The sequence below is a fragment of the Streptomyces sp. AA1529 genome, from assembly GCF_000280905.1.
In the GTDB taxonomy this organism is placed as follows: domain Bacteria; phylum Actinomycetota; class Actinomycetes; order Streptomycetales; family Streptomycetaceae; genus Streptomyces.
Window position 1 is genome coordinate 57,672 of sequence record NZ_ALAP01000032.1, and the last position, 56,855, is coordinate 114,526.

The 56,855-nt window shown below is 72.6% G+C and carries 55 protein-coding genes, 3 tRNA genes and 1 pseudogene (2 of these 59 cut by a window edge); 50 read left to right on the forward strand and 9 right to left on the reverse strand.

Features of this window, described 5'->3' with window-relative positions; all coding sequences use genetic code 11:
- The 9 genes from A949_RS0109535 to A949_RS0109575 all read left to right on the forward strand — a co-directional run.
- Window positions 1–677, forward strand: the final stretch of a protein-coding gene (locus A949_RS0109535) for a nitrate- and nitrite sensing domain-containing protein (protein ID WP_078565378.1). 2,506 nt of this gene lie to the left of the window's left edge; only the last 677 of its 3,183 coding nucleotides appear in the window; its start codon lies beyond the left edge, outside the window; its stop codon occupies window positions 675–677.
- 10 nt (window positions 678–687) lie between these two features.
- Window positions 688–1,101: a roadblock/LC7 domain-containing protein gene (locus A949_RS0109540; RefSeq protein ID WP_019355783.1), complete on the forward strand. Its 414-nt coding sequence runs from the start codon at window positions 688–690 to the stop codon at window positions 1,099–1,101.
- A gap of 94 nt (window positions 1,102–1,195) precedes the next feature.
- Entirely contained in the window at window positions 1,196–1,915 is a 720-nt protein-coding gene (locus A949_RS0109545) for a DUF742 domain-containing protein (RefSeq protein ID WP_019355784.1), read from the forward strand.
- Window positions 1,896–2,492, forward strand: a complete 597-nt coding sequence (locus A949_RS0109550) for a GTP-binding protein (protein ID WP_026004493.1) — start codon at window positions 1,896–1,898, stop codon at window positions 2,490–2,492. Before A949_RS0109545 ends, A949_RS0109550 begins: the two co-directional genes overlap by 20 nt.
- 172 nt (window positions 2,493–2,664) lie before the next feature.
- The gene (locus A949_RS0109555) at window positions 2,665–3,447 is read left to right on the forward strand and encodes a fumarylacetoacetate hydrolase family protein (protein ID WP_019355786.1); all 783 of its coding nucleotides are present in this window, start codon (window positions 2,665–2,667) and stop codon (window positions 3,445–3,447) included.
- Complete coding sequence (gene gltX / locus A949_RS0109560; RefSeq protein ID WP_026004494.1) at window positions 3,440–4,927, forward strand: glutamate--tRNA ligase; 1,488 nt, start codon at window positions 3,440–3,442, stop codon at window positions 4,925–4,927. Before A949_RS0109555 ends, gltX begins: the two co-directional genes overlap by 8 nt.
- Window positions 4,928–5,091: 164 nt before the next feature.
- Window positions 5,092–5,163: transfer RNA gene (locus tag A949_RS0109565), tRNA-Gln, on the forward strand.
- A 47-nt stretch (window positions 5,164–5,210) separates the two neighbouring features.
- Window positions 5,211–5,283: transfer RNA gene (locus A949_RS0109570), tRNA-Glu, on the forward strand.
- Window positions 5,284–5,329: 46 nt separating this feature from the next.
- Window positions 5,330–5,402: transfer RNA gene (locus A949_RS0109575), tRNA-Glu, on the forward strand.
- Between the two features lie 81 nt (window positions 5,403–5,483).
- On the opposite strand, the gene A949_RS0109580 is transcribed toward A949_RS0109575, so the two are convergent.
- On the reverse strand, window positions 5,484–6,149 hold the full coding sequence (locus A949_RS0109580; RefSeq protein ID WP_019355788.1) for a MerR family transcriptional regulator: 666 nt from the start codon (window positions 6,147–6,149) through the stop codon (window positions 5,484–5,486).
- A gap of 105 nt (window positions 6,150–6,254) precedes the next feature.
- On the opposite strand from A949_RS0109580, the gene A949_RS0109585 reads away from it, so the two are divergent.
- A complete protein-coding gene (locus A949_RS0109585) occupies window positions 6,255–6,752 on the forward strand; it encodes a DUF4188 domain-containing protein (RefSeq protein WP_019355789.1) in 498 nt (165 codons plus the stop codon).
- A 66-nt stretch (window positions 6,753–6,818) separates the two neighbouring features.
- Here the strand turns inward: A949_RS0109585 and ndgR are convergent, their stop codons facing one another.
- Complete coding sequence (ndgR, locus tag A949_RS0109590) at window positions 6,819–7,541, reverse strand: IclR family transcriptional regulator NdgR (protein WP_019355790.1); 723 nt, start codon at window positions 7,539–7,541, stop codon at window positions 6,819–6,821.
- 166 nt (window positions 7,542–7,707) lie between these two features.
- On the opposite strand from ndgR, the gene leuC reads away from it, so the two are divergent.
- From leuC to A949_RS0109610, 4 genes are all read left to right on the forward strand, one after another.
- A complete protein-coding gene (gene leuC, locus A949_RS0109595; protein WP_019355791.1) occupies window positions 7,708–9,132 on the forward strand; it encodes a 3-isopropylmalate dehydratase large subunit in 1,425 nt (474 codons plus the stop codon).
- Window positions 9,133–9,162: 30 nt separating this feature from the next.
- Window positions 9,163–9,756, forward strand: coding sequence for a 3-isopropylmalate dehydratase small subunit (gene leuD, locus A949_RS0109600; protein WP_019355792.1), 594 nt, complete (start codon window positions 9,163–9,165; stop codon window positions 9,754–9,756).
- A 408-nt stretch (window positions 9,757–10,164) separates the two neighbouring features.
- On the forward strand, window positions 10,165–10,419 hold the full coding sequence (locus A949_RS0109605; protein ID WP_019355793.1) for a hypothetical protein: 255 nt from the start codon (window positions 10,165–10,167) through the stop codon (window positions 10,417–10,419).
- 124 nt (window positions 10,420–10,543) lie between these two features.
- Entirely contained in the window at window positions 10,544–11,197 is a 654-nt protein-coding gene (locus A949_RS0109610) for an HU family DNA-binding protein (RefSeq protein WP_019355794.1), read from the forward strand.
- A gap of 650 nt (window positions 11,198–11,847) precedes the next feature.
- On the opposite strand, the gene A949_RS0109615 is transcribed toward A949_RS0109610, so the two are convergent.
- The gene (locus tag A949_RS0109615; protein WP_019355795.1) at window positions 11,848–12,051 is read right to left on the reverse strand and encodes a hypothetical protein; all 204 of its coding nucleotides are present in this window, start codon (window positions 12,049–12,051) and stop codon (window positions 11,848–11,850) included.
- 9 nt (window positions 12,052–12,060) lie between these two features.
- Complete coding sequence (gene cofC, locus A949_RS0109620; RefSeq protein WP_192817132.1) at window positions 12,061–12,732, reverse strand: 2-phospho-L-lactate guanylyltransferase; 672 nt, start codon at window positions 12,730–12,732, stop codon at window positions 12,061–12,063.
- 250 nt (window positions 12,733–12,982) lie between these two features.
- Between cofC and A949_RS0109625 the strand changes: the two genes are divergently transcribed.
- The 3 genes from A949_RS0109625 (at window position 12,983) to A949_RS0109635 (ending at window position 16,102) form a co-directional block, all read left to right on the forward strand.
- Window positions 12,983–13,837, forward strand: coding sequence for a lysophospholipid acyltransferase family protein (locus A949_RS0109625; protein ID WP_019355797.1), 855 nt, complete (start codon window positions 12,983–12,985; stop codon window positions 13,835–13,837).
- Window positions 13,834–14,868, forward strand: a complete 1,035-nt coding sequence (locus tag A949_RS0109630; RefSeq protein ID WP_019355798.1) for an NAD(P)H-dependent glycerol-3-phosphate dehydrogenase — start codon at window positions 13,834–13,836, stop codon at window positions 14,866–14,868. Before A949_RS0109625 ends, A949_RS0109630 begins: the two co-directional genes overlap by 4 nt.
- A 97-nt stretch (window positions 14,869–14,965) precedes the next feature.
- Complete coding sequence (locus A949_RS0109635) at window positions 14,966–16,102, forward strand: D-alanine--D-alanine ligase family protein (protein ID WP_019355799.1); 1,137 nt, start codon at window positions 14,966–14,968, stop codon at window positions 16,100–16,102.
- Between the two features lie 137 nt (window positions 16,103–16,239).
- Here A949_RS0109635 and A949_RS32980 read toward each other — a convergent pair whose 3' ends face one another.
- Window positions 16,240–16,770 carry a DUF3515 domain-containing protein gene (locus tag A949_RS32980; protein ID WP_078533977.1) on the reverse strand — a complete coding sequence of 177 codons (531 nt, stop codon included), beginning with the start codon at window positions 16,768–16,770 and terminating at the stop codon, window positions 16,240–16,242.
- A gap of 25 nt (window positions 16,771–16,795) precedes the next feature.
- Window positions 16,796–17,029, reverse strand: coding sequence for an Lrp/AsnC family transcriptional regulator (locus A949_RS0109645; protein WP_019355801.1), 234 nt, complete (start codon window positions 17,027–17,029; stop codon window positions 16,796–16,798).
- A 296-nt stretch (window positions 17,030–17,325) separates the two neighbouring features.
- Between A949_RS0109645 and A949_RS0109650 the strand changes: the two genes are divergently transcribed.
- Entirely contained in the window at window positions 17,326–18,294 is a 969-nt protein-coding gene (locus tag A949_RS0109650) for a thiamine-phosphate kinase (protein ID WP_026004497.1), read from the forward strand.
- A 13-nt stretch (window positions 18,295–18,307) separates the two neighbouring features.
- The gene (gene thiD / locus A949_RS0109655) at window positions 18,308–19,126 is read left to right on the forward strand and encodes a bifunctional hydroxymethylpyrimidine kinase/phosphomethylpyrimidine kinase (protein WP_019355803.1); all 819 of its coding nucleotides are present in this window, start codon (window positions 18,308–18,310) and stop codon (window positions 19,124–19,126) included.
- 222 nt (window positions 19,127–19,348) lie between these two features.
- Here the strand turns inward: thiD and rpmB are convergent, their stop codons facing one another.
- A complete protein-coding gene (gene rpmB, locus A949_RS0109665) occupies window positions 19,349–19,534 on the reverse strand; it encodes a 50S ribosomal protein L28 (protein WP_016470082.1) in 186 nt (61 codons plus the stop codon).
- Between the two features lie 303 nt (window positions 19,535–19,837).
- Here rpmB and A949_RS0109670 point away from each other — a divergent pair, with 303 nt between their 5' ends.
- From A949_RS0109670 to mutM, 9 genes are all read left to right on the forward strand, one after another.
- Window positions 19,838–21,547 carry a DAK2 domain-containing protein gene (locus tag A949_RS0109670; protein ID WP_019355805.1) on the forward strand — a complete coding sequence of 570 codons (1,710 nt, stop codon included), beginning with the start codon at window positions 19,838–19,840 and terminating at the stop codon, window positions 21,545–21,547.
- 147 nt (window positions 21,548–21,694) lie between these two features.
- Window positions 21,695–23,899, forward strand: coding sequence for an ATP-dependent DNA helicase RecG (recG, locus tag A949_RS0109675; protein WP_237735786.1), 2,205 nt, complete (start codon window positions 21,695–21,697; stop codon window positions 23,897–23,899).
- Between the two features lie 75 nt (window positions 23,900–23,974).
- Complete coding sequence (gene rsmD, locus A949_RS0109680) at window positions 23,975–24,574, forward strand: 16S rRNA (guanine(966)-N(2))-methyltransferase RsmD (protein WP_019355807.1); 600 nt, start codon at window positions 23,975–23,977, stop codon at window positions 24,572–24,574.
- A 53-nt stretch (window positions 24,575–24,627) separates the two neighbouring features.
- Window positions 24,628–25,107, forward strand: coding sequence for a pantetheine-phosphate adenylyltransferase (coaD, locus tag A949_RS0109685; RefSeq protein ID WP_019355808.1), 480 nt, complete (start codon window positions 24,628–24,630; stop codon window positions 25,105–25,107).
- Between the two features lie 148 nt (window positions 25,108–25,255).
- Window positions 25,256–26,353, forward strand: coding sequence for a hypothetical protein (locus tag A949_RS0109690; RefSeq protein WP_019355809.1), 1,098 nt, complete (start codon window positions 25,256–25,258; stop codon window positions 26,351–26,353).
- Between the two features lie 203 nt (window positions 26,354–26,556).
- Window positions 26,557–27,114 carry a YceD family protein gene (locus tag A949_RS0109695; protein ID WP_019355810.1) on the forward strand — a complete coding sequence of 186 codons (558 nt, stop codon included), beginning with the start codon at window positions 26,557–26,559 and terminating at the stop codon, window positions 27,112–27,114.
- Between the two features lie 2 nt (window positions 27,115–27,116).
- A complete protein-coding gene (rpmF, locus tag A949_RS0109700; RefSeq protein ID WP_016470089.1) occupies window positions 27,117–27,290 on the forward strand; it encodes a 50S ribosomal protein L32 in 174 nt (57 codons plus the stop codon).
- A 19-nt stretch (window positions 27,291–27,309) separates the two neighbouring features.
- The gene (rnc, locus tag A949_RS32985; RefSeq protein WP_019355812.1) at window positions 27,310–28,206 is read left to right on the forward strand and encodes a ribonuclease III; all 897 of its coding nucleotides are present in this window, start codon (window positions 27,310–27,312) and stop codon (window positions 28,204–28,206) included.
- A gap of 100 nt (window positions 28,207–28,306) precedes the next feature.
- Window positions 28,307–29,194 carry a bifunctional DNA-formamidopyrimidine glycosylase/DNA-(apurinic or apyrimidinic site) lyase gene (mutM, locus tag A949_RS0109710; RefSeq protein WP_019355813.1) on the forward strand — a complete coding sequence of 296 codons (888 nt, stop codon included), beginning with the start codon at window positions 28,307–28,309 and terminating at the stop codon, window positions 29,192–29,194.
- Window positions 29,195–29,798: 604 nt separating this feature from the next.
- Here mutM and A949_RS0109715 read toward each other — a convergent pair.
- Window positions 29,799–30,683, reverse strand: coding sequence for a CAP domain-containing protein (locus A949_RS0109715; protein ID WP_078533975.1), 885 nt, complete (start codon window positions 30,681–30,683; stop codon window positions 29,799–29,801).
- Between the two features lie 225 nt (window positions 30,684–30,908).
- Between A949_RS0109715 and A949_RS0109720 the strand changes: the two genes are divergently transcribed.
- The 5 genes and pseudogenes from A949_RS0109720 to ftsY all read left to right on the forward strand — a co-directional run bounded on the left by A949_RS0109720 (window position 30,909) and on the right by ftsY (window position 38,877).
- On the forward strand, window positions 30,909–31,241 hold the full coding sequence (locus A949_RS0109720; protein WP_272944200.1) for an acylphosphatase: 333 nt from the start codon (window positions 30,909–30,911) through the stop codon (window positions 31,239–31,241).
- A gap of 312 nt (window positions 31,242–31,553) precedes the next feature.
- The gene (locus A949_RS0109725; protein ID WP_019355816.1) at window positions 31,554–31,760 is read left to right on the forward strand and encodes a hypothetical protein; all 207 of its coding nucleotides are present in this window, start codon (window positions 31,554–31,556) and stop codon (window positions 31,758–31,760) included.
- A gap of 253 nt (window positions 31,761–32,013) precedes the next feature.
- Window positions 32,014–35,591 (forward strand): annotated as a pseudogene (gene smc, locus A949_RS32990) (chromosome segregation protein SMC).
- Between the two features lie 238 nt (window positions 35,592–35,829).
- A complete protein-coding gene (locus tag A949_RS0109735) occupies window positions 35,830–37,269 on the forward strand; it encodes a sugar porter family MFS transporter (protein ID WP_019355817.1) in 1,440 nt (479 codons plus the stop codon).
- 375 nt (window positions 37,270–37,644) lie between these two features.
- Window positions 37,645–38,877 (forward strand): signal recognition particle-docking protein FtsY, encoded by a 1,233-nt coding sequence (gene ftsY / locus A949_RS0109745; protein ID WP_026004500.1) that lies wholly within the window; start codon window positions 37,645–37,647, stop codon window positions 38,875–38,877.
- A gap of 138 nt (window positions 38,878–39,015) precedes the next feature.
- Here ftsY and A949_RS0109750 read toward each other — a convergent pair whose 3' ends face one another.
- Window positions 39,016–39,747 (reverse strand): bifunctional DNA primase/polymerase, encoded by a 732-nt coding sequence (locus tag A949_RS0109750; RefSeq protein ID WP_019355820.1) that lies wholly within the window; start codon window positions 39,745–39,747, stop codon window positions 39,016–39,018.
- 351 nt (window positions 39,748–40,098) lie between these two features.
- Between A949_RS0109750 and nsdA the strand changes: the two genes are divergently transcribed.
- The 17 genes from nsdA to A949_RS0109835 form a co-directional block, all read left to right on the forward strand.
- Window positions 40,099–41,667, forward strand: a complete 1,569-nt coding sequence (gene nsdA, locus A949_RS0109755; RefSeq protein WP_037706076.1) for a transcriptional repressor NsdA — start codon at window positions 40,099–40,101, stop codon at window positions 41,665–41,667.
- A 260-nt stretch (window positions 41,668–41,927) separates the two neighbouring features.
- On the forward strand, window positions 41,928–43,253 hold the full coding sequence (locus tag A949_RS0109760) for an ammonium transporter (protein WP_019355822.1): 1,326 nt from the start codon (window positions 41,928–41,930) through the stop codon (window positions 43,251–43,253).
- Window positions 43,250–43,588 (forward strand): P-II family nitrogen regulator, encoded by a 339-nt coding sequence (locus A949_RS38970; protein ID WP_019355823.1) that lies wholly within the window; start codon window positions 43,250–43,252, stop codon window positions 43,586–43,588. Before A949_RS0109760 ends, A949_RS38970 begins: the two co-directional genes overlap by 4 nt.
- A complete protein-coding gene (locus tag A949_RS0109770) occupies window positions 43,585–46,335 on the forward strand; it encodes a [protein-PII] uridylyltransferase (protein ID WP_019355824.1) in 2,751 nt (916 codons plus the stop codon). Before A949_RS38970 ends, A949_RS0109770 begins: the two co-directional genes overlap by 4 nt.
- Before the next feature lie 124 nt (window positions 46,336–46,459).
- Complete coding sequence (gene ffh / locus A949_RS0109775) at window positions 46,460–48,010, forward strand: signal recognition particle protein (RefSeq protein WP_019355825.1); 1,551 nt, start codon at window positions 46,460–46,462, stop codon at window positions 48,008–48,010.
- Between the two features lie 32 nt (window positions 48,011–48,042).
- Window positions 48,043–48,564: a GNAT family N-acetyltransferase gene (locus A949_RS0109780; protein ID WP_237735783.1), complete on the forward strand. Its 522-nt coding sequence runs from the start codon at window positions 48,043–48,045 to the stop codon at window positions 48,562–48,564.
- A 149-nt stretch (window positions 48,565–48,713) separates the two neighbouring features.
- Window positions 48,714–49,382, forward strand: a complete 669-nt coding sequence (locus tag A949_RS0109785) for a hypothetical protein (protein ID WP_078565379.1) — start codon at window positions 48,714–48,716, stop codon at window positions 49,380–49,382.
- Window positions 49,383–49,627: 245 nt separating this feature from the next.
- Window positions 49,628–50,080, forward strand: coding sequence for a 30S ribosomal protein S16 (gene rpsP / locus A949_RS0109790; protein ID WP_019355828.1), 453 nt, complete (start codon window positions 49,628–49,630; stop codon window positions 50,078–50,080).
- A gap of 2 nt (window positions 50,081–50,082) precedes the next feature.
- Window positions 50,083–50,322, forward strand: coding sequence for an RNA-binding protein (locus A949_RS0109795; protein ID WP_019355829.1), 240 nt, complete (start codon window positions 50,083–50,085; stop codon window positions 50,320–50,322).
- Between the two features lie 142 nt (window positions 50,323–50,464).
- On the forward strand, window positions 50,465–51,088 hold the full coding sequence (gene rimM, locus A949_RS32995; protein ID WP_019355830.1) for a ribosome maturation factor RimM: 624 nt from the start codon (window positions 50,465–50,467) through the stop codon (window positions 51,086–51,088).
- Window positions 51,085–52,014 (forward strand): tRNA (guanosine(37)-N1)-methyltransferase TrmD, encoded by a 930-nt coding sequence (gene trmD, locus A949_RS0109805; protein WP_019355831.1) that lies wholly within the window; start codon window positions 51,085–51,087, stop codon window positions 52,012–52,014. The genes rimM and trmD overlap by 4 nt, the downstream gene beginning before the upstream one ends.
- Before the next feature lie 210 nt (window positions 52,015–52,224).
- The gene (rplS, locus tag A949_RS0109810) at window positions 52,225–52,575 is read left to right on the forward strand and encodes a 50S ribosomal protein L19 (protein ID WP_019355832.1); all 351 of its coding nucleotides are present in this window, start codon (window positions 52,225–52,227) and stop codon (window positions 52,573–52,575) included.
- 44 nt (window positions 52,576–52,619) lie between these two features.
- A complete protein-coding gene (gene lepB / locus A949_RS33000; RefSeq protein ID WP_026004501.1) occupies window positions 52,620–53,336 on the forward strand; it encodes a signal peptidase I in 717 nt (238 codons plus the stop codon).
- Window positions 53,337–53,805: 469 nt separating this feature from the next.
- The gene (lepB, locus tag A949_RS33005) at window positions 53,806–54,795 is read left to right on the forward strand and encodes a signal peptidase I (protein ID WP_237735788.1); all 990 of its coding nucleotides are present in this window, start codon (window positions 53,806–53,808) and stop codon (window positions 54,793–54,795) included.
- 4 nt (window positions 54,796–54,799) lie between these two features.
- Window positions 54,800–55,753 (forward strand): signal peptidase I, encoded by a 954-nt coding sequence (gene lepB / locus A949_RS33010; protein WP_019355835.1) that lies wholly within the window; start codon window positions 54,800–54,802, stop codon window positions 55,751–55,753.
- Window positions 55,754–55,839: 86 nt separating this feature from the next.
- Complete coding sequence (gene lepB, locus A949_RS0109830) at window positions 55,840–56,577, forward strand: signal peptidase I (RefSeq protein WP_026004502.1); 738 nt, start codon at window positions 55,840–55,842, stop codon at window positions 56,575–56,577.
- Between the two features lie 39 nt (window positions 56,578–56,616).
- On the forward strand, window positions 56,617–56,855 hold the 5' portion of the coding sequence (locus A949_RS0109835) for a DUF2469 domain-containing protein (protein WP_019355837.1). Its footprint extends 85 nt past the window's final position; the window shows 239 of its 324 coding nt (coding positions 1–239); the start codon lies at window positions 56,617–56,619; its stop codon lies off the right edge, out of view.

Below are 56,855 nucleotides of genomic sequence, written 5' to 3' on the forward strand. Positions count from 1 at the left end.
ACGGCCAGGGCTACGCGCAGCCCTACGCGCCGCCTGCCGCCGGACGTCCCCACGAGCCGGCGCAGGACGGCACCGGAGCCTATGCGGATCCGCAGCCTCCGGCTCAACAGCCAGGCCACGACGGCCAGTACCTCTCCGGCTGGCCAGAAGCGGAATCCGCACCTGGCGTTCCCCACGGGGATGCTGACCGTGTAGGTTTCGACCGTCCGGGTTCCCTCCCCGACAACTGGAGCACCACGACCGACGCGGGCCTCCCGCGCCGGGACGCGGGGCGGCAGCAGGACGGAGCGCCGGCGGCCCGGCAGCAGGCTCCCGCCCAGGGCTGGGAAGCCCCGGCCGAGGAGTCGGCCGGGCAGCCGTCGCAGGAGGAATCCGGCACCCACCGGTGGAGCGGGAACGACGAACACTGGAGCAGGGCGGGCCAGTTGCGCGCCCCGCAGTCCGGCGGCGTCACCTCGTCCGGACTGCCGCGCAGGGTGCCCAGGGCCAACCTGGTCGCGGGCGCGGCCGAGGAGAACCCGCAGGGTACTCCCGCGGTCTCCCGGGCGCCCGAGGACGTGCGCGGAAGACTGAGCAACCTGCACCGCGGCGTCCGCCAGGGACGTACCGCGGGCGACGGCAACCAGAATGACCGACAGGGCTTCGGCCCCGGAAGCACCTACGATCAGGAGCGTTAGTGTGAGCCCGATGAGCCAGGCGGCGCAGAACCTGAACTGGTTGATCACCAACTTCGTGGACAACACCCCCGGGGTGTCCCACACGGTGGTGGTCTCCGCCGACGGACTCCTGCTCGCGATGTCCGAGGGCTTCCCGCGCGACCGCGCCGACCAGTTGGCGGCGGTCGCATCGGGGCTCACCTCGCTGACCGCGGGCGCGTCCCGGATCTTCGAGGGCGGCAGCGTCAACCAGACGGTTGTGGAGATGGAACGGGGATTCCTGTTCATCATGTCCATCTCCGACGGTTCCTCGCTGGCCGTCCTCGCCCACCCCGAGGCCGACATCGGTCTGGTGGGGTACGAGATGGCACTGCTGGTCGACCGGGCCGGCGGGGTCCTCACCCCGGATCTGCGCGCGGAGCTGCAGGGCAGTCTTCTCAACTAGGGCACAACTGGCCCACGGCAGTGCGGAACGCCGCCGGGCGCCATAAGGTGCCGTGAGCGCAACGGTCGTATGTCCGTGAGTCGGAGGAGGAATCGTGGCAACGCCCCCAGGAGGTCCGTCGTCGTACGGCAGTGGTCGTTCCGACCAGCCGCAGGACGTCCGATCGGCCGCGACCCCGGGCGGGGACGCGCCCTTCCTCAACCGTTTCAACTTCCCCTCCGCGCCCAGCGAGTACGTCCAGCGGCCGGTCGACCGGCAGCAGCCGCCCCAGGGCGGACAGCCGCCGCAGCACGGCCGGCCGCCGCAGCACGCGGGGCAGTCGCCCTATGGTGCGCAGCCCCCGCAGCGGCACCCGCAGCAGCAGGAACCGCAGCAGCAGAACCCGCAGACCCGTATCCAGCCGGTGCAGCCCGGTCACGCGGACAGGACGGCCGGCACCCAGCGCGCCGCCGACCAGCCCCCGCCGCCGCCGCAGCCGCTGGTGCGCCCCTACGCGATGACGGGGGGCCGGACCCGTCCCCGCTACCAGCTCGCCATCGAGGCACTGGTGCACACCACGGCGGAGAACGCTCAGCTCCAGGGCCAGCTCCCGGAGCACCAGCGGATCTGCCACCTGTGCTACGAGATCAAGTCGGTCGCCGAGATCTCAGCACTTCTGACCATTCCGCTCGGCGTCGCCCGGATCCTCGTCGCCGACCTGGCCGAGGCCGGACTCGTCGCCATCCACCAGCCGGGCGGTGACGAGACCACCGCCGACGGTCAACCAGACGTGACACTGCTCGAAAGGGTGCTCAGTGGACTTCGGAAGCTCTAGCGCCGGGCCTGTCGGGGGTACGACAGCCCGCTCGACGACCTCCGCGAAGATCGTGGTGGCCGGCGGTTTCGGCGTGGGCAAGACGACCTTCGTCGGTGCGGTCTCGGAGATCAACCCGCTGCGCACCGAGGCCGTGATGACCTCTGCCTCGGCCGGTATCGACGATCTGACCCACACGGCGGACAAGACCACCACCACGGTGGCCATGGACTTCGGCCGGATCACCCTGGACCAGGACCTGATCCTCTACCTGTTCGGTACGCCGGGTCAGGACCGGTTCTGGTTCATGTGGGACGACCTGGTGCGGGGTGCGATCGGTGCGGTGGTGCTGGTGGACACCCGTCGGCTGGCGGACTGTTTCCCGGCGGTGGACTACTTCGAGAACAGTGGGCTGCCGTTCGTGATCGCGCTCAACGGGTTCGACGGGCACCAGCCCTACGCGCCCGAAGAGGTCCGCGAAGCCCTCCAGATCGGCCCCGACGCGCCCATCATCACCACCGACGCACGGCACCGCGCGGACGCCAAGAGCGCGCTGATCACCCTGGTGGAGCACGCCCTGATGGCGCGCCTGCGCTGAGCACCGCGCTCCGCGGCGGGCTTGCGCCCGGCGGGACGCGGTGGCGTCCCGCGGGCCGGTCCCTCCGGCGGAGCCGAGGCCGGCCGGGAGCCGGGAGAACCCGTCCCCGGGTCCTGCGACCGGTGGAATACGCTGGGGGTCCCAGCCATCGGACCCGCAGCGAAGGACCCCTGTGCGCATCGCAAGATTCTCCCTGGACGGAACCGTAGGGTTCGGCGTCGTCGAGGGCGAGCCCTCCAGCCCGGAGGGCCCCGTCCTGGACATCATCAGGGGCCACCCCTTCGCCGAGTTCGAGCGCACGGGTCAGAAGCTGCCCCTGAGCAAGGTCCGGATCCTCCCGCCGACCCTGCCCAACAAGGTCGTCGCGATCGGCAGGAACTACGCCGAGCACGCGAAGGAACTGGGCAACGAGGTCCCCGAGGTCCCGGTCACCTTCCTCAAGCCGTCCACGTCGGTCATCGGACCGAATGACCCCATCGGCTACCCGTCCTTCTCGAACGAGGTGCACCACGAGGCGGAGCTGGCGGTGGTCATCGGCCGGCTGTGCAAGGACGTGCCGCGGGAGCGGGCCAAGGACGTCATCCTCGGCTACACCTGCGCCAACGACATCACCGCCCGTGATGTCCAGCGCACGGAGAGCCAGTGGGCCCGGGCCAAGGGCTTCGACGGCTCCTGCCCGCTGGGCCCCTGGACGGAGACCGAGCTGGACGCCGCCGACGTCGGCATCATGTGCACCGTCAACGGCGAGCAGCGCCAGCTGGGCCGCACCAGCGAGATGATCAGGCCCGTCGAGGACCTGATCGTCCACATCACCCAGGCCATGACCCTGCTGCCGGGCGATGTCATCCTCACCGGCACCCCCGCGGGGGTCGGCCCCGTGAACGTCGGCGACGAGGTCGCCGTCACCATCGAAGGAATCGGCACTCTCACCAATAAGGTGATCAAGCGTGACTAACGCGACCGCGGGCACGGACGTCCGCGTACGTTTCTGTCCCTCCCCGACCGGTAACCCCCACGTGGGTCTGGTCCGTACCGCCCTGTTCAACTGGGCGTACGCCCGGCACACCGGCGGCACCCTGGTCTTCCGCATCGAGGACACCGACGCGGCGCGGGACTCCGAGGAGTCCTACGAGCAGCTCCTGGACGCGATGCGCTGGCTGGGTCTCGACTGGGACGAGGGCCCGGAGGTCGGCGGACCGCACGGCCCCTACCGGCAGTCCCAGCGGACGGACAGCTACGCGGACATCGCGCGCAAGCTGCTGGAGGGCGGCTACGCCTACCCGTGCTACTGCACGGCGGAGGAGCTCGACCAGCGCCGCGAGCAGGCCCGCAAGGACGGTCGCCCCTCCGGCTACGACGGCCGCTGCCGGGAGCTGACCGGTGAGCAGATCGCCGGCTACGAGGCCGAAGGACGCAGCCACGTCGTCCGCTTCCGGATGCCGGACGAGCCGATCACCTTCACGGACCTGGTCCGCGGCGAGATCACCTTCCAGCCGGAGAACGTCACCGACTACGGCATCCTGCGCACCAACGGCGCGCCGCTGTACACGCTGGTCAACCCGGTCGACGACGCCCTGATGGACATCACGCACGTGCTGCGCGGCGAGGACCTGCTCTCCTCCACGCCCCGGCAGATCGCGCTCTACCGGGCCCTGATCGAGCTGGGCGTCGCGCGGCGCGTCCCGGAGTTCGGGCACCTTCCGTATGTGATGGGCGAGGGCAACAAGAAGCTCTCCAAGCGCGACCCGCAGTCCTCCCTCAACCTCTACCGCGAGCGCGGCTTCCTGCGTGAGGGGCTGCTCAACTACCTCTCCCTGCTGGGCTGGTCGATCTCCGAGGACCGGGACATCTTCTCGATGGAGGAGATGGTCGCCGCCTTCGACATCCGGGACGTCAACGCCAACCCGGCGCGCTTCGACCTGAAGAAGTGCGAGGCCATCAACGCCACGCACCTGCGGGAGATGCCGCTGAAGGACTTCATCGCCGCCTGCGAGCCCTGGCTGAAGGCCCCGCACGCGCCCTGGGACGAGGCGGACTTCTCCCAGCAGGCCTTCGAGGAGCTGGCCCCGCTGGCCCAGACCCGGCTGACGGTCCTCTCGGACATCACCGACAACGTCGACTTCCTCTTCCTGGAGCGGCCGGTCGAGGACGAGAAGTCCTGGCAGAAGGCGATGAAGGAGGGCTCGGTCGACCTGCTGCGCACGGCCCGCGCCCGGCTGGACACCGCCGACTGGCGGTCCGCCGAGTCGCTCAAGGAGGCCGTCCTGGCCGCGGGGGAGGAGCACGGGCTGAAACTGGGCAAGGCCCAGGCCCCGGTACGGGTGGCCGTCACCGGCCGGACCGTCGGTCTGCCGCTGTTCGAGTCCCTCCAGGTGCTCGGCAAGGACCGCACCCTGGAGCGCGTCGACGCGGCCCTGGCCAAGCTCGGTTCGTAGCAGCCGAGGTGGGGACGGTGCCCCGGAACGGACGCCGGTATCTCGTTTTGGAGCACCGTCCTCGATCAGGTAATGTTCTGTCTGTCGCCGAGCGGGGCAGGCCGAAAGGGCCGGAACCACACGGCGGCCACCCAGACAAAATCCCCCAGGGGGTTGCGTTTCGGTGGGCTATGGTGTAATTGGCAGCACGACTGATTCTGGTTCAGTTAGTCTAGGTTCGAGTCCTGGTAGCCCAGCAAGATCCGCGTTCTGTTCGGAAGCGTTCACGTTCTGCGAGATCGAGGCCCCCGTTGTGTAGCGGCCTAGCACGCCGCCCTCTCAAGGCGGTAGCGCCGGTTCGAATCCGGTCGGGGGTACGGATTCCGTCCGGAGTCGGCTGACCCGGGTGGGATCACAGATAGGGCCCCCGTTGTGTAGCGGCCTAGCACGCCGCCCTCTCAAGGCGGTAGCGCCGGTTCGAATCCGGTCGGGGGTACTCGATCACCGAAGGCCCCGCACCCAGGTGCGGGGCCTTCGTCGTCTCCGTTCAGCTCCGCACCGGGCCCTCGGCGGCCGGTCAGCCCTCGGCCCCGAACCGGCGCGCCGACTCCTCCACGTGCGCGAGCCGCCGCAGACTCAGCAGTACCGGTTCGTAGAGCACGGTCAGCGCCACGCTGGCCTCCACTTGTGCCTCCTGGTCCGGAAAACTCTCCAGCAGGTCCAGTTCGGCCCCCGCCGTGCGCTCGGCCGCCCGTGCGAACAGCGCCAGATGCGTTGCGGTGCACGGATAGCCGAGCCGGGTCAGCGCGGCGACGGCCTCGGTGAGCGCCTGTCCGGGTGGGGAGTCGGGGCCTGCCTGCTGCCAGCCGAGTCCGTCGAGCAGCGCGGTCACCTCGCGCCGCGCCGCGGCCGCCTCGGCGGCATCTCCGGCATCCCCGGCTCCGGTGTCGGCCTGTCGCGGCGGTACGGGCCGGGGGAGCGCCCAGGCGGCCGTGCCCAGCCGTTCGTGCTGGGAGAGCGATGCGTCGTCCACGGCGGCCAGCACCTCGCGGGCGGTCGTCACCGGCATCCGGCCCACCTGGATCAGCGCCCGCACCAGCCGCAGCCGGCGTACGTGGTCCTCGCCGTACTCGGCCTGGGTGGCGTTGACCCGGTGTCCACGGGGGAGCAGCCCTTCCCGCAGGTAGTACTTGATCGTCGCGGTCGGTACCCCGCTGCGTTCGCTCAACTCCGCCATGCGCATGGGCTCTGTTCCTCGATTCCGGCTGGCGTTCTTGATTGGAGAGTGGCACTATCCAATTATCCGGGGTGTTCGCCCGCGGAGGCCTTCGCGACGTCTGGGGACGGGATGACGAATCGGGTACAGCACGGGCGCCGCACCTCCGGCACCGAGGGCGGTGTGACCGTCTTCCTCATCGGCATGCGGATCAACCGCTTCCGGGCGCTGCGCCATTGGCTCCCGGTGTTCACGGCGATGCCGCGGATGCTGCGCGAGCTGCGAGCCGATGCAGCCGCCGGACTGCTCGCGAGCAGGGTCGTCACCAGCGGGCCGCGTGAGTTCGCGGTGATCCAGTACTGGGAGTCGACGGACAAGCTGCTGGCCTACGCCGCCGACTCCACACGTGCGCACCGACCCGCCTGGGCCGCCTTCAACCGCCGGGCCCGGGAGGGCAGGGGAGCGGTCGGGAGCTGGCACGAGACGTATGCCGTCCCGGCCGGGGCGCACGAGAGCATCTACTTCGACATGCCGCTCTACGGGCTGGCCGCCGCCCACGGCAGCGCCCCCGTCACACCGCAGCGGGACCGCGCGGCCCAGCGGCTGTCGTCCGCCTCCGGCGAGGCCTGACCCGCGGGGAGGCCGTGCGGGGAGCGGCGGACCGGGGTGCGGGCGGGGGAGCGGCGGAGGGTCGGTTCAGATCGCGCCCGGCCGCCGCAGCGACTCGCTGAGCCGGGTCGCCGCGTCCACGATGGCCTGGGCGTGCATCCGGCCGGGGTGGCGGGTGAGCCGCTCGATGGGCCCGGAGACGGAGACCGCGGCCACCACCCGGTTCGACGGGCCGCGTACGGGCGCCGAGACGGACGCCACACCCGGCTCCCGCTCGCCGATCGACTGGGCCCAGCCGCGGCGCCGCACCCCGGACAGCGCGGTGGCGGTGAAGCGCGCGCCCTGCAGCCCGCGGTGCAGCCGCTCGGGCTCCTCCCAGGCCATCAGGATCTGCGCGGCCGAGCCGGCCTTCATGGGCAGGGTGGAGCCGACCGGCACGGTGTCCCGCAGCCCGGAGAGACGTTCCGCCGCGGCCACGCAGATGCGCATGTCGCCCTGGCGGCGGTAGAGCTGCGCGCTCTCGCCGGTCACATCGCGCAGGTGGGTGAGCACCGGGCCCGCCGCCGCCAGGAGCCGGTCCTCGCCCGCCGCCGCGGCCAGCTCGCCCAGCCGGGGACCGAGGATGAACCGGCCCTGCATGTCGCGGGCCACCATGCGGTGGTGTTCGAGAGCCACCGCGAGCCGGTGCGCCGTGGGGCGCGCGAGACCGGTCGCGGAGACCAGCCCGGCGAGGGTGGCCGGACCGGACTCCAGAGCGCTCAGTACCAGAGCTGCCTTGTCGAGAACGCCGACGCCGCTAGAGTTGTCCATGCGTCGATACTCACGTCTCAAACTGTGAAACGCAAGTTCAATTTTCCCGGCGAACCGCCAATCTTGAGGGACGGGCCGCCGCTGCGCGGGGGTCCCCCGGCCGCAGGCCGGGGGAGGTACTGATCTCGACATGTGGTCGGCGGCGCTGCCGACCGGAGGGAATGCGATGGGACGCACACTCGCGGAGAAGGTCTGGGACGACCATGTCGTCAGGCGAGCGGAAGGTGAGCCGGACCTTCTCTTCATCGATCTGCACCTGCTCCACGAGGTGACCAGTCCGCAGGCCTTCGACGGACTCCGCAAGGCCGGCCGTGCCGTGCGGCGCACGGATCTGACCATCGCGACCGAGGACCACAACACCCCCACCCTCGACATCGACAAGCCCATCGCCGACCCGGTCTCCCGGGTCCAGTTGGAGACCCTGCGCAAGAACTGCGCGGACCTCGGGGTGCGGCTGCACCCGCTGGGCGACGTCGAACAGGGTGTCGTGCACGTGGTCGGGCCGCAGCTCGGCCTGACCCAGCCCGGCACGACCGTGGTCTGCGGGGACAGCCACACCTCGACCCACGGCGCGTTCGGCGCGCTGGCCTTCGGCATCGGCACCTCCCAGGTCGAGCACGTGCTCGCGACCCAGACGCTGCCCATGGCGCCGTTCCGCACCATGGCGGTCACCGTGAACGGCGAGCTGCCCGAGGACGTCACCGCCAAGGACCTGATCCTGGCCGTCATCGCCAGGATCGGCACCGGCGGGGGGCAGGGGTATGTGATCGAGTACCGGGGCGAGGCCATCGAGAAACTGTCGATGGAGGCCCGCATGACCATCTGCAACATGTCCATCGAGGCGGGCGCCCGGGCCGGGATGATCGCCCCGGACGAGACCACCTTCGCCTACGTCCAAGGCCGTGAGCACGCCCCCCGCGGCGCGGACTGGGACGAGGCGGTCTCCTACTGGAAGACGCTGCGCACCGACCAGGACGCGGTCTTCGACCACGAGGTCGTCATCGAGGCGTCCGAGCTCGCGCCGTTCGTCACCTGGGGCACCAATCCCGGACAGGGCGCGCCGCTGTCGCACGCGGTGCCGGACCCGGCCTCCTTCGAGGACTCCAGCGAGCGTTACGCGGCGGAGAAGGCCCTGGACTACATGGGGCTGAGCGCCGGGCAGCCGCTGCGCGAGGTCGCCGTCGACACCGTCTTCGTCGGCTCGTGCACCAACGGGCGGATTGAGGACCTGCGTTCGGCCGCCGCGGTGCTGCAGGGACGCACGGTGGCCGACGGTGTCCGGATGCTGGTCGTGCCCGGCTCCGTTCGGGTCGCGCTGCAGGCCGTCGAGGAGGGGCTGGACGCGGTGTTCACCGCCGCCGGAGCCGAATGGCGGCACGCGGGGTGCTCGATGTGCCTGGGGATGAACCCCGACCAGCTTCAGCCCGGTGAGCGCGCCGCCTCCACCTCGAACCGCAACTTCGAGGGCCGCCAGGGCAAGGGCGGACGCACCCATCTGGTCTCACCGCAGGTGGCGGCGGCGACGGCGGTACTGGGCCACCTGGCCTCGCCCGCCGACCTGGCCGATGTACGCGAGCCGGCCGCGGTCTGACGGTCCGGGAAGCTCAAGGGAGACGCACTGATGGAAGCCTTCACCACACACACCGGCCGGGCCGTCCCGCTGCGCCGCAGCAATGTCGACACCGACCAGATCATCCCGGCCCACTGGCTCAAGAAGGTCACCCGCGACGGTTTCGAGGACGGCCTCTTCGAGGCCTGGCGCAAGGACCCGGAGTTCGTCCTCAACCAGCCCGCTCACCGGGGCGGCACGGTGCTCGTCGCCGGCCCCGACTTCGGTACCGGCTCCTCCCGGGAGCACGCGGTCTGGGCGCTGCAGAACTACGGCTTCAAGGCCGTCGTCTCCTCCCGGTTCGCCGACATCTTCCGGGGCAACTCGCTCAAGAACGGCCTGCTCACGGTGGTGCTGCCGCAGGAGACGGTCGAGGAGCTGTGGCGGCTGGCGGAGGCGGACCCGGCCATCGAGGTGACCGTGGACCTGGTCCGGCGCAAGGTGCTGGCGCCCGGCCTCGACGCGGACTTCGAACTCGACGAGAACGCCCGCTGGCGTCTGCTGGAGGGGCTGGACGACATCAGCCTCACGCTGAAGAACGAGGAGGCCATCGCGGAGTTCGAGAGCTCCCGGGCCGCCTTCAGGCCGCGCACGACGATTGCCTGACCTGCCCGCGCCCCGTCGGGCGCCGCAGGGCTGAGCACCCCTCAAAAAGCACTCTCCGCGCCCCCGCCGCACCCGGCGGGGGCGCGCTGCTGTTGCGTGGCGGTCCCGCGGGACCGGCGGAGGGAGGGGCGCCGACCGCTCCGCCGGGTGGCGCCGGCGGCCCCGGCGCGGCGCCGCGCCGGGCGCCACGTGTGCGCACACACGTGCGCTCATGATTGACGTGAATTAGTCTTGACGCAGGCTCCTGTCGCACTGAGACGCAGTGCTGCTCGCGACTCGCCCGCACGTTTCGCCTGGAGATGCCAACACGGCTTCTTCCCGGCGGAGTTGGGGCCCACACCTGCTACGTCCCCGCCGCACGCTGACCCGCTGGAAGCGACAACTCACCCCCAATGGCACAATCACCGCATGGAACGCGACGGTCAACTGGAGCTCTACGACCGACTCGCCGCCCGACTGAAGGAGGCGCATTCGCGGGTGCGCTCCCCGCACATCCCGCAGAGCGCACGGGTGCCGCTGACCCGGAGGCTGCTCGTCATCACCGCGGCTTCCAAGCACGATCTCGCCGGTGCCGAACGGCGTCTGGAGCGCCTGATGGCCGACATCGACGAGGGGCGGTTCAGCGCCGCGGCGGGGGACGTACGCATGGACGGAACTCCGTGACGGGCGAGTTCGTTGCGGCACAAGGGTGATTCGCCCGTTTCGTGTTTGATTTGCGGTATATATCTGCCTAGCGTGCGAAAAAGCTGAACACATTCGTTCCGGCAAGGTCTCCGAAGGGGAAGACGTGAACAAGGCGCAGCTCGTTGAAGCTATCCAAGATGACCTCGGTGGACGCCAGCAGGCCGCGGACGCGGTCGATGTGGTCCTGGACGCGATCGTTCGTGCGGTCGTCGCCGGTGAGCGAGTTTCGGTCACCGGCTTCGGCTCTTTCGAGAAGGTCGACCGCCCGGCCCGGTACGCCCGCAACCCGCAGACCGGAGAACGTGTCCGGGTGAAGAAGACCTCCGTACCGCGCTTCCGCGCCGGTGCGGGATTCAAGGACCTGGTGAGCGGCGCGAAGAAGCTCCCCAAGAACGATGTCGCGGTCAAGAAGGCTCCCAAGGGCAGCCTCTCCGGCGGCACGGCCACCAAGAAGGCCACGGCCAAGAAGGCGGGTGCCAAGAAGGCGGCGGCGAAGAAGGCCACCACGGCCAAGAAGGCCACGCCGGCGAAGAAGGCGGCACCGGCGAAGAAGGCCACCACGGCCAAGAAGGCGGCGGCGAAGAAGGCACCGGCGAAGACCGCCGCGGCCAAGAAGACCACCGCCAAGAAGGCCCCGGCCAAGGCCACCACGGCCAAGAAGGCCCCGGCGCGCAAGAGCACCGCCAAGAAAGCTCCCGCGCGCAAGACCGCCGCCCGCAAGACCACGGCCAAGAAGACCACCTCGCGTCGGCGGTGAGTCGCGTACCGCGGCTCGTCCGTACGCGACTCGTCCCCCGCTGTTGAGCGGGGAAACGATCCCTCCCGCCGGCGGCGCACGCCACCAGCGGCGAGTGGACCACGCGGCCGCGCGCCGCGACGCCAGCGCCGGGCCGGGCTCCCTCGGGGGAGCCCGGCCCGCGGCATGTCCAAGGCCTTCCGGCCCCCGGTCTGCCCGTCCCCGGCTCCGGGGCCCGCCGCTACCGGTCATCGGCCCGTCGGTTCGGGCGCCGGGCCCCGGCCTGCCGGTCTCCGTTCACGGACCCCGCCCTCCCGGCTCCGGTCCACGGCCCCAGTGCACGCCCTCTTCCGCTTCCCGGGCGCCACGCCGCACGGCCCCCAGCTCCCACGGGCCCCGCCCCGACAGCGGCCGGGCGGCGACCGGATGGCGAGCGGTACCCGGGCGAGGGGACGCGCCCGCTCGGAGGCGCCCCCAGGCTCCGAGGGCGCCCACAACGGCGCACAGGGCGTGCGAGAGCGCCGCGGCCGCCCGGCGAGCACTCCGTGGCCGCCCGACGAGCACTCCGCGTGGGCAACCTCCGGCATCCCGCCGCGGGACGGCGCCCGGAGGACACGGCGCCCCGCGAGAACTCCGCGCGGCACCCGGCATCCGCTGCCGGGCAGCGCCGACTACAGGGTCTGCAGGGTCACCACGGTGATCCGGCGTGCCTCGCCCTCGCCCTCGGTCTCGATCCGCACCCGCTGACCGGGGCGGAGCAGCAGCAGCCCGCCCGCGTCGAACGCGGGGGCCTCGAAGGGGAGCGGTGTGCCGTCGTCCAGCAGCACACTGCCGGACCGGGACGCCGGATCGTAGGTGTACGCCGTGGCCTGCATACCCGCAGCCTAGCGGCCCGGGTCCGGGACGGGGCCGGCGAGCAGCGCGGTGGTGAAGCCGCCCACCCCCAGGGCGTTCGCCGCGGCCAGGTCCGCGGGCGTGTCCACGTCCTGCCGCACGCTGGGCACCCCCGACACCGGCAGTTCCGCCGCCCCCGAGGCCCGGTGCCGGGCCCGGGAGAGGCCGCCGAAAGCCGGGGAAAGCGGGATACGGGGGAGAGCGGTGAGCAGCGTGGTGCCGATTTCCGCGGCGTCCGGAAGAAAAGCGCGCGGAAATCCGGCGGCCGTGTCCAGGGCCCGCTCCAATTCCGCGGGCCGCAGTGCCGGCAGGTCGGCGTTGAGCGCGGCGACGGCGGCGCCGGGGTCCGCGGCGCGGGCCGCGGACGCTCCGTGCGCGAGCGCGGCGTTGAGCCCTCCGCCCGGCGGGTCCGGCACCGTGCCGGCGCCCAGGGTGCGCAGTTCGGCGGCGGCCAGCGGATCGTCCGTGACAACCACCACACCGCTCACCGCCCGGCAGGCGAGCGCTGCCGTGACCGTGTCCTGCGCGAACGCCAGCGCGAGCGCGGGCAGGGCCGGGCCGCCCGGGACGCCCGCCAGCCGGCTCTTGGCCCGGGGGAGAGGCTTCAGCGGCACCACGAGAGTCCACGTCACGGGCGTCACATGTGGCTTCATCGACCCCATTCTCACCTGCTGCCCGAGCGGCCCGGTGAGGGCGGGGTTACCGTGTGCCCTGCGGTCGGGCACGGACAGTGTGCTCGACAGCGAGGCAGTCCGCGGCGACACTTGTGCGGTTGTCGATGTGCCCCCAGAGGAAGGGCCCCACAAGGAGCCCCCTAAGGAGATGGTGTCCGGGTGTCCCGCCAAACCGTGTCCGCGCCGGGAGCGACCCCGCGACCACCTGCCGGAGAGGCCGGGCCGAAGGGGGCGCGCAGTGCCGGGGAGTGACGGCAAACCCAGGAAGATCGGCTTCTGGTACCGCCTGGCCGCGGTTCTGGCGAAACCGCCGCTCGTCCTGCTCTTCAAACGGGACTGGCGCGGAATGGAGCACATTCCGCAGGACGGCGGATTCATCACCGTCGTCAACCACAACTCGTACCTCGACCCGCTCTCCTACGCGCACTACCAGTACAACACCGGCCGGGTCCCCCGGTTCCTGGCCAAGGTGGGCCTGTTCAAGGGCGGCTTCGTGGGCGCCGTGATGCGCGGAACCGGGCAGATTCCCGTCTACCGCGAGTCCGCGGACGCGGTGGGCGCCTTCCGGGCCGCCGTGGAGGCCATCGAGAAGGGCGAGTGCGTCGCCTTCTACCCCGAGGGCACTCTCACCCGCGATCCGGAGATGTGGCCGATGGCCGGCAAGACCGGCGCAGCCAGGGTCGCGCTGCTGACCAGGGCGCCTGTCGTCCCGGTCGCACAGTGGGGCGCCAACCTCGCGATGCCGCCGTACGCCAAGGAGAAGAAGCTGCGGCTCTTCCCCCGCAAGACGCTCACCGTGCAGGCGGGCCCGCCGCTGGACCTCTCGGCGTTCTACGACCGGGAGCCCACCGCCGAGGTGCTCCGCGAGGTCACCGACGTCATGATGGACGCCGTCAGCGCGCAGCTCGCCGTCGTCCGCGGCGAGCCCGCGCCCGCCGAGCGGTACGACATGCGCAAGGCGGCGGTCCGCCGGCGCGAGCAGCGCGCCGTCCCGAAGGACGGGCAGGAGGCGCACACCGCGGGCGGACAGCACGAACCGGCCGGTGGAGCACCGGCCGCGGCCGAGGCGGCAGAGGGAGAGACGAACGCGTGAGCCGGCACGACGGGCCGCAGCAGGAACGCCGGAGGAAGGCCGCCGTGTTCGGCACCGGCTCCTGGGGGACCGCCTTCGCGATGGTGCTCGCCGACGCCGGGGTCGAGGTGGTCCTGTGGGGCCGCCGGCCCGAGGTCGTCGAGGCGATCAACACCACGCGCCGCAACCCCGGGTACCACCCCGGGACGGAACTCCCCGCCGGGGTGCGGGCCACCACCGACCCGGCCGAGGCCGCCCGGGACGCGGAGTTCACCGTCCTGTCCGTCCCCGCCCAGACGCTCCGCACCAACCTGGAGTCCTGGCGGGAGCTGCTGCACCCGGACACCGTGCTCGTCTCCCTGATGAAGGGCGTCGAACTCGGCACGGCCAAGCGGATGAGCGAGGTCGTCCAGGAGGTCGCCGGTGTCCCCGCCGAACGGGTCGCCGTGCTCACCGGGCCCAACCTCGCCCGGGAGATCGCCGCCCGGCAGCCGGCGGCCGCCGTCGCGGCCTGCGCGGACGAGGAGGCGGCGCGGGCTCTGCAGAGTGCCTGCCACACCCCGTACTTCCGGCCCTACACCAGCACCGACGTGGTCGGCTGCGAGCTGGGCGGGGCCGTCAAGAACGTCATCGCGCTGGCCGTGGGCATCGCCGACGGGATGGGGCTGGGGGACAACTCCAAGGCGTCGCTGATCACCCGGGGCCTGGCCGAGACCACCCGGCTCGGACTGGCGATGGGCGCCGAGGCACACACCTTCGCCGGCCTCGCGGGCATGGGCGACCTGGTGGCCACCTGCTCCTCGCCGCTGTCGCGCAACCACACCTTCGGCACCAACCTCGGCCGCGGCATGACCCTCCAGGAGACCATCGCGGTCACCGAGCAGACCGCGGAGGGCGTCAAGTCCTGCCAGTCCGTGCTGGACCTCGCCCGGCGGCACGGCGTGGAGATGCCGATCACCGAGACGGTCGTGGAGATCGTCCACGAGGGCAAGCCCCCGCACGTGGCGCTCAAGGAGCTGATGTCCCGCAGCGCCAAGGCCGAACGGAGCTGACCGCACCGCAGCGGTCCCGCGCGGGCCCGTCCGGCACCCGGCGCCACGAGGGGCCACCGCCTCGGCGCCGGGGGTACGACGCGGTAAAGTCCCAGCGATGAGCAGCCAGAGCCCCGCCCCCAAGCCCCGAGTCGCCGTCGTCTTCGGCGGACGCAACTCAGAGCACCAGATCTCCGTCCTCACGGCCGGCGCGGTGCTCGACGCCATCGACCGCGACAAGTACGAGGTGCTGCCCATCGGCATCACCGCGGACGGCCGCTGGGCCCTGGCGGCAGACGACCCGGCCCGGATGGCCGTCGAGGGCCGCGAGCTGCCCACCGTGGAGCGGGTCGCCGACTCGGACACCGGCGCCGTGCTGCTGCCGGTCTCGCCCGGCAGCCGGGAGGTCGTCCACACCGAGCCCGGCCAGGTGCCCAAGACCCTCGGCGAGATCGACGTCGTCTTCCCGGTCCTGCACGGCCCTTACGGCGAGGACGGCACCCTGCAGGGGATGCTGGAGCTGGCGGGGGTGCCCTATGTCGGCTCGGGCGTGCTGTCCTCCGCCGTCGGCATGGACAAGGACTACATGAAGCGGATCTTCTCCTCCTTCGGGCTGCCGGTGGGCCCCTACGTCACCGTCCGGCCCCGGGAGTGGGAGCGCGACCCCGCCACGGCGCGCAAGAAGATCGTCGACTTCGCCTCCGACCAGGGCTGGCCGGTCTTCGTCAAGCCCGCGCGGGCCGGCTCGTCCATGGGCATCACCAAGGTCTCCGACCTGGGTGGACTGGACGAGGCCGTGGAGACCGCCCGGCGCCACGATCCGAAGATCATCGTGGAGTCGCTGCTGCGCGGCCGCGAGATCGAGTGCGGCGTCCTGGAGTTCGAGGACGGTCCGCGGGCCAGCGTCCCGGCCGAGATCCCGCCGGTCAGCAACCACGACTTCTACGACTTCGAGGCCAAGTACATCGACTCCGCCTCCGGCATCGTCCCGGCCCCGCTGAGTGCGGAGGAGACCGAGCGGGTGCGGGAGCTGGCCGTCCTGGCCTTCGAGGCCGCCTCCTGCGAGGGGCTGGTGCGGGCCGACTTCTTCCTGCGCGAGGACGGCGAGTTCGTCATCAACGAGATCAACACCATGCCGGGCTTCACCCCCATCTCGATGTACCCCCGGATGTGGCAGGAGGCCGGGGTCAGCTATCCCGAGCTGGTCGACCGCCTCATCCAGGGCGCTCTCGACCGCCCCACCGGCCTGCGCTAGCCGTCCGGCGCGCCCGCACCGTCCCCGGAGGGCCGCGGCGTGCGGAGTGCGCCCCCCCGGAGACGGCGCGGGCGGCCCCGTCGGGCCCGCACACCCGGCGGGCGCGCAGGGGAGACCCTCGGGGGGCGTCCGGCTGGTCAGTTCCCGGCGCCGTCCGCCGCGTCCCGCACCGTGGGCACCGTGCGCCCGACGGCGTCCGCGAGATCGGGGAGCACCTCGGCCTCGGGCGCGTAGTCGCCGGGCACCGTCAACTCGACGTAGGCGACGCGGCCCGTCGTGACGAAGCGGTAGCCGTCGTCCCGCTTCTCCAGCAGCCAGGAGACCCCGTTCACCTCGGCCACCTCGGCGGTGGGGTTGTACTCTTCGGTGCCGGGGGTGAGCACGGGGGGTTCGGGCACTCCGCAGCGCAGCGCGATGGCCGGATCGCCCCAGACGGCTGTGAAGTCGGAGACCTGGTCGGCCCGGCCGCGTCGCTGGTCGTGAACCCTTTCCGGCAGCGCGCCGTGCAATGACCGGCACACTTTCGCCGCCCTGCCGGACGGGCTGGGCGGGGTGGGGCCCGCCTCGCCGGTGGCCGAACAGGCTGCCGTGGCCAGGGACGCCAGCGCGGCCACCGCCGCGAGCGGGGCGGTGGAGACGGAACGAGAGGAAGCAGTCCGGCGTCGCATACTCACCGGGCGAGCATACGGGGGACTAGAGATGGACGATGGGGCAGGTCAGGGTGCGGGTGATGCCCTCAACCTGCTGGACCTTCGCGACCACCATGCGTCCGAGGTCGTCCATCGTCTCCGCGCGGGCACGCACGATCACGTCGTACGGACCCGTTACATCCTCGGCCTGGATCACGCCCGGGATCTTGGAGACGATCTCTGCGACGGTCGAAGCCTTGCCGACCTCGGTCTGGATCAAGACGTACGCCTGTACCACGGAACCTCCTCGGGGGCTACGAGGATCATGCGGGGCGAGAGAGAGACGCCACCGTACCGCGTCACCTGCTCCGCCGGGAGACCACCGGCCCGCCCTCGTGGCGCCGGGTACCCGGGTGCTGCCGGTACGCGCCGCGGCGTACCGGCGGACACGCACCCCGGGCGGGTGGGCGAGGCACGGGAGTGCACGATGAGCGATGTGAGTGAAGGGGCAGAACAATGCGGGATGTGAACGGCAGTACCGCGTCGGAACCCACACCCGCGGTGGAGGCCCCCCACGGCCCCGCGCGGGGGCGGATGCCGGGCACCGTGGGCGCCCTGGGGGAGTTCGGGCTGATCCGGGAGCTGACCTCCCGGCTGACCACCACCCCCGCCGTCCGGATCGGCCCCGGGGACGACGCCGCCGTGGTGGCCGCGCCGGACCGGCGGGTCGTGGCCAGCACCGACATCCTGCTGGAGGGGCGGCACTTCCGGCGCGACTGGTCGACGGCGTACGACGTGGGCCGCAAGGCCGCAGCGCAGAACCTCGCCGACATCGCCGCCATGGGCGCCGTCCCCACCGCACTGCTGCTCGGACTGATCGTCCCCGTGGACCTCCCGGCCAACTGGCCCACCGAACTGATGGACGGCATCCGCGACGAGGCCCAGGTCGCCGCCTCCGCCGTGGTCGGCGGCGACGTGGTGCGCGGCGACAGCATCGCCGTCTCCATCACCGCGCTGGGCGACCTGCGCAACCAGGAGCCGGTCACCCGCTCCGGAGCCCGGGCCGGGGACGTCGTCGCCGTCACCGGGTGGCTGGGCTGGTCCGCCGCCGGGCACGCGGTGCTCTCCCGGGGCTTCCGCTCCCCCCGGGCCTTCGTGGAGGCGCACCGCAGGCCCGAGCCGCCCTACCACGCGGGGCCGGCGGCCGCCGGACTCGGCGCCACCGCCATGACCGACGTCAGCGACGGCCTGGTGGCCGACCTCGGGCACATCGCCGAGGCCAGCAAGGTGCGCATCGACATCCGCTCGGCCGACCTGGACGTCCCCGCGCAGATGGCCGACATCGGGCAGGCCGTCGGCGTCGACCCGCTCCAGTGGGTGCTCACCGGAGGAGAGGACCACGCCATCGTCGCGACCTTCCCGCGCGACCAGAAGCTCCCGGCGCGCTGGCGGGTCATCGGCGCGGTGCAGGGCGCGTCCGCGCGGCCCCGGGTCACGGTGGACGGGGCCCCCTGGGCGAAGGCGGGCGGCTGGGACCACTTCTCGCCCGACGCGGACCGCTGAGTACCGTCGCACCATGGACGATGTGAACCCCACCGGTGCCGCCCCGCCCCGGGTGCTGACCGTCGCCGGGTCCGACTCCGGCGGCGGCGCCGGTGTCCAGGCCGACCTGAAGACCATGCTGGCGCTCGGCACCCACGGTATGAGCGTGATCGCCGCCGTCACCGCGCAGAACTCGCTCGGCGTGCAGGGAAGTTGGGAGCTGCCCCTGGAGGCGGTACGGGCCCAGTACCGCAGCGTGGCCGACGACATCGGGGTGCAGGCGGTCAAGACCGGCATGCTGGCCTCGGCGCCCCTCGTGGAGACCGTCGCCGAACTGCTGGCCGACGCCCCGGCTCCGGTGGTCGTCGACCCGGTGGGCGTCTCCAAGCACGGGGACCCGCTGCTGGCCGCGGACGCGGTGGGCGCACTGCGCCGCGGGCTGCTGCCCGTCGCCACCGTCGTCACGCCCAACCTGGACGAGGTCGCGCAGTTGACGGGCATCGCGGTCACCGGCGAGGCGGGACTGCGCGACGCCGCGGCCGCCCTGCTGGAACACGGACCGCGCTGGGCGCTGATCAAAGGCGGTCATCTGCCCGGCGAAGCCGTCGACCTGCTGACCGACGGCGCCGAGGAGCACTGGCTGCGCGCCCCCCGGTACGACAACCGGCACACGCACGGCACCGGCTGCACGCTGGCCAGCGCGCTGGCCGCGTACCTGGCCCGGGGCCTGCCGGTGCCGGAGGCCGCACGGGCCGCCAAGGAGTACACGACCGGCGCCATCGCGGCGGGCTTCGCGCTGGGCGCCGGACTGGGACCGGTGGACCACGGATGGCGGCTGCGCGGCCGGGACTGAGCCGCCGGCGCCGCCCGGCATCCCTCCCCCTCCCCGTGCCGCACCCCCGGCCCGTCCGATGTGACGCCGGGGCCGGAGCCGGTATGCCCGGAGCCCTGCTCCCGGAACCCGGGCCGGACGCCCGGACCACCACCGGAACGCACAAGGAACCGGCCCGCACGAGGCGGGCCGGTTCCTGTGTTCTGCTGTCGGCGTGAGCCGCGCTGCGTTACGTCGAGGACGTCAGCGCGACACCTTGCCGGCCTTGATGCACGAGGTGCAGGCGTTGAGGCGCTTCGGCGTCCCGCCGACCACGGCACGCACGCGCTGGATGTTCGGATTCCAGCGACGGCGGGTGCGGCGGTGCGAGTGGGAGATGTTGTTGCCGAACTCCGGCCCCTTGCCGCAGACGTCGCAGTTCGCAGCCACGGGTCACTCCAAAGACTTCAGATGCACGTACGGTGAATCCCGGCGACGCAGACCAAGATGACCGGCTGTGCCAGGGGGATCGTCGCCCGTCGGAGAGAAACGTCCGGAACAGGCAACCGGAGCAGCATACAACGGCCGGTCTCGAACAGCGAAACCCAGGCCCCCGCTCCGGTCCCGACCTGGGATTCCGTCCGGACTCCCACTAGCCTTCCGGCAGCGCCGCCGCCCGCCGGACCGGCGCCGGACACCGGCCGGCCCCGGCCGGAGCATCCCGGCCGCAGCACTCTGGAGGAGGTCCCGCACGTGCCGCAACCGCTCGACGCCGCCGCGGTACGCCGCTGGTGCGCCCTGGGCCGGGAAGCGCTGCGCGCCCACTGCGCGCGGATGGACGCCATCAACGTCTTCCCGGTCGCGGACGGCGACACCGGCACCAACCTGTGCCTCACCTTCGAAGCGGCCTGCGAGGCGCTCCCGACCCGCGACACGGCCCGCGACACGAACGGGGACCCGGGCGCCGGAGCCGCACTGCGCGCCATGGCGCGGGCCGCACTCCTGGCGGCGAGGGGCAACTCCGGGGCGATCCTCGCCGAGTACCTGCGCGGCATGGCGCGGGGACTGGACGAGGGGGCCGGTGCCCCCGCCGAGCGGCTGTGCCGGGCGCTCCGGGGCGGCGCGTCCGCCGCCTACGCCGCCGTCGCGCACCCGGTGGAAGGGACGATGCTCACGGTGGCGGAGGCCGCCGCCGCGGCGGCCGAGGCCGGGGACGACCCCGCGGCCGCGGCGCGGCGCACGCTGGACGCCACCCCCGACCGGCTGGCGGCGCTGGCCCGGGCCGGTGTGGTGGACGCGGGCGGACTCGGGCTCACCGTGCTGCTGACCGCACTGTGGGCGGCACTGGGCGAGCAGGTACCCGACGAGGAACCCGCGGCGGCCACCGGAGCGGCGTCCCCGGCCGCTGCGGAACCGGCGGACTCTCCGGCCGCTCCCGCGGCTCTGCCCGCCGACGGCCTGCCGCAGGCGCCCCGCCGCCCCGAGTTCGAGGTGATGTACCTGCTGGCGGCCGAGGACCCCGCGGCCGTCGACGCGCTCCGGGCCCGGCTGGACCCGCTCGGCGACTCCCTGGTCGTCGGCGGTGGCGAGGGGCTGTGGAGCGTCCACGTCCACGTCGCCGACGCCGGCGCCGCCGTGGAGGCGGGCCTGGCCGCGGGGCGTCCGCACCGCATCCGGATCACCCACCTGCCGACGGCCGGGGACGCGGCGGGGCACGGCGCAACCGGCGGTCCGCGGTGCGCCGCGGACGGGCCGGGCCGGCCGCCGGACCCCGGGGCGCGGGTCGTCGTCGCCGTCGTGCCGGGGGAGGGGCTGGCCGCGCTCTGCCGGCAGGCCGGCGCCGTGGTGCTGTCCGCGCGCTCCGTGCCGGCCGGGGCCGCCGTCGACGGCATCGACGGCATCGACGAGGGAGCGCTGGTGGCGGCGGTCCGGGCGACCGGAGCCGGCGAGGTCGCCCTGCTGCCCAACGACAGCGGACTCCACCCCCTGGCCGCCCGCGCCGCCGACGCCGTACGGGCGGCCGGCATCCGGTGCGCCGTCATCCCCACCCGCGCCGCCGTCCAGGGGCTGGCGGCGCTGGCCGTGCACCAGCCGGACCGCCGCTTCGACGAGGACGTCGTCACCATGACCTCGGCCGCCGGAGCCACCCGGTACGGGGAGGTGACCGTCGCCGAACGCCGCTCGTGGACCAGCGCCGGGATCTGCCACCGGGGCGACGTGCTCGGCCTGGTGGACGGCGACGTCGCGCTGATCGGGAGCGGGACCGGACAGGTCGCCACCGAGGTGCTCGACCGGATGCTGGCGGCGGGCGGCGAACTGGTCACCCTCGTTCTCGGCGCGGACGCCCCCGCGGGGCTCGCCGCGGCGCTGGAGCGCCGGGTACGCGAGCGCCACCTGGCCGTCGACACCGTCGTCCACGAGGGCCGCCAGCACGAGACGCAGCTGCTCATCGGGGTCGAATAGCCGCCGCCGTCCGCGCGCCTGGCGCGTGGCACCGGACCTGTCACCCCCGTCCGGCAGGATGGAGCCGTGCCCTCGACAGAAACCAGGCGAAGCGAACCCCTCCAGGAGCCGCTGAAGGCGCTGCTCGGCGGAAACACCGCGCAGGCGATGTCCGAGCACCTCGGGCTGCGCACGGTCGGCGACCTGCTGCACCACTACCCCCGCCGGTACGCCGAGCGCGGCGAGCTGACGCGGCTGTCCGAGCTGCCGCTGGACGAGCACGTCACCGTCGTCGCCCGGATCCACGACGCCCGCGTGCACAAGTTCAACCACGGCCGGGGCCAGCGCCTGGAGGTCACGCTGACCGACGGCAGCGGCCGGCTCCAGCTCGTCTTCTTCGGCCGCTCGGTCCACTACCACCAGCGGCAGCTGCTGCCCGGCAAGCGCGGCCTGTTCGCCGGGAAGGTCGGGGTCTTCAACCGCAAGCTCCAGCTCTCCCATCCGGACTACAAGCTCCTGGACGAGGAGAGCGACGAGCAGACCGTCGCCCGGTTCGCGGGCGCCGTGCTGCCGCTGTACCCGGCGTGCAAGCAGCTCTCCTCCTGGAACATCGAGCAGTCCGTCGGCACCGTGCTCGACGCACTGCAGGCCACCTCCTGGCAGGGCCTGGCCGACCCGCTGCCCGGGCCGCTGCGTGCGCAGCGCGGCCTCGTCCCGCTCTCCGAGGCGCTGGAGAAGATCCACCGGCCGCAGGGCCGGACGGACATCGCCGAGGCCCGCTCCCGGCTCAAGTGGGACGAGGCGTTCGTCCTGCAGGTCGCCCTCGCCCGGCGCCGTGCCAAGGAGACCGAACTGCCCGCCGTGCCGCGCCGCCCGGCCGCCGGCGGGCTGCTGGACGCCTTCGACGCGCGGCTGCCGTTCACGCTCACCGACGGGCAGCACGAGGTCAGCCGGGAGATCTTCGCCGATCTGGCCACCGTGCACCCCATGCACCGGCTCCTGCAGGGCGAGGTGGGCTCCGGCAAGACGCTGGTGGCGCTGCGCGCGATGCTCGCCACCGTCGACGCGGGCGGCCAGGCGGCGATGCTGGCGCCCACCGAGGTGCTGGCCCAGCAGCACCACCGGTCCATCACCGAGATGATGGGCGAACTCGCGGAGGGCGGCATGCTCGGCGGGGCCGAGCAGGGCACCAAGGTGGTGCTGCTGACCGGCTCGATGGGCGCCGCGGCACGACGCCGGGCCCTGCTGGACCTGACGACCGGCGAGGCGGGCATCGTGGTGGGCACCCACGCGCTGATCGAGGACAAGGTCGCCTTCCACGACCTGGGGCTGGTGGTCGTGGACGAGCAGCACCGCTTCGGCGTCGAACAGCGGGACGCGCTGCGCTCCAAGGGCGGCCACGCCCAGGGGGAGAAGCGCACTCCGCATCTGCTGGTCATGACGGCGACCCCCATCCCCCGGACCGTCGCCATGACCGTCTTCGGCGACCTGGAGACCTCCGTACTGGACCAACTCCCCGCCGGGCGGTCCCCGATCGCCACCCACGTCGTCCCGGTCAGGGACAAGCCGCACTTCCTCGCCCGCGCCTGGGAGCGGGTGCGCGAGGAGACGGAGGCCGGCCACCAGACCTATGTGGTCTGCCCCCGGATCGGTGACGACGAGGACGCGGGAGGCAAGAGCGGCGCTCGCGGGCGGCCCGCCGACGAGGAGGCGGCGAGCGGTTCAGCGGAGGACGAGGGCGCCGACAGTGAGGAGAGGCGTCCGCCGCTGGCCGTGCTGGACGTCGCCGAGCAGCTCGCCTCCGGTCCGCTGGCCGGGCTCCGGGTGGCGGTCCTGCACGGGCGGATGCAGCCGGAGGCCAAGGACGAGGTGATGCGGCGGTTCGCCGCGGGCGAGGTCGACGTGCTGGTGGCCACCACCGTCATCGAGGTCGGGGTGAACGTCCCCAACGCGACCGGCATGGTGGTCATGGACGCCGACCGGTTCGGCGTCTCGCAACTGCACCAGCTGCGCGGCCGGGTCGGCCGGGGCACCGCACCGGGGCTGTGCCTGCTGGTGACGGACATGCCGCAGGAGTCCCCCGCACGGACCCGGCTGGAGGCCGTCGCGGCCACCCTCGACGGTTTCGAGCTCTCCCGCATCGACCTCGAACAGCGCCGCGAGGGCGATGTCCTGGGCCAGGCGCAGTCCGGCGTGCGCTCCTCGCTGCGGATGCTCGCCGTCATCGACGACGAGGACATCATCGCCGCGGCCCGCGACGAGGCCACCGCGCTGGTCGCGGCCGACCCCGAGCTGGCGGACCATCCCGAGCTGCGCACCGCGCTGGACGCGCTGCTGGACGAGGAGCGGGAGGAGTTCCTCGACAAGGGCTGACCGAGGCCACGCGGTGCCGGACCCCGCATGGGATCCTGATGCCGAGCACGCACCCCACACAGAGGATCCGCACCCATGACCCGCGTCATCGCCGGAGCCGCAGGCGGGCGACGGCTGGCCGTCCCGCCGGGCACCGGCACCCGCCCCACCTCCGACCGGGCCCGCGAAGGCCTGTTCTCCAGCTGGGAGTCCCAGCTGGGCGGCGCCGCCGGCTGGCAGGGCCTGCGGGTGCTGGACCTGTTCGCCGGCTCGGGAGCCGTCGGCCTGGAGGCGCTGTCCCGGGGAGCCGGGCAGGTGCTGCTCGTCGAGGCGGATCCGCGTGCCGTGCGCACCCTCCGGGAGAACGTGCGCGCGCTGGGACTGCCCGGGGCCGAGGTGCGCTCGGGGAAGGCGGCCCAGGTGCTCGCCGGTGAACCGCCCTCGACCCCGTTCGGCCTGGTCTTTCTCGATCCGCCGTATGCGATGGCCGACGACGAGCTGCGGGAGACACTCCTCACACTCCGGGCCAGGGGCTGGCTGGCGCCCGCCGCGCTGGCCACCGTGGAGCGCAGCACCAGGGGCGGCGATTTCCGCTGGCCGGAGGGTTTCGAGGGACTCAGATCCCGTCGCTACGGCGAGGGAACGCTTTGGTACGGTCGCGCCGCCGCGCGGGAAGTTACTCCCGCGTCATGCTGAGATCACCTGAGGCAGGGCCCCGCGCCCGCCGTGAGGAGAGCGAGGAAGTGCCAGTGCGCCGCGCAGTCTGCCCGGGGTCGTTCGACCCCATCACCAATGGCCACCTCGACATCATCGAGCGCGCTTCCCGGCTGTACGACACGGTGCACGTCGCCGTGATGATCAACAAGTCCAAGAAGGGGCTCTTCTCGGTCGAGGAGCGTATCGATCTGATCCGCCAGGTCACCGAGGCCTTCGGGAACGTCGAGGTCGAGGCGTTCCACGGGCTGCTGGTCGACTTCTGCAAGGAGCGGGACATTCCCGCCATCGTCAAGGGGCTGCGCGCGGTCAGCGACTTCGACTACGAGCTGCAGATGGCCCAGATGAACAACGGCCTCTCCGGGGTCGAGACGCTCTTCGTCCCGACCAACCCCACCTACAGCTTCCTCTCCTCCAGCCTCGTCAAGGAGGTCGCCACCTGGGGCGGCGACGTCTCCCACCTGGTTCCGGAGGCCGTCGACCGGGCGCTGGCCGAACGCCTCACCAAGCCCTGACGCGCTCCGGGCCCGCGACCCCCGGGCCGCGGCCCCGCGCCGCGGCCGGGAGCGGACGGTTCCGGGCGGACGGCGCTGACCTGCCCGGACCGGTCGGCTTCCGGGAAGGAGTAACGGGCCCGCGCCCACGGGTCGTACAGTCACCTGCGTGGACGTACAGCAGAAACTCGACGAGATCGTGGCGACCGTCGACGGCGCGCGCTCGATGCCCATGTCCGCCTCCTGCGTGGTCAACCGGGCCGAGTTGCTCGCCATGCTCGAGGAGGTGCGCCAGGCGCTGCCCGGCTCCCTGGCCGAGGCGCGCGAGGTGATCGGCGGCCGCGAGCAGGTGGTGGCCGAGGCCCACCAGGAGGCCCAGCGCGTCATCGAGGCGGCCCAGGGCGAGCGCGCGGCGCTGGTGGCCGGCACGGAAGTGGCCCGGCGCGCGCAGGAGGAGGCCGACCGTATCCTGGCCGAGGCCCGCCGGGAGGCGGGCGAGATCCGGGTCGAGGCCGACGACTACGTCGACAGCAAGCTCGCCAACTTCGAAGCCGTGCTCTCCAAGACCATCGGTTCCGTCGAGCGCGGCCGGGAGAAGCTGCTGGGCAGCGGGCCCGGTGCCGAGGAGTGGCACGAGGAGTACGCGCACGAGGCGCCCGAGCGCACCGGCGACCCCCGCGAGCTGCAGCGCCGGGCCGACAGCTATGTCGAGGCGCGGCTCGGGTCGGTCTCGGCGGTGCTCACCAAGACACTGGAGGCAGTGGGGCGCGGCCGGCTCAAGCTGCACGGTCACGAGCCCATCGACGAGCTGGCCGCGCACATGGCGGCGCAGGACGGTGCCGAGGGCTTCGCGCAGCACACCAGTGATGCCGACTATCTGGCCGGGCTCGCGCACACCGAGCCGGCGGCGGGGGCGGCGCAGGACGAGCAGTCCCGGCCGCCGCAGCCCGCGCAGCCGCCCCAGCCCCCCTACAGCCCGGCGCAGCCGCAGGACCCCTACTACGCGCAGCAGCAGATGCCCTACGGCGCCGGGCAGCAGCACGATCCCTACGCCTACGCCCAGCAGGCGCCGCAGGACCCCTACTACGCGCAGCAGCACGACCCCTACGGCTACGCCCAGCAGCAGGACGGCTACTATCAGCAGCCCCAGCAGTACTACCAGCAGCAGCCGCAACAGCAGCTCGACGAGACCAGCCTCTTCGACACCAGCATGATCGACATCGAACAGGTCCGGGCCTACGAGCAGCGCCACGGCCACGGGGGCTGATCCCCCCCCGGTCCGCGGAGCGCGGCGCCACCGGGACGCGGATTGGGTCATGGGGGAGCCGTCACGTATCCTGTCTCTTCGGCCGTGGGTACGTGCGCGGCCGAAGCCCCACCCGTAGAAAGCAGGAAGCCCTGAACTCCCCCCTCGACCACCGCGCGCCCCTCGTGTTCGACACACGCGAGCTGGGGCGACGACCTGGTGCGATGAAGCGGCTCTCCCGCGAGGTGGAGTCCCCCGGCGACCTGGGTGTCGAGTTCATCAAGGTTCCCGACGGGGCGACGATCGAGCTGGACCTCCGCCTGGAGTCGGTCATGGAGGGGGTACTCGTCACGGGTACCGCCCGTGCGCCGCTGACAGGGGAGTGCGTAAAGTGTCTGGAGCCGCTCGACCAACGGGTCGAAGCGGACTTCCAGGAGATGTTCTCCTATCCCGACGCCGACGACCGGGGCCGCCCCGTTGCGGAGCCCGGCGAGGACGAGGAGGACGAGGACACACTCTTCCTCGAGGGCGATCTGTTCGACCTCGAACCCGTGCTGCGGGACGCGGTGGTGCTCGCACTGCCGCTGCAGCCGGTGTGCCGCGAGGACTGCCCCGGCCTGTGCCCCGAATGCGGGGCCCGGCTGGCGGACGACCCCGACCACAGGCACGAAGAAGCCGTCGACATCAGGTGGGCGGCACTGCAGGGACTCGCCGAGACCATGCCGGACGGCGAGAAGGACAACGAGCCCCGCACCGACGGGGACGACTCACAGGAGAAGTAGCCGTGGCTGTTCCGAAGCGGAAGATGTCGCGCAGCAACACGCGCCACCGCCGGTCGCAGTGGAAGGCTGCGGTCCCCACCCTGGTGAAGTGCGAGCGCTGCCGCGAGCCCAAGCAGCAGCACATCGCGTGCCCGAGCTGCGGCACCTACAACAAGCGTCAGGTCCTCGAGGTCTGATCGGCGGGTGACAGGCTCCATGTCCGACGCCGGAACTCCGCAGGGTCCCGTCCCCGGGAAGGGGGGAGACTCCGCGGAGCTGGTGGACTCGGCCTCGTCGCACGCGATTCTGGAAGGGCGGCTCGGTTACCGACTGGAGTCCGCCCTTCTGGTGCGTGCGCTGACGCACCGCAGCTACGCCTACGAGAACGGCGGGCTGCCCACCAACGAGCGCTTGGAATTCCTCGGTGACTCCGTCCTCGGACTCGTGGTCACCGACACGCTCTACCGGATGCATCCCGACCTGCCGGAGGGCCAGCTCGCCAAGCTGCGGGCCGCGGTGGTCAACTCGCGTGCCCTCGCAGGTGTCGCCCGCGGGCTCGACCTGGGCGCCTTCATCCGCCTCGGCAGAGGCGAGGAGGGCACCGGCGGCCGGGACAAGGCGTCGATCCTCGCGGACACGCTGGAAGCGGTCATCGGCGCCGTCTATCTCGACCAGGAGCTGGAAGCGGCCTCCGAACTGGTGCACCGCCTCTTCGACCCGCTCATCGAGCGGTCCTCCAACCTGGGCGCCGGTCTCGACTGGAAGACCAGCCTGCAGGAGCTGACGGCCGCCGAGGGACTCGGCGTCCCGGAGTACCTGGTCTCCGAGACGGGCCCCGACCACGAGAAGACCTTCACGGCTGCTGCCCGCGTCGGTGGTGTCGCGTACGGCACCGGCACAGGACGCAGCAAGAAGGAGGCCGAGCAGCAGGCCGCCGAGGCCGCCTGGCGCGCCATCTCGGCCCGCGCGGAGGCCGCCGCGGAAGGCGACGGCGACAGCCGGCGGACCGGCAAGGCCGCAGCCGCCGGCAAGGGTGCCGCGGCGCCCTCCGTCCCCGACGGCCAGCGCAGCGAGCCCACCGAGCCCACCGAGGGCAGCGCCGCGTCGCGCTGACCCCCGCGCACACCGCACCGTCCGTCACGGCCGCCCTCCTCGGGGCGGCCGTGGTGTTTCCGGTCCCGAGCAGGCGGGGCCCTGTCCCCTGAGGAGTCCCGTGCCCGAGCTGCCGGAAGTCGAGGTCGTCCGCCGCGGCCTGGAACGCTGGACGGGCGGCCGCACCATCAGCGCCACCGAGGTGCTGCACCCGCGTGCCGTCCGCCGCCACCTGGCCGGTGCGCCGGACTTCATCGCGCGGCTGGCCGGCCGGCGCCTCGGACCGGCGCAGCGCCGGGGCAAATACCTGTGGCTGCCCCTCGAGGACGGTTCCCACGCGCTCCTGGCCCACCTGGGGATGAGCGGCCAGCTCCTCATCCAGCCGCCCGGCACCCCCGACGAGCGGCATCTGCGGGTCCGCTTCACCTTCGCGGACGCCGCGGGCGGTGAGCTGCGCTTCGTCGACCAGCGCACCTTCGGCGGGCTCTCGCTCCACGCGACCGCCGAGGACGGGCTGCCCGACGTGATCGCGCACATCGCCCGCGACCCGCTGGACCCCGCCTTCGACGAGGCGGCCCTGCACGCGGCCCTGCGCCGCCGCCGTACCACCGTCAAGCGCGCCCTGCTGGACCAGTCGCTGATCAGCGGCGTCGGCAACATCTACGCCGACGAGGCGCTGTGGCGCTCCCGGCTGCACTACGACCGTCCCACGGCCACCCTGACCCGGACGCAGACCGCCGAGCTGGTCGGACATGTGCGGGAGGTGATGACGGCCGCGCTGGCCCAGGGCGGCACCAGCTTCGACAGCCTCTATGTGAACGTCAACGGCGAGTCCGGCTACTTCGACCGCTCGCTGGACGCCTACGGCCGCGAGGACGAGCCCTGCCGCCGCTGCGGCACCCCGATGCGGCGCAGCGCCTGGATGAACCGCTCCAGCTACTACTGCCCCCGCTGCCAGCGGCCCCCGCGCCCGCGCGGCGACGGCCACCCGCGTCCGGCACGGGCCTAGGTGTACTGGCCTGGAGCGTTGTGCACGCGGACGGTCGGGGGCCGGCCTCCGAAGCGGTGTGGCAGCGGCCCACCCCACCCCGGCCCAGCACGGGATCGGCGCCCGGGGACGGCTGGTCGCCCATGAACCACAGGTGGCTGCCCGGCGTCGCCGCGCATGCCTCCAGCAACTCGGCGAGGTCGAGCAGGGCCGCCTTCTGCCGCTCGTCGGGACACCGCTCGGTCAGAGCGGTGACCTCCTGGCGGGCGATGTGGGCTTCCTGTTCGTTGAACAGCGTGTCGCCATACGGATCCACCCAGCCGAGCTTGCCGGACCCGAACCGGTCGAGCGTGCTCAGTGCCCTGGCCAAGGCTTCACCGTGTTTGTGGGACTCCCGCAACAAGGTCTCCCGGGACGCCTTCTTGAGCGGAGGCCGCCCCGAGTGCAGCTCCAGTTCGATTCCCATGTCTCTCCTCTGCCTCGGGCACCGAAGCTCTGCCTCGGGCATCGAAGCATCGCAGAACCCGTTCGTCAGACACCCTTGCGAAGAGTCTTCCGCGAACCGGGGCGCCCCTCTCGGGCCCGGACCGGGGGCTGTCCGGGAGTCGGGCCCCACAGGGCGGGCTCAGAAGCCGAAGTCCTGGGTCCACCAGGGGCCACCCTCGGCGAAGTGCGCGCCGACGCCCAGGGTGCGGTAGTCGCAGTTGAGGATGTTGGCCCGGTGGCCGGGGCTGTTCATCCAGGAATCCATCACGGAGCGGGCGTTGGCCTGGCCGCGGGCGATGTTCTCGCCGCCCAGGTCGCTGACCCCGGCGGCCTCGGCGCGGTCCCAGGGGCTCTTGCCGTCGGGCGAGGTGTGTGAGAAGAACCCGCGCCGTGCCATGTCCTCGCTGTAGTCCCCGGCCAGGGCGGCCAGCTTCGCGTCCGCCGTCAGCGGCTTGCAGCCCGCCTTGGCCCGCTCCTGGTTGACCAGCGAGAGGACCTCGCTCTCCGCGGCGGACTCCTGGTCGGCCGCGGCGGTGCTGCCGCCGCCCGATCCTCCGGGGTCCGGCCGGGAGCTGCCGGTGCGGGAGCCGCGCTCCTCCTCGCGGGTGGGTTCCGGGGTCTTCGACGCCCGCTTCGAGGGTGAGGCGTCCGGCGTCCGGGTGGGGCGCTCGCTCTTCCGGGAGGGAGTGGGGGTGGGGCTCGGGCTCCTGTCCCCGTCGGCGGGGGGCGCCGCGGAGTCGCGGTCGGTGGGGTCGGCGGAGACCGGTGGGACCGCCGGGCCGGTGCCGTCGGCCTGCACCCGGCTGTCCCGTGGCCCGCCGAGCCCGCCCGGCGCGGGTATCAGCCCGGACGCCACGGCGACGGTGCCCATGGCGAGCGCGGCGGAGGCGCCCAGCACCCCGGTCCGGACGGGGGTGGCCGCGCGTCTGCGGCGCCTGCCGCCCCGGTGGGGGTGTACGGCCGGCGGCTCGGAGGACTCCGGCGGGACGGCTGGAGTGGGGGTAGCGCGTCGATGGCGGCCCATCTGTGCTGTCCTCACATTGCTCTCGGCGATACGGCGTCAAGGTTCCGTCTCCCGCTCACTCCCTGGTGTGAGCGGGAAGTGAAGAGAGTTGCCGGGCAATGTACGGCATCCCCACGGGGGCTGATGTATCCGCTCGGGAATTGTCCGGATAGCGTGCACCCCATGGCTGCCATCAATCCGACCGACGACGCGGACGGAACGTCGCGCGAACAGCTGAGTGAACAGATGAGCGAGCAGTTCGCCGAGCAGTTCGCCGAAGAGCCCGATCGGGTACGCCCCGAGGAGCCCGCGCGGCTGACCGCCTGGGTGCGCGGGGAGGTGCAGGGCGTGGGCTTCCGCTGGTTCACCCGTGCGGCGGCGCTGCGGATCGGCCGGCTCGTCGGCTTCGCGCTGAATCTCGGCGACGGCCGGGTGCAGATCGTGGCGGAGGGCACCCGTGCCGACTGCGGGCACCTGCTGGAGTGGCTGCGGAGCGGGGACACGCCCGGGCGCGTCGACGGGGTCACCGAGATCTGGGACACACCTCGCGGGGGGTACCGCGGCTTCGCGATCCGGTGATCCACAACAGTTGCCAATCGCGCTCCACCATGCAAAGCTTCCGCAACGAGTGAGCGACGTGGATCTTCCATCCGCCCCCGCGGGACAGCCGCCTCCGGCGCCGGACGCCGTGGAGCCGAAGCAGGCCCGGGGGTAGCTACGTGTGATCGTGTTGACCGTCAAACCATTTGGTGAGATCCTGAAACCCCGCGCACCTGAGCTGTTTGATCCAGAGAACCTTTAGTAAAAGTCCAGAGCAGACCCTCAACGGTGCGATTCCCTCACGACCCACCACATCCACGGTCGGTCACTCAGTGTGGAGGACCATCCATCATGGCAAAGGCGCTCCTCGGTCACGTCGGCGGTTACGACCCCCGGGTGCTCGCCGAGATGCGACGGCTGCAGCAGCGTGTCCAGGACCTGGAATCCGAGCTCGTTCGGATGCAGGCCGAGAACGACGCTCTGTCCGCCGCCGCTCGGCACCACGACTCGGTGTTCGAAGACCTCGACGTGAAGACGGCCGAGCCTGCGCTGACCTGATCCTCGCCCGCCGGGCAGGACGGGCCGAGCAGGACAGCCGTAGTCGGAAATTCTCAAGGGACGCTTCGGCGTCCCTTAGTTTTTGTCTCCTGGTGGTCCGCTGGCGTGTGGGGTGTGTGCTCATCGTGGCGCGATGCGTTACGTCTGATCTGCCCCCGCCCCCTCCAGGCGAAACCCCCGCGCGAATCCCTTCCCGTCGCTTCGGCGCCGTCGGCGCGACATCTCCAGGCCTCCCTCGGTAAGGTCCGGACGCGTGCACCTCAAGAGCCTGACACTGCGGGGGTTCAAGTCCTTCGCCTCCGCCACGACGCTGCGCTTCGAGCCCGGCATCACCTGCGTCGTCGGCCCCAACGGCTCGGGCAAGTCCAACGTGGTCGACGCCCTCTCCTGGGTGATGGGGGAGCAGGGCGCCAAGTCGCTGCGCGGCGGCAAGATGGAGGACGTCATCTTCGCCGGGACGACGGGCCGGCCACCACTGGGCCGTGCCGAGGTCTCGCTGACCATCGACAACTCCGACGGCGCGCTGCCCATCGACTACTCCGAAGTCACCCTCACCCGGATCATGTTCCGCAACGGGGGCAGCGAATACCAGATCAACGGCGACACCTGCCGGCTGCTGGACATGCAGGAGCTGCTCTCCGACTCCGGCATCGGCCGCGAGATGCACGTCATCGTCGGCCAGGGCCAGCTCGACGGGGTGCTGCACGCCGACCCGACCGGGCGGCGCGCCTTCATCGAGGAGGCGGCGGGCGTCCTCAAGCACCGCAAGCGCAAGGAGAAGGCGCTGCGGAAGCTGGACGCCATGCAGGCGAACCTCTCCCGCGTCCAGGACCTCACCGACGAGCTGCGCCGCCAGCTCAAGCCGCTCGGACGGCAGGCGGCCGTGGCCCGCAGAGCCCAGGTCATCCAGGCGGATCTGCGCGACGCACGGCTGCGGCTGGTGGCCGACGACCTGGTCGCGCTGCGCGAGGCGCTGCGGACGGAGGTCGCCGACGAGGCCGAGCTCAAGCAGCGCAAACAGGCCGCGGAGGCCGAGCTGCGGGAGGCCCAGCGCCGCGAGGCCGATCTGGAGCAGCAGGTCCGCACCCTGGCGCCCCGGCTGGAGCGGGCCCAGCAGACCTGGTACGAACTCTCCCGGCTGGCCGAGCGGGTGCGGGGCACCATCGGCCTGGCCGATCAGCGCGTCCAGCACGCGGCCGCGCCCCAGGCGGAGGAGCGCAGGGGCCGGGACCCGGAGGAGATGGAGCGCGAGGCGGCCCGGATCCGGGAGCAGGAGGCCGAGCTGGAGGCGGCGTTGGAGGCCGCGAGCACCGCGCTGGAGGACACGGTCGCGCACCGGGCCGAGTTGGAGCGGCGGCTGGAGCAGGAGGAGCGCCGGCTCCGGGACGCGGCACGCGCGCTCGCCGACCGCCGGGAGGGCCTCGAGCGGCTGCGCGGGAAGGCGGGGGCCGCGCGCAGCCGCGCCGCCTCGGCCGAGTCCGAGATCGAGCGCCTCGCCGCCGCCCGCGACGAGGCCCTCCACCGAGCCGAGCAGGCCCGGACCGCATACGAGGAGCTGCGCGGCGAGGCCGACGGCCTCGACGAGGGCGACGTGCGGCTGGCGGACCGGCACGAGGAGGCCAAGCGGGAACTGGCCGAGTCCGAGCGGGTGCTCGGCTCGGCCCGCGACGCGCTGACCGCGGCGGAGCGCGAACGCGCCGCCACCTCCGCCCGCCACGACACGCTGGCGCTGAATCTGCGCCGCAAGGACGGCACCGCGGCGCTGCTGGCGGCCAAGGACCGGCTCACCGGTCTGCTGGGCCCGGCGGCCGAGCTGCTGACCGTGACCGCGGGCCACGAGTTGCCGATAGCGGCTGCCCTCGGCGCGGCCGCCGACGCGGTGGCCGTGGCGGACGTGTCGACGGCGGCCGAGGCGCTGCGGCTGCTGCGCAAGGAGGACGCCGGCCGCGCGACGCTGCTGGTGGCCGGCGACCGGGGACGGGCGCCGGGGACCCCCGCGGACATCCCGGCGCCCCCTCCGCGGGCACCCCGGCCGTCTCCCTGGTGACCGCGCCGGAGCGGCTCCGTCCGGCCGTGGAGCAACTCCTCGACCGCACCGTCGTGGTCGACACCCTGGAGGCGGCCGAGGCGGTCGTCCGGGCGCACCCGGACCACACCGCGGTCACCGCGCAGGGTGACCTGCTCTCCGCCCACCGCGCGGGCGGCGGATCGGAGGGCGCGCCCTCCCTGCTGGAGGCCCAGGCCGCGGTGGACGAGGCGGCCGCGCAGCTCACCGAGCTGGAGGAGCGCTGCGAGCGGCTCGCCGGGGAGCAGGACGGGGCCGCCGCCGAGCGCCGGGCGCGGGCGGCGGAACTGGAGGAGATCGCCGCGCGCAGGAGCAGCGCGGAGCGGGAGAAGTCCCGGGTCGCCGGCCGGGTGGGCACCCTCGCGGGGCAGGCCCGGGCGGCTGAGGGCGAGGCCGAGCGCGCCGCGGCCGCGGTGGCCAAGGCGCAGGAGTCGCTGGCCGCGGCCCGGCAGGAGGCCGAGGAGCTGGCCGAGAGTCTGGCCTCGGCCGAGGAGGCGCAGGAGGCGGAGGGCGCCGAGGACCCCGACACCTCGGTCCGCGACCGGCTCGCGGCCGACGGCGCCAACGCGCGCCAGACCGAGATGGAGGCCCGCCTCCAGGTCCGTACGCACGAGGAGCGGGTCAAGGCGATCGCGGGCCGGGCCGACTCGCTGGACCGGGGCGCCCGTGCCGAGCGCGAGGCCCGGGCCCGGGCCGAGGAGCGGCGGGCGCGGCTGCGTCACGAGGCGGAGGTCGCGCGGGCTGTCGCGGACGGGGCCCGGCAGCTGCTCGCCCATGTCGAGGCGTCGCTGGAGCGGGCCGGACAGGAGCGCGAGGAGGTCGAGCGGACCAAGGCGGAGCGCGAACGGACCCTGACCGAGGAGCGGGGCCGGGGCCGGGGGCTCAAGGAGGAGTTGGACAAGCTCACCGACTCGGTGCACCGCGGCGAGGTGCTCGGCGCCGAGAAGCGGATGCGCATCGAGCAGTTGGAGACCAAGGCGCTGGAGGAGCTGGGCGTCGAGCCGGCGGGGCTGGTCCGCGACTACGGCCCCGACCAGCCGGTCCCGCCGTCCCCGCCGGCGGAGGGCGAGGAGCTGCCGGAGGACCCGGAGCATCCGCGGAACACGCCGGTGCCGTTCGTCCGGGCCGAGCAGGAGAAGCGGCTCAAGGCGGCCGAGCGGGCCTACCAGAAGCTGGGGAAGGTCAACCCGCTGGCGCTGGAGGAGTTCGCTGCGCTCGAGGAGCGGCACCAGTTCCTGAGCGAGCAGCTGGAGGACCTGAAGAAGACGCGCGCGGACCTGCTGCAGGTGGTCAAGGAGGTGGACGAGCGGGTCGAGCAGGTCTTCACGGAGGCCTATCACGACACCGCGCGCGAGTTCGAAGGTGTCTTCGCGCGGCTCTTCCCCGGCGGCGAGGGCCGGCTGGTGCTCACCGACCCGGGCGACATGCTGTCCACGGGAGTGGACGTGGAGGCCCGGCCGCCGGGCAAGAAGGTCAAGCGGCTCTCGCTGCTCTCGGGCGGCGAGCGGTCCTTGACGGCGGTCGCGCTGCTGGTGTCGATCTTCAAGGCACGGCCCAGTCCGTTCTATGTGATGGACGAGGTCGAGGCGGCGCTGGACGACACCAATCTGCAGCGGCTGATCCGGATCATGGAGGAGCTCAAGGACAGCTCCCAGCTGATCGTGATCACCCATCAGAAGCGCACGATGGAGGTCGCCGACGCGCTCTACGGGGTCTCCATGCAGGGCGACGGCGTGTCCAAGGTGATCAGCCAGCGGCTGTCCTGACCGGCCGGCGCGGTGACCGGAGCCGGCTTCTTATCTTCATAAGTCGAACGATGATCTCGCTTCATGTGCTCTGAGTCGCAGAAGCCGACCTATTGACTTCATGAATTGAACATTTACAGTCTGAGAAGCCGCCGTTAAGCCGGAGGTCGGCGCGATTCCCCCGCGTCGGCCCGTCTTCGTTCCTTGCACGGTGGTGTCCCCACCCGGCACCGGCGCCGGGGAACCTCAGGAGAAGAACGTGACCAGCACAGCGCAGGAAGCGCAGGCGCCGCAGCCGCGGCCAGGCACCGGAGCGCACACCGCGCCCCTCGGCCGTGTCGTCTTCATCACCGCAGCAGCCGCCATGGGCGGCTTCCTCTTCGGCTACGACAGCTCAGTGATCAACGGGGCGGTGGAGGCGATCCGCGGCCGCTTCGACGTCGGCTCCGCGATGCTGGCGCAGGTCATCGCCGCCGCCCTGATCGGCAGCGCGATCGGCGCCGCCGTCGCCGGACGGATCGCCGACCGAATAGGCCGCATCAAGGTCATGCGGCTGGCCGCCGTACTCTTCGTCGTCAGCGCCGTCGGCTCGGCGCTGCCCTTCGCCCTGTGGGACCTGGCCATGTGGCGGGTGCTCGGTGGCATCGCCATCGGTATGGCCTCCGTCATCGGCCCGGCCTACATCGCGGAGGTCTCCCCGCCCGCCTACCGCGGCCGCCTCGCCTCCTTCCAGCAGGGCGCGATCGTGCTCGGCATCGCCGTCTCGCAGCTCGTCAACTGGGGCATCCTCAACCTCGCCGACGGCAAGCAGCGCGGCGACGTCGCCGGACTGGAAGCCTGGCAGTGGATGCTCGGCATCATGGTGATCCCCGCGGTCGGCTACTTCCTGCTCTCCTTCGCCATTCCGGAGTCCCCGCGCTTCCTGATCTCCGCCGGCCGCCAGGACAAGGCCCGCGAGGTGCTGGCCGACGTCGAGGGCGAGCACGGCGGCCTCGACACCCGGATCGGCGAGATCGAGACCGCGATGCGCAGCGAGCACAGGTCCACCTTCCGGGACCTGCTCGGCGGGCGCTTCGGCCTGCTGCCCATCGTCTGGGTCGGCATCGGGCTCTCCGTCTTCCAGCAGCTCGTCGGCATCAACGTCGTCTTCTACTACTCCTCGACGCTGTGGCAGTCGGTGGGCATCAACCCCGAGAGCTCGTTCTTCTACTCCTTCACGACCTCGATCGTGAACATCATCGGCACCGCCATCGCCATGGTCTTCGTCGACCGGGTCGGCCGGAAGCCGCTCGCCCTGATCGGCTCCGTCGGCATGGCCCTCTCACTGGGCTCGGTCGCCTGGGCGTTCTCCGCCAAGACCGGCTCCGGCGACAACGTCTCGCTGCCGGACGTGCAGGGCGTCGTCGCACTGGTCGGCGCGCACACCTTCACCCTGTTCTTCGCCCTCTCCTGGGGCGTGGTCGTCTGGGTGCTGCTCGGCGAGATCTTCCCGAACAAGATCCGCGCGGCCGCGCTCGGTGTCGCCGCCTCCGCGCAGTGGGTGGCCAACTGGGCCATCACCGCGAGCTTCCCGAGTCTCTCGGAGTGGAACCTGTCCGCCACCTACGTCGGCTACACGGTCTTCGCCCTGCTCTCGATCCCGTTCATCCTCAAGTGGGTGCCGGAGCCGAAGGGCAAGGCGTTGGAGGAGATGGGCTAGCCACCCCGCCGCCCACTCCTCGCACGGCGCTGCCCCGGTTCCTTCGCCAGGAGCCGGGGCAGCGGGCTGTCCGCCGCCGGGAGCCGGCCGTCCGGCGAGCCGTGCTGCTCCTCGACGATGAGGGAGGTCACACCGTGCGCGTCGGCGTAGCCGGCCATCTCCGGCGCGGCCCGGTGGCGGTCCCCGGGCCGGCTCGCCCGCCGCCCCTCCGCCCGGGGGCCGTTCGGGCCGGACGAGCGGGAAACAGACGCCGGTCGGCACGGTCGCGGGGTACCCCCACCCGGTGGACGGCGGTGCGGGTGCTGGACCGTGGTGGAGCACGCGCGAAGAGAGAAGGGCCGCGCAGCCCTGCCGGTGGTCGATACTGGAGCCGCTATGGAAATCGTCATCCTTGTAGTAGTCATCGCCGTGGTCGCGCTCGTCGCGGTCAGCGGGCTCGTGGTCAGCGGCCGGAGGAAGAAGGCGGCCGGAGCCCAGCAGCCCGACACCGCCGGGAGCACCACCGAGACCCCCGCCCGCACAGCCGAGCCCAAGGTCGGAGAGGAGGCGGAGGCCCCGCCCGAAGGCGCCCGCCGCACCGTCGAGGAGGTCGGCCTTCCCGAGGCCGAGGAGGCGGCGGCCGAGGCGCCCACCACCGCAGCGGAGGCCGCCGCCGCGCCCGAGGTCGAGACCCCGGCACCGACGGCCGGACGGCTGGTGCGACTGCGCGACCGGCTCTCCCGCTCCCAGAACTCCCTCGGCAAGGGGCTGCTCACCCTGCTGTCCCGGGAGCACCTGGACGAGGAGACCTGGGAGGAGGTCGAGGACACCCTGCTGACCGCGGACGTCGGGGTCGGCCCCACCCAGGAGCTGGTCGAGCGGCTGCGGGAACGCGTCAAGGTGCTCGGCACCCGCACCCCCGACGAGCTGCGCGGCCTGCTGCGCGAGGAACTCCTCGCGCTGGTCGGCACCGAGCTGGACCGCACGGTGCACACGGAGGTGGAGGGAGCCGTCGACCGCCCGGGCGTGGTGCTCGTCGTCGGCGTCAACGGCACCGGCAAGACCACCACCACCGGCAAGCTCGCCCGGGTGCTGGTGGCGGACGGCAAGTCGGTGGTGCTCGGCGCGGCCGACACCTTCCGCGCCGCGGCGGCTGACCAGCTCGAAACCTGGGGCACCCGGGTGGGCGCCCGCACGGTCCGCGGCCCGGAGGGCGGCGACCCCGCCTCGGTCGCGTTCGACGCGGTCAAGCAGGGCACCGAGGCGAGCGCCGACGTGGTGCTGATCGACACGGCGGGCCGGCTGCACACCAAGACGGGGCTCATGGACGAGCTCGGCAAGGTCAAGCGCGTCGTGGAGAAGCAGGCCCCGGTGGACGAGGTGCTGCTGGTGCTGGACGCCACCACGGGCCAGAACGGCCTGGTACAGGCGCGGGTGTTCGCCGAGGTCGTGGACATCACCGGCATCGTCCTCACCAAGCTGGACGGTACGGCCAAGGGCGGCATCGTGGTCGCGGTCCAGCGCGAGCTGGGCGTCCCGGTCAAGCTCGTCGGCCTCGGCGAGGGCGCCGACGACCTGGCGCCCTTCGAGCCGGAGGCGTTCGTGGACGCCCTGGTCCAGGAGGGCTGACCGGCCGGTACCGGTGTGCGCACCGCCGAGCGGCGCCGCCGCGACGCCCCTCCCGAGGCGTCGCGGCGGCGCCGCTCGCATTCCTGGGGGGTCGCCGCTCGCACCGTGCGCTGTCGTGGTGCGCCGCGAGCGGGCGGGCTAGCGCACGGCCGCGGGCCCGTCCGGGGTGCGCGGCCGCACCACGGACGAGCGGTGGCAGACGTAGGCGAGGGTGCCCAGCAGCAGCCGCGCCTGCGGCGGACGGCCGGCGCGTTCCAGGGCGGGCGGCCGGAGCCAGCGGACGGGGCCGCGGCCGGCCAGATCGGAGGGCGGTGCCGTGATGTGCTGGCCCTCTCCTCTGCCGCGCAGGTCGAGGTCGGCGTCGTCCCAGCCCATCCGGTAGAGGAGTTCGGGCAGTTCGGCGGCCGCGCCCGGCGCGACCAGGAACCAGGCGCGCCCGGCCGGGGTCGCGGCCACCGGGCCCAGCGGAACGCCCATCCGCTCCAGCCGCGCCAGTGCGCACAGCGCGGCGTGCTCGGCGACCTCGAGCACGTCGAAGGCGCGGCCCGTCGGCAGCAGCATGGCGGCGCCCGGGACCGCCGCCCAGGCGCGGGTCGCCTCTTCCACGGTGGCGCCCGCCGGTACCTCCAGCGAGGCGTCGAGCGGATGGTCGCCGGGGGAGGGGCAGGCCCGCGCGCCGCAGGAACAGACGACCCGGCCGCCCGAGCGGGTGGCGCGGGCGCCGGGGACCAGGTCCCAGCCCCACAGGCTCGTGTACTCCGCGACACGGGTGCACAGCTGGGCGCGTTCGCGCCGGCGTGCGCCGGGCCGCAGTTCGCGGATCTCGCGGATGCCGCTGAGACCGCTGATGGCACCGATCGTGAAGCCCATGCTCACTCCAACGGTTCCCGAATGCTTATGGTTACGAATACGTTGCATACAGTGACGGGCAGGACTCCTGGGGTCTCCTGAGGCGAGGGCGGGGTGCGGTGGGGGCGGCTTCCCGTGGAGTTGTTTCCCTGGTGTCAAGTCAAGCGCCTCCGTGCGCCTCAGGGTTCATTCGAAGGGGTGGCGAATGGTGGCGATTCTGCAATTACACTCGCCTCGTTCGTGATCGTAGGATTACTTTCGGTACACACAGTGGAGAGCGCGGCGACCGACTATGCCGGAGGCATGGGGGCGTCTAGGGCGCGGCGGGCGCGGCGGAGCGCGGTCCGGTCCGGAGCGCGTCACCGAAGCGGGATGGGGGCGTTACCAGTGGCTGAGCGAGGCCAGACGGGCAAGAGCCCGAACGAGCGGCTGGGCTCGTGGTTCATGCGCAGCGGCTGGTCCAAGGGCGAACTGGCACGCCAGGTCAACCGCCGCGCCCGGCGGATGGGCGCGCATCACATCAGCACCGACACCTCCCGGGTACGCCGGTGGCTGGACGGCGAGCAGCCCCGCGAGCCCATCCCGCGCATCCTCTCCGAGCTGTTCTCCGAGCGGTTCGGCTGCGTCGTGGCGGTCGAGGACCTCGGGCTGCGCCCCGCCCGGCAGTCCCCCGCGGCCTCCGGCGTGGACCTGCCCTGGGCCGGACCGCAGACCGTGGCGCTGATCAGCGACTTCACCCGCAGCGATCTGATGCTGGCCCACCGCGGCTTCCTGGGTGCCTCACTCTCCGTGTCCGCGGGCCCCGCGCTGATCGAGCCCATGCAGCGCTGGCTGGTGCCGGGCACCGGCGCCGAGGCCGGACCCTCGGGGGAGCAGCCGGCGGCCCCCGGACTCACCGTCCCCGCCCCCCGCGACGGGCAGCACCGCGGGGCGGGCCACGGCGAGGACGGCGCGCCGCGGCGCGGGCCGCAGCTGTCCGCACCCGAACTGGAGCTGCTGGAGCAGACCACCGAGATGTTCCGCGGCTGGGACGCCCAGTGCGGGGGCGGGCTGCGCCGCAAGGCCGTCGTCGGCCAGCTCCACGAGGTCACCGATCTGCTCCAGGAACGGCACTCCGAGGCTGTCCGCCGCCGGCTCTTCCGCGTCACCGCCGAACTGTCCGAGCTCGCCGGCTGGATGAGCTACGACGTCGGGCTCCAGCCCACCGCGCAGAAGTACTTCGTGCTGGCCCTGCACGCCGCCAAGGAGGCCGGCGACCGGCCTCTGGGGTCGTACATCCTGAGCAAGATGAGCCGGCAGATGATCCATCTGGGCCGTCCGGCGGACGCGCTGGAGCTGGTGCACCTGGCGCAGTACGGCAGCCGGGAGGGCGCCACCGCCCGCACCCAGGCCATGCTGCACGCCATGGAGGCCCGCGCCTACGCGAACATGGGGCAGCCGGGCAAGTGCAAGCGTGCGGTACGGATGGCGGAAGAAACGTTCACCGACATCGACCGCTCGGACCCGGACCCCGACTGGATCCGGTTCTTCTCCGAGGCCGAGCTGTGCGCGGAGACCGCGCACTCCTTCCGGGACCTGGCCTACTCCTCCGGCCGCAGCCCCACCTACGCCTCACTCGCACGCCCCGCGATGGAGCGGGCCGTCGAACTGTTCGCCAGGGAGGCCCGGGAGACGCAGGGCGGCGGCCACCGGCGCTCCTACGCGCTCAACCTGATCGGCATGGCCAGTGTGCACCTGCTCCAGCGGGAGCCCGAAGGCTGTGTGGCCCGGGCCAGCGAGGCCCTCGGCGTCGCCAAGCGACTGCGCTCGGAGCGCGTCAACAACCGGCTGCGCCGCACCACGGCCGGCGCCGTCCGCGAGTTCGGGGAATTCGCGGACGTGGTGCAGCTCAGCGAGCGGCTCCAGGCTGAGCTGGCCGAGAGCGAGGCCGCCGCGGGCTGACCCGCCCGGGCGGCGGCTGGCACCCACGGCGCACAGCGACCGGGGAGCGCAGCGTACGCGCGTTCCCGCACGGAAAGCCGCGCTTCATCTCCTCGTAACAGCGGCGGGCCGGTTTTCACGGCCTGGAAACACCCGGGGGCGACGGCGGAAACCGGGCTTCGGAAACCTGGCATTCAGTCCGCCCTCCCTTCCTTCTTCGGCCGGGAGGCGCCCCTACGATCCGGCCCCCGCAGGACCGCGACCCCGAGGAGACGCCCACAGTGAACGGCGCGGATACCACTTTCGTCTTGGTCAGTGCGTTTCTCGTGATGGTGATGACGCCTGGCCTCGCCTTCTTCTACGGCGGCATGGTCCGGGTGAAAAGCGCCCTGAACATGCTGATGATGTCCTTCATCTCGCTGGCGATCGTCAGCGTGCTGTGGGTGCTCTACGGCTACTCGCTGGCTTTCGGCCCGGACACCGGCGGCGTCGTCGGCAATCTGGACTTCGTCGGCCTCAAGGGCATCTCCGCCGACTCCCTCACCGGGAAAGGCGGCATTCCGGTCTTCGCCTTCGTCCTCTTCCAGATGATGTTCGCGATCATCACTCCCGCACTGATGAGCGGCGCCCTCGCGGACCGGGTGAAATTCAGCGCCTGGGCGGTGTTCCTCACCCTCTGGGTGACGGTCGTCTACTTCCCCGTCGCCCACTGGGTGTGGGCCGAGGGCGGCTGGCTCTACGACCTCGAGGTCATCGACTTCGCGGGCGGCACCGCCGTGCACATCAACGCCGGTGTCGGAGCGCTGGCCGCCGTACTCGTCGTCGGCAAGCGCATCGGCTTCAAGAAGGACCCGATGCGTCCGCACAGCCTGCCGCTGGTGATGCTCGGTGCCGCACTGCTGTGGTTCGGCTGGTTCGGCTTCAACGCCGGCTCGGAACTCGCCGCCGACGGCACCGCCGCCAACATGGCGCTCAACACCCAGCTCGCCACCGCGGCCGCCATGCTCGGCTGGCTGGTCTACGAGCGGGTGAAGCACGGCGCGTTCACCACGCTGGGCGCCGCCTCCGGTGCCGTGGCCGGGCTGGTGGCGATCACCCCCTCCGGCGCCGCGGTCAACGCCATGGGCGCGCTGCTGATCGGTGTCGTCGCGGGCGCGGTCTGCTCGTGGGCGGTCAGCCTCAAGTACAAGCTCGGCTTCGACGACTCGCTGGACGTGGTCGGCGTGCACCTGGTCGGCGGCGTCATCGGCACCCTGCTGGTCGGCTTCCTGGCCGTGGACGGCGTGGGCGGCCTCACCCAGTTCGGCAAGCAGGCGCTCGGCGCCGGCTCGGTGATGGCCTTCTCCTTCGTGGTCTCCTGGCTGCTGGCCAAGCTCGTGCACGCCACGATGGGCTTCCGTGCCGACCCGGACGACGAGGCGGCCGGGGTCGACCAGGCGTTCCACGCCGAGACCGCGTACGACTTCAGCGCCGTCGGCGGCTCCTCGGTCCGCGACCGGGGCGGCCCCGCGGCCGCCGGATCCGCCGCCGCGGGGAGCGCGGCCGCGCAGGCCCCGCGTGCGGACAGCGCCCGTCACGACAGCCACGACAGCAAGGTGGACGCATGAAGCTCATCACCGCCGTGATCAAGCCCTACCAGCTCGACGAGGTGAAGGAGGCGCTGCGGGCCTTCGGCGTCCAGGGCCTCACCGTCACCGAGGCCAGCGGCTACGGGCGGCAGCGCGGGCACACCGAGGTCTACCGGGGCGCCGAGTACACCGTCGACCTCGTCCCCAAGGTGCGCATCGAGGTCCTGGCGGAGGACGAGGAGGCCGAACAGCTCCTGGAGATCGTCGTCAAGGCCGCACGCACCGGCAAGATCGGCGACGGGAAGGTGTGGACGGTGCCCGTCGAGACCGCCGTCCGGGTGCGCACGGGCGAGCGGGGACCGGACGCGCTGTGAGGGACGCGGCGACGGCCCCGGCGGCGGGAGCACCGGCAGCGGACGGCACCGCACGATCCGCGGGCGACGGCTTCCCGGGCACGCGCGCGTGCCCGGGAGCCGACCCCCGCGACGCGGACGAGGGCTACGCGGCCGCCCGGGTGCGGCTCCTGCAGGACGCCGAACTCTCCGGACCCGACCGGCGCCGCGCCCTGTCCGCGCTGACCGACCAGTGGCTCGCCGCGCTCTTCGGGCCCGACGCGCCCGCCGGGACCGCGCTGGTGGCCGTCGGCGGATACGGACACGGCGAGCTCTCCCCGCGCAGCGACCTCGATCTGCTCCTGCTGCACGACGGCAGCACCGACGCCGCCGCCCTGGCCGCCCTCGCCGACCGCCTCTGGTACCCCGTCTGGGACCTCGGCCTCGCCCTCGACCACTCCGTCCGCACCCCGGACGAGGCGCGCACCGCATCGGCCGACGACCTCAAGGTGCAGCTCGGCCTGCTGGAGGCCCGCCACCTGGCCGGGGACGCGGACCTCACGGCGCAGCTGCGCACCGCCGCGCTCGGCAGGTGGCGCGCCCAGGCCCGCACCGGGCTGCCGGAGCTGCGCGAGTACGCCACCGAGCGGGCCCGGCGCCACGGCGAGCTGCGGTTCCTGCTGGAGCCCGACCTCAAGGAGGCACGCGGCGGACTGCGGGACCTCACCGCACTGCGCGCCGTGGCCGCCTCCTGGCTCGCCGACGCCCCGCGGGAGGGGCTGCAGCAGGCCCGGGACACCCTCCTCGACGCCCGTGACGCCCTCCATCTGACCACCGGCCGGGCCACCGACCGGCTCGCGCTCCAGGACCAGGACCAGGTGGCCGAGGCGCTCGGCCTGCTGGACGCCGACACGCTGCTGCGCCGCGTCTACGAGGCGGCGGGCGCGGTCTCCTACGCGAGCGACGTCACCTGGCGCGAGGTCGAGCGCGTCCTGCGGCCGCGCACCGCGTCCCCGCGCGGTGCCCGGCTGCGCGGGCTGCTGGGCGGCGGCAGGCGCTCCACGGTCCGCCCCTCGGGCGAACCCGCGCCGGAGCGGACCCCGCTGGCCGAGGGCGTCGTGGAGCACGAGTGCGAGGCGGCGCTGGCCCTGCACGCGCGGCCCGACCGTGATCCCGTGCTGCCGCTGCGCGCCGCGGCGGCGGCGGCACAGGCCGGCCTCCCGCTCGCGCTGCCCGCGGTCCGCAAGCTCGCGCGCACCGCACCGGACCTTCCCGTGCCGTGGCCCGCCGAGGCCCGCGAGGAGTTCGTCACCCTCCTCGGTGCCGGGGAGGCCACCGTCCCGGTGTGGGAGGCCATGGACGCGGCCGGTCTCATCGCCCGCCTGCTGCCCGACTGGGAGCGGGTCCGCTGCCGCCCCCAGCGCAACCCCGTGCACCGCTTCACCGTCGACCGGCACCTGGTCGAGACCGCCGTACGGGCGGCAGCGCTCACCCGCCGCGTGCACCGCCCCGATCTGCTGCTGACCGGTGCGCTGCTGCACGACATCGGCAAGGGGTGGCCCGGGGACCACTCGCTCACCGGTGAGACCATCACCCGCGACCTGGCGGCCCGCATCGGCTTCGACGGGGCCGACACCCGGACGCTGGCCGCTCTGGTCCGCCACCATCTGCTGCTCGTCGAGACGGCGACCCGGCGCAATCTGGACGACCCGGCCACCATCCGGTCCGTCGCCGACGCCGTGGGCTCCCTCGGCACCCTGGAGCTGCTGCACGCCCTGACGGAGGCCGACGCGCTGGCCACCGGCCCGGCCGCCTGGTCCGCCTGGCGCGCCGCGCTCGTCGACGACCTGGTCTCCCGGGTGGCGGCGGTGCTCTCCGGCGCCGCCGTCGCCGACCAGACCGGCGGGCAGGAGCTGACGGCGGAGGGGGAGCGGCTGGCGATGGAGGCCTGGCGCACCGGCGGTCCCGTCCTCGCGCTGCGGCCCCAGCAGGGGGCCGGCGGCGGCCGGGCGGCGGCGGAACCCCGTACGGACGGGGAAGCGGCCTCCGGGGGTGCCGGACCCGAACCCGGGCCCGAACCCGGGCCCGAACCCGTCGGCGTGGAGCTGCGGGTGGCGCTGCCCGAGCAGCCCGGGGTGCTGCCCGCGGTCGCCGGGGTGCTGGCGCTGCACAAGCTGACCGTCCGGGCCGCCGATCTGCGGCTGGTGGAGCTGTCCGCCCTGGCCGGCTGCGCACCGCAGGGCCCCGCCGACAGCCCGGACGGGAACGGCCCGGCCGGGCAGGGCCCTGCGGAAGAGGGCCCGGACGGGCGTGGCGCGACGGTGCCGACCGGTGCGACCGCCTCCGGGGAGATCCCGCGGGTCCTGCTGCTCACCTGGCGCGTCGCCGCGCAGTACGGCTCGCTGCCGCAGCCCGCCAGACTGCGCGAGGATCTGGTGCGGGCGCTCGACGGCTCCCTGCGGCTGGCCGCCCGGCTGGCCGAGCGGGAGGCCGCCTACCGGCCGCGCCGCAGCGCGGCGGCGCAGCCTCCGCCGCCGCGCGCCACCGTCGCTGCGGGCGACTCGGCGGCCGCCACCGTCCTGGAGGTGCGGGCCCAGGACGCTCCCGGCCTGCTGCACCGCATCGGCAGGGCGTTGGAGGAGGCCGGGGTGCGGGTCAGCAGCGCCCATGTGAGCACCCTGGGCGCCAATGCCGTCGACGCGTTCTACGTGACGGACGCCGCCGGATCCCCGCTCTCCGAGGTCGCGGCCGCCCGGCTCGCCCAGCGGCTGGAGGCCGAGCTGCGCTGAGCCCGAGCGCCCCGCGCGGACCGGGAGGAGTGCCGGATCCGGACAGGCGGGCCGCTACCGTCCGCGAGGCGGCTACCCTTGGCAGAGATTGCCTCCGCCACCGACCCGAGGACCGACGAGCGCTGTGTTCGATACCCTTTCCGACCGCCTGAGTGCGACGTTCAAGAACCTCCGGGGCAAAGGGCGCCTCAGCGAGGCGGACATCGACGCCACCGCCCGCGAGATCCGTATCGCCCTGCTCGAGGCGGATGTCGCGCTCACCGTGGTGCGCGCCTTCATCAAGCAGGTCAAGGAACGCGCGCTGGGGGCCGAGGTCTCCCAGGCGCTGAATCCCGCCCAGCAGGTCATCAAGATCGTCAACGAGGAGCTGATCGGCGTCCTCGGCGGCGAGACGCGCCGGCTGAGGTTCGCCAAGAACCCGCCGACCGTCATCATGCTCGCCGGTCTCCAGGGCGCGGGCAAGACCACCCTGGCGGGCAAGCTGGGCCGCTGGCTGCAGCAGCAGGGGCACACGCCGATGCTCGTCGCGGCCGACCTCCAGCGCCCCAACGCGGTCAACCAGCTCTCCGTCGTCGCCGAACGCGCGGGCGTGGCCGTCTTCGCACCCGAGCCCGGCAACGGTGTCGGGGACCCGGTCAAGGTCGCCAAGGACTCGATCACCTACGCGCGTGACAAGCAGCACGACGTGGTCGTCGTGGACACCGCCGGACGCCTGGGCATCGACCAGGAGCTGATGCAGCAGGCGGCCGACATCCGGGACGCGGTCAGCCCGGACGAGGTCCTCTTCGTCGTCGACGCCATGATCGGTCAGGACGCGGTCACCACCGCGGAGGCGTTCCAGGAGGGCGTCGGCTTCGACGGCGTCGTGCTCTCCAAGCTGGACGGCGACGCGCGCGGCGGTGCGGCCCTCTCGGTCGCCAAGGTCACCGGCAAGCAGATCATGTTCGCCTCGAACGGCGAGAAGCTCGACGACTTCGACGCCTTCCATCCCGACCGGATGGCCTCCCGCATCCTCGGCATGGGCGACATGCTCACGCTGATCGAGAAGGCGGAGCAGACCTTCAGCCAGCAAGAGGCCGAGAAGATGGCCGCCAAGCTGGCGAAGGGGCCCAAGGAGTTCACGCTCGACGACTTCCTGGCCCAGATGGAGCAGGTCCGCAAGATGGGCTCCATCTCCAAGCTGCTCGGCATGATGCCGGGCATGGGGCAGATGAAGGACCAGATCAACAACCTGGACGAGCGCGAGGTGGACCGCACTGCCGCCATCATCAAGTCGATGACCCCGGCGGAGCGGGCCGAGCCGACGATCATCAACGGCTCGCGGCGGGCCCGTATCGCACGGGGCTCCGGAGTGGATGTCAGTGCGGTCAAGGGCTTGGTGGAGCGCTTCTTCGACGCCCGCAAGATGATGTCCCGCATGGCCCAGGGCGGCGGCATGCCCGGGATGCCGGGTATGCCGGGCATGCCGGGTGGCGGCGGAGGAAAGAAGAAGGGCAAGCAGAAGAAGGTCAAGGGCAAGCGCCAGTCGGGCAACCCGATGAAGCGCCGGCAGGAGGAGCAGGCCGCCGCCGCGCGCCGGGCCCAGGGCGGCGCCCCCGGCATCCCGGGCCCCGGCCAGGACCCCGGCGACTTCGAGCTCCCGCAGGAGTTCAAGGACATGCTGCCCCCGAAGTGAGCCTGCCGCGGCAAAGGCGGATGATGTCGTCCATGCGCGTATACATCCGCCCCCCGCGGCCCGCCGACGAGCAGCTCTACAGCGAGGCCGTCGTCCGCTCGGCAGACCACCTCCACCCGTGGAACCCTGTCGAGCCGGACGGCTTCCCCGACCTGCTCCGCCGCCAGGGGCCCGCGCTGCGCACCTTCCTCATCCTCGACCGCGAGGACGAGGGGCTCGTCGGCCGGGTGAACGTGGCCAACATCGTCCGTGCGCGCTTCCGCAACGGCTCCCTCGGCTACGACAGTTACGTTCCCTACGCGGGTACCGGCCGGATGACCGAGGGCATGCGGCTGGTCGTGGACCGCTGCTTCCAGTCGGGCCCCGACAGGCTCGGGCTGCACCGGCTGGAGATCAACGTCCAGCCGGAGAACGACCGCTCCCTGGCCCTGGCCAAGCGGCTCGGCTTCCGGCACGAGGGCTTCTCGCCGCGGATGCTCTACATCGACGACGCCTGGCGGGACCACGAGCGCTTCGCGCTCACCGTCGAGGAGTGGCCCGGCCTGGAGGGCTGAGTCCGGGCCGGCGCGGCGGCAGCCGCTTGCGGAGCTCCGGTGATACGTCCGGCTTGCGGTGGGTGCGCGGCTTGGGCGTACATCTGCGTACCCGCACCCATCTCCCCGGGCATCACCGAGAACTGACTGGTACGTGCAAAATATTTGCGATGCCCCGTAATCGGAACACCAGGGCACTCCCGCTCGTTGGGCACGACGTGAGCACGACACCACCAGTTCTCGCCGCCGAGCTGGCAGCCGCCTGGGCCGACATTCAACGGCACCACCCCGAGCTGCCGGATCTGGCCGCGCCCGAATCACTCATCGGAGAATCCTCGTCCGCCTGCGGTACCGGGCTCTCCTTCGAACGGCTGCTCCACGAGGCGGTCCACGGCATCGCGGCGGCCCGCGGTGTCCGGGACACCTCACGGGCCGGCCGCTACCACAACCGCCGCTTCCTGGCGATCGCCGTGGAGCTCGGTCTCGACCACCCCGAGGAACCGCATCCCAGCAGCGGCTTCTCCCTCGTGGTGCTCACGCCCGAGACACGGCGGCGCTACCGCCCCACCGCCGAGCGCCTCCAGCGGGCACTGAAGGCCTACAGTGCGGCCACCGAGACGGACACCGGACGCAGCTTCCGCGGTCCGGCGGCCCGGCACGGCTCGTCCGGGGGCGGGGTCCGCGTCAAGGCCGTCTGCGACTGCGGGCGCAATGTCCGGGTCGTCCCCTCCGTGCTGGCGCAGGCACCGATCATGTGCGGGGCCTGCGGCAAGCAGTTCCGCATCCCCGTCGACCCGGCGCCGGTTCCGGAGGCGGAGCAGATGGCGGCTGTGGGCTGACCGCCCGCGATGCCGCGCCGCCACACCGCCCCCGTCCCGGCCGCGGGCCCAGGGTGCGTCCCGCGGCCGGGAGGGGGGCGGTTTCTGCCGGGCTCCGCGGTGTGGCATCATGGTCGGCTGAACTCGACAGTCGCACAGGACCCCTCTCTCCTCCGGCTGACGCGTCCATTCGGGCACCCGGCGCTACAACCCCACGTGGCAGTCCGCCGTGTCCACCCACGTCAAGACCAGGAGACACCACACCCGTGGCAGTCAAGATCAAGCTGAAGCGTCTGGGCAAGATCCGTTCGCCTCACTACCGCATCATCGTCGCCGACTCCCGTACCCGCCGCGACGGCCGGGCCATCGAGGAGATCGGCCTGTACCACCCGGTGCAGAACCCCTCGCGCATCGAGGTCGACTCGGAGCGTGCGCAGTACTGGCTCAGCGTCGGCGCCCAGCCGACCGAGCCCGTCGCGGCCATCCTCAAGGTCACCGGCGACTGGCAGAAGTTCAAGGGCCTCCCCGCCCCGGAGCCGATGAAGGTCGCCGAGGCCAAGGCCGACAAGCGCGTCCTGTTCGAGGCCGCCGCCAAGGAGTCCGCCGACGAGCCCAAGGGTGAGGCCATCACCCCCAAGGCCAAGAAGGCTGACAAGGCCGACAAGAAGGCGGACGGGGCCGACGCTTCGGCCGCCGCCACCGAGTCGACCGAGGCCTGAGGATGCTCGAGGAAGCCCTCGAGCACCTGGTGAAGGGCATCGTCGACCACCCCGACGAGGTGCAGATCGCGTCCCGCAACCTTCGTCGCGGACGTGTGCTCGAGGTCCGGGTGCACCCCGACGATCTCGGCAAGGTGATCGGCCGCAACGGCCGCACCGCGCGTTCTCTGCGCACCGTCGTGGGAGCGCTCGGGGGCCGGGGCATCCGCGTCGACCTCGTCGACGTGGACCAGGTCCACTGAAGCGCAGCATGCAGCACCGGCACGGGCCGGGGACGGCAGCCAAGCCGTCCCCGGCCCGTTGTCGCGCCCGGACCCGCGATCCGCGGACCCTCCCGGGACCGCGGACACCCACCGAGTACGGAACCGAGCACGGAGAAGCACAGTGCAGCTAGTCGTCGCGCGGATCGGCCGCGCCCACGGCATCAAGGGCGAGGTCACGGTCGAGGTCAGGACCGACGAGCCGGAACTGCGGCTCGGCCCCGGCGCGGTGCTGACCACCGAACCGGCCGCCGCCGGGCCGCTCACCGTGGCCGCCGGACGGGTGCACAGCGGACGGCTGCTGCTGCGCTTCGAGGGCGTGCGGGACCGCACCGCCGCCGAGGCCCTGCGCAACACGCTGCTCGTCGCCGAGGTCGACCCGGACGAGACCCCCGAGGACCCGGAGGAGTTCTACGACCACCAGCTGGCCGACCTGGAGGTCGTCACGGTGGACGGAACGGTCGTCGGCCGGATCGAGAGCGTGGCGCACCTGCCGGCCCAGGACCTGCTCGTGGTGCGGCGCGCAGACGGCGGTGAGGCCCTGATCCCGTTCGTCGCCGAGATCGTCCCGGAGATCGACCTGGCGGCCCAGCGCGCTCTCGTCGACCCGCCTCCCGGGCTGCTCGGCGAGGAGCCCGGGGACGCGGGGCCGGAGGGCGAGGGGTTCGTGCCCGGGGAGCCGTCCGGCGGTCCGGCCACGCGCCCGGCGCCGGACACCGAGGACCCCGGCCAGGGGAGCTCCCGGTGAGGCTCGACGTCGTCACGATCTTCCCCGAGTACCTGGAGCCGCTGGACGTCTCGCTGGTCGGCAAGGCGCGGGCGCGCGGAGTGCTGGACGTCCGCGTCCACGATCTGCGGGCCTGGACGCACGACCGGCACCACACCGTCGACGACACCCCCTACGGCGGCGGCCCCGGCATGGTCATGAAGCCCGAGCCCTGGGGCGAGGCACTGGACGAGGTGCTGGCCACGGGCGAGCCGGGCCAGGACTCCCCGGTGCTCGTCGTCCCCACCCCCAGCGGGCGGCCGTTCACCCAGGAGCTGGCGGTCGAGCTGGCGGGCAAGCCGTGGCTCGTCTTCACACCCGCCCGGTACGAGGGCATCGACCGCCGCGTCATCGAGGAGTACGCGGAACGGCTCGACGTACGCGAGGTCTCCATCGGCGACTACGTCCTCGCCGGCGGCGAGGCACCGGTCCTGGTCATGGTCGAGGCCGTCGCGCGGCTGCTGCCCGGCGTGCTCGGCAACGCCGCCTCCCACCAGGACGACTCCTTCGCGCCCGGCACCATGGCGAACCTGCTGGAGGGCCCCGTCTACACCAAGCCGCCCGAGTGGCGCGGGCGGGGCATCCCGGAGGTGCTGCTGAGCGGCCACCACGGCAGGATCGCCCGCTGGCGCCGCGACCAGGCGTTCGCGCGGACGGTCGGCAACCGCCCCGAGCTGGTCGAGCACTGCCCCCCCGAAGCCCTCGACAAGCAGGACAGGGCCGCCCTGGCGGCTCTGGGCTGGGAGCCGGACGCGGACGGTCACTGGCGGCCGGGCCCCGGTGCGGCGCCGGGCGACGGCGCCGGGCAGCGCGGCGGCACCGAGGATCAGACCGGCCCCGGCCGGCAGCACGGTCGCGAGCAGTACGGTCGCGAGCAGGACGGTCCGGGGCCGTGGTCCGGGCCGTAGGGTCCGGATGCGGAGCGGGGGCCGATTTGGGCAGGGTGGGGAGCCCGTGGAAGAATGGGCCGACCCCGGCCTCCGGCTGGGATCTTCCGCTTCGTCACCGGCGCGCGACCCTGCCACAGGGGGACCGACGCCCGTCGGGGACGCGGCCCTTCGGACCATCACCACGATTCCGCTGATGACCTGTGGCATCGGCGAAGAAAGCAGACGGACATGTCCCACCTCCTCGACACTGTCGACTCCGCCTCCCTGCGTACGGACGTACCGGCCTTCCGCCCCGGCGACACGGTCAACGTGCACGTCCGCGTCATCGAGGGCAACCGCTCCCGTGTCCAGCAGTTCAAGGGCGTCTGCATCCGCCGCCAGGGCTCGGGCGTGCGGGAGACCTTCACCGTCCGCAAGGTCAGCTTCAGCGTCGGCGTCGAGCGCACCTTCCCGGTGCACACCCCGATCGTCGAGAAGATCGAGGTCGTGACCCGCGGTGACGTCCGCCGCGCCAAGCTGTACTACCTGCGCGAGCTGCGCGGCAAGGCCGCCAAGATCAAGGAGAAGCGCGCGAGCTGAGCGCGCGTCCTCGGCGCCCGGCGGGCCGGTTAGGCTTCCGCTCGATGGAGACCGAGGAACAGCACGAACCACCGGAGCGCGACCGCTCTTCGGTTCCCGGACAGGGGACGAAGGGCAGGTCGCGCTCCGTGCGTCTGGGGCTGGCCGCGGCATCGGTCCTGACGGTGCTCTTGCTGACAAGTGCGTTCATCGTGCAACCTTTTCTGATTCCGAGTTCCTCGATGGATCCGACCCTGCGCGTCGGGGACCGGGTGCTGGTGAACAAGCTGGTCTATCGTTTCGGAGACGGTCCGCGACGCGGGGACGTCGTGGTCTTCGACGGCACCGACTCCTTCTCGGGGGAGGCCGATCCCGACGCGAACCCGGTGGTGGCCGCTTTGCGCGAGGCGGGCGCTGCGACCGGGCTGGCGCGGCCCGCCGAGACGGACTACGTGAAGCGGGTGATCGGGGTCGGCGGCGATCGGGTGCGCTGCTGCGACAGGCGGGGGAGGATCGAGGTGAACGGCCGGCCCGTGGACGAGGAGTATCTGCACTCCGGGAACGCCCCTTCCGCCGTCCCCTTCGACATCCGGGTGCCCGAGGGGCGCCTGTGGGTGATGGGGGACTACCGCTCCCGGTCCAGCGACTCCCGCGACCACCTCGGCGAACCCGGCGGCGGCACCGTTCCGGTCGAGCGCGTGATCGGGCGGGCCGACTGGATCGGCTGGCCGCCGAGCCGCATCGAATCGGTGCCGTCCGGCGCGGGCAGCGGCCATGACTGATCCCGAGGGCTTCCCGGGCGGCGCCGGACCCGGCGCGCCGGGCCCCGGAGCGCGCGGCGCCCACGGCGGTCACGACGCTTCCCCCGGCCATGGCGGTCACACCGGGCCCGCCGATGGCCGCGAACCCGGCGGCCACGGTGCGTACGCCGGACCCGGCGGGTACGGCGGAAGGCAGGACCGGCCCCCCGTTCCGGGCCCCGGAGCCCGGGACGGCGCGTCTCCGCCCGGCGCCGACTACCCGTACACGGAGCCCTACGACTACACGGCGCCCGGTGACCGCTCCGAGTCCTTCGGCGTCCCCGGCCCCGCCGCACCGCCCGAGCCCCCGGCAGGCCAGGGTCTGCCCGGTGAGCCGGTGCCCGGGTCCCGGTACGGGAGCGCCGATCCCGGGGGGCCCGTGGATGCCGCACTCCACGAAGAGCCCGCTGACGCCGCCGAGCCGGCGGACCCGGCACACGAGGCGCCGCCGCTGCGCCGCCCCGGCCAGGGCAGGGCCGACCGCAGACGCGCCGCCAAGCGCATCCAGCGCCGCCGCAGGCTCTCCGCGACCAAGGAACTCCCGATCCTCGTCTGCGTCGCGCTGCTGATCGCGTGGGTGCTCAAGACCTTCCTCGTGCAGGCGTTCGTGATCCCGTCGGGCTCCATGGAACAGACCATCCGCATCGGGGACCGGGTGCTGGTGGACAAGTTCACGCCCTGGTTCGGTGCCGAGCCCCACCGCGGGGACGTGGTCGTCTTCCAGGACCCGGGCGGCTGGCTGGAGAACGAGAAGAAGGAGCCCGACAACGCCCCCGTCGGGATCAAGCAGGGCAAGGAACTGCTCACGTTCATCGGACTGCTGCCCTCTGACGACGAACAGGATCTGATCAAACGGGTCGTCGCCGTCGGCGGGGACACCGTGCGCTGCTGCGACAAGCAGGGGCGCATCACCGTCAACGGCACGCCGCTGAACGAGCCCTATCTTCACCCGGGCAACAAACCCTCCCGGATGAAGTTCACCGTCAACGTTCCCGCGGGACGGGTCTTCGTGATGGGTGATCATCGGGCCAACTCCGCCGACTCGCGCTATCACTTGAAGGATCCGAATCGAGGAACGATCGGAGAAGACCGAATCGTTGGTAAAGCTGTCGTCATTGCTTGGCCGTTCGACCACTGGAGGCGGCTCGAGGAGCCGGGAGTGTACGCCTCCGTCCCCGATCCCGGCGGCGGAGCCGTCTCCCTGCGAACGAACCGGGACAATCGGGTGGCGCAACTGCCGTTCTCCGCGGAACTTCCGCTCGTTATGGGAATGGTGGGCCTGTACCGCTGGCGGGACAGGCGAATGCGCGGCGTGAGGAGTGGATGTGGGGGACTTGGCGGTCGGTACGCGGTCCGGTTCCGGGTACCCGGAGGACCGAGGTCCGGGTGCGGACGGCAGGACAGGCGACGCAGAACCACCGGCCGTGGAAAGAGGGAGTGACAGCGTGACGGCGGAGACCGACGGGACGGCAGCCGGCTCAGGGGCGGACGGGGACGGCCCGTGGACCTCCGAAGCGAAGCCGCAGCACGAGGCACCGGGCCCGGACGGGGCGGCCGAGGCGGCGAACCCGGACGGGGGAGCCGGGGAGCCGGACGACAAGGAGGCGGCGAAGAAGCAGCGCCCGTTCTGGAAAGAGCTGCCGATGCTCATCGGCATCGCGCTCATCCTCGCCCTGATCATCAAGACGTTCCTGGTCCAGGCGTTCTCCATCCCCTCCGACTCGATGCAGGACACGCTCCAGCGCGGTGACCGGGTACTGGTGGACAAACTGACGCCGTGGTTCGGGGCGACCCCGGAGCGCGGCGAGGTCGTCGTCTTCCACGACCCGGGCGGCTGGCTCCCCGAGGCGCACGTCGAGGAGAACTTCCTGCAGACCGCGCTCAGCTTCATCGGCCTGATGCCGTCGGCCAACGAGAAGGACCTGATCAAGCGGGTCATCGCGGTCGGCGGGGACACGGTGGAGTGCAAGAAGGGCGGCAAGATCCGGGTCAACGGCACGCCGCTGAACGAGTCCTCGTACATCTACCCGGGCAACACCCCGTGCGACGACAAGCCGTTCGGACCGCTGAAGGTCCCCGACGGCAAGCTGTGGGTGATGGGCGACCACCGCCAGGACTCCCTCGACTCCCGCTACCACCAGAACCAGCCCGGTGACGGCTTCGTCCCGGAGAAGCAGGTGGTGGGACGGGCCATCGTCAAGGCGTGGCCGATCGACCGCTGGGGCACGCTCCCGGTCCCCGAGACCTATGACCAGAAGGGTGTGCAGTCGCGCGCGCTGAACGCCGCCCCGGGTGCCGTCGGGCTCGCGGGCGCCGTTCCGCTGGTGCTCTGGCGACGTCGGCGGAGGCAGCCGCAGCAGGCGCGCCCCGTCGCGCAGTCCGCACCCCACGACGGCTGACGGCTTCGAGTACCGCCCGGTAGGGTCAGCGGTCTGCGCCGACGCAGGCTGTCGGGTCCGTTGCGCAAGAGCCGGGGAGTACGGAAGTGAGCAAGGCAGAACGTACCGACGAGGGCCGCGGCCGCCTGGGTGACCGAATCTCCGGAGCGGTTGTGGCCCTCGGGTGTGTGCTCTTTCTCGGCGGCTTCGTCTGGGGCGCCGTGCTCTACAAGCCCTACACGGTGCCCACCGACTCCATGGACCCCACGGTGCAGGCCGGCGCCCGGGTGCTGGCCGAGCGTGTGGACGGCGACGAGGTGCGGCGGGGCGACGTCGTCGTCTTCCAGGACTCGGTGTGGGGCACGGTGCCCATGGTCAAGCGGGTCGTGGGCGTCGGCGGGGACAGAGTCGCGTGCTGCGACCGGGAGGGCCGGCTCACCGTCGACGGCCGGCCCGTCGACGAGCCGTACCTCCATGCCCGGGGCGACGACTCGCAGCGGGCCTTCGAAGCCACCCGGGTGCCCGCGGGGAAGCTCTTCCTGCTGGGGGACAACCGGCAGGCGTCCCTCGACTCCCGGGTGCACCTGGAGGACGCCGACCACGGTGCCGTGCCGCGTTCCGCCGTCCAGGCCCGGGTCGCCGCCATAGCCTGGCCCGGCAGTGCGGCCGGAATGCTTCCGGAACCGAGCGGCTTCGCCGACATGCCCGGCGGAACCTCCGATCGCGGGCCGCTCCCGCTGGCGCTGACCGCCGTGCTCGTGGGGGCCGTCCTGGTGCTGGGCGGGGCGGCGTACGGACCGCTCGCGCGGCGTCGCGCGACTTCGGCCCGACGCCGCGCGGGGTGACGCACAATGGGGGGACGCACGGCTGAAGGGGAACATGCCATGAGCGCCGAGGACCTCGAGAAGTACGAGACCGAGATGGAGCTCAAGCTCTACAGGGAGTACAGAGACGTCGTCGGACTGTTCAAATATGTGATCGAGACCGACCGGCGCTTCTACCTCACCAACGACTACGAGATGCAGGTCCACTCGGTGCAGGGTGAGGTCTTCTTCGAGGTGTCGATGGCGGATGCCTGGGTCTGGGACATGTACAGACCGGCTCGTTTCGTCAAGCAGGTACG

What these genes read in the sequence shown, in the direction of transcription:
- A949_RS0109540 (WP_019355783.1), top strand. Translation starts at nt 688, where the DNA reads ATGAGCCAGGCGGCGCAGAACCTGAACTGGTTGATCACCAACTTCGTG.
- thiD (WP_019355803.1), top strand. Translation starts at nt 18,308, where the DNA reads ATGGACGATGTGAACCCCACCGGTGCCGCCCCGCCCCGGGTGCTGACC.
- A949_RS0109695 (WP_019355810.1), top strand. Translation starts at nt 26,557, where the DNA reads ATGAAGCGGCTCTCCCGCGAGGTGGAGTCCCCCGGCGACCTGGGTGTC.
- A949_RS0109720 (WP_272944200.1), top strand. Translation starts at nt 30,909, where the DNA reads ATGAGCGAGCAGTTCGCCGAGCAGTTCGCCGAAGAGCCCGATCGGGTA.
- ndgR (WP_019355790.1), bottom strand. Translation starts at nt 7,541, where the DNA reads ATGGACAACTCTAGCGGCGTCGGCGTTCTCGACAAGGCAGCTCTGGTA.
- leuC (WP_019355791.1), top strand. Translation starts at nt 7,708, where the DNA reads ATGGGACGCACACTCGCGGAGAAGGTCTGGGACGACCATGTCGTCAGG.
- A949_RS0109750 (WP_019355820.1), bottom strand. Translation starts at nt 39,747, where the DNA reads ATGGGCTTCACGATCGGTGCCATCAGCGGTCTCAGCGGCATCCGCGAG.
- A949_RS0109785 (WP_078565379.1), top strand. Translation starts at nt 48,714, where the DNA reads ATGCCCCGTAATCGGAACACCAGGGCACTCCCGCTCGTTGGGCACGAC.
- rnc (WP_019355812.1), top strand. Translation starts at nt 27,310, where the DNA reads ATGTCCGACGCCGGAACTCCGCAGGGTCCCGTCCCCGGGAAGGGGGGA.
- rsmD (WP_019355807.1), top strand. Translation starts at nt 23,975, where the DNA reads ATGACCCGCGTCATCGCCGGAGCCGCAGGCGGGCGACGGCTGGCCGTC.
- A949_RS0109715 (WP_078533975.1), bottom strand. Translation starts at nt 30,683, where the DNA reads ATGGGCCGCCATCGACGCGCTACCCCCACTCCAGCCGTCCCGCCGGAG.
- A949_RS38970 (WP_019355823.1), top strand. Translation starts at nt 43,250, where the DNA reads ATGAAGCTCATCACCGCCGTGATCAAGCCCTACCAGCTCGACGAGGTG.
- rplS (WP_019355832.1), top strand. Translation starts at nt 52,225, where the DNA reads ATGTCCCACCTCCTCGACACTGTCGACTCCGCCTCCCTGCGTACGGAC.
- A949_RS0109585 (WP_019355789.1), top strand. Translation starts at nt 6,255, where the DNA reads ATGACGAATCGGGTACAGCACGGGCGCCGCACCTCCGGCACCGAGGGC.
- A949_RS0109635 (WP_019355799.1), top strand. Translation starts at nt 14,966, where the DNA reads ATGAGCAGCCAGAGCCCCGCCCCCAAGCCCCGAGTCGCCGTCGTCTTC.
- A949_RS0109780 (WP_237735783.1), top strand. Translation starts at nt 48,043, where the DNA reads ATGCGCGTATACATCCGCCCCCCGCGGCCCGCCGACGAGCAGCTCTAC.
- A949_RS0109725 (WP_019355816.1), top strand. Translation starts at nt 31,554, where the DNA reads ATGGCAAAGGCGCTCCTCGGTCACGTCGGCGGTTACGACCCCCGGGTG.
- A949_RS32980 (WP_078533977.1), bottom strand. Translation starts at nt 16,770, where the DNA reads ATGCGACGCCGGACTGCTTCCTCTCGTTCCGTCTCCACCGCCCCGCTC.
- A949_RS0109795 (WP_019355829.1), top strand. Translation starts at nt 50,083, where the DNA reads ATGCTCGAGGAAGCCCTCGAGCACCTGGTGAAGGGCATCGTCGACCAC.
- nsdA (WP_037706076.1), top strand. Translation starts at nt 40,099, where the DNA reads ATGGGGGCGTTACCAGTGGCTGAGCGAGGCCAGACGGGCAAGAGCCCG.
- A949_RS0109605 (WP_019355793.1), top strand. Translation starts at nt 10,165, where the DNA reads ATGGAACGCGACGGTCAACTGGAGCTCTACGACCGACTCGCCGCCCGA.
- leuD (WP_019355792.1), top strand. Translation starts at nt 9,163, where the DNA reads ATGGAAGCCTTCACCACACACACCGGCCGGGCCGTCCCGCTGCGCCGC.
- ftsY (WP_026004500.1), top strand. Translation starts at nt 37,645, where the DNA reads ATGGAAATCGTCATCCTTGTAGTAGTCATCGCCGTGGTCGCGCTCGTC.
- A949_RS0109650 (WP_026004497.1), top strand. Translation starts at nt 17,326, where the DNA reads ATGCCGGGCACCGTGGGCGCCCTGGGGGAGTTCGGGCTGATCCGGGAG.
- A949_RS0109615 (WP_019355795.1), bottom strand. Translation starts at nt 12,051, where the DNA reads ATGCAGGCCACGGCGTACACCTACGATCCGGCGTCCCGGTCCGGCAGT.
- lepB (WP_026004501.1), top strand. Translation starts at nt 52,620, where the DNA reads ATGGAGACCGAGGAACAGCACGAACCACCGGAGCGCGACCGCTCTTCG.
- recG (WP_237735786.1), top strand. Translation starts at nt 21,695, where the DNA reads ATGTCCGAGCACCTCGGGCTGCGCACGGTCGGCGACCTGCTGCACCAC.
- A949_RS0109580 (WP_019355788.1), bottom strand. Translation starts at nt 6,149, where the DNA reads ATGCGCATGGCGGAGTTGAGCGAACGCAGCGGGGTACCGACCGCGACG.
- cofC (WP_192817132.1), bottom strand. Translation starts at nt 12,732, where the DNA reads ATGGGGTCGATGAAGCCACATGTGACGCCCGTGACGTGGACTCTCGTG.